The sequence below is a fragment of the Streptomyces sp. NPDC001933 genome (assembly GCF_042890955.1).
Classification (GTDB): domain Bacteria; phylum Actinomycetota; class Actinomycetes; order Streptomycetales; family Streptomycetaceae; genus Streptomyces.
Genome location: NZ_JBIASS010000015.1, coordinates 153,065 through 210,735 on the forward strand (window position 1 = coordinate 153,065; position 57,671 = coordinate 210,735).

Sequence of the window (57,671 nt, forward strand, 5' to 3'; positions counted from 1 at the left end):
CTCGCCAAGACCATGGCGGCGGACCCGATGACTCCGGTGAACGCGCTGGTCACTCGGGGCGGGCAGCCCGTGCCCATCTCGCCCGCGCAGTGGCGCGGGTGCGGCAGGCAGGCGCTGCGCAACTGGAAGGCCCCGCTCAAGGCCGGCCGGCGTCCCGTCTTCCTCGTGCGGCGGTGCGCCGGGGTCCGACGCACGCGCCGCCCGGTGAAGCTGCCGGTCGAGCACTGAGGGGCGGCAGGCCCGGCACCCGAAGGCGGACCGGGTGTCAGGCCCGTCGGCAGTGCAGGAACAACTGGGGCTCGGCCACCGCCCCTTCGTACTCCGGGGTGAACAGGGTGCTCTGCTCCCACAGCACCGAGAGCCCGGCCGCGGTGACCAGCTCGGTGAACTCCTCCGGGCCGAAGCTCGTCGCCCGCACGTTGTGGCCCATGAAGACGACGTCGAAGTCCTCCACGTCCAGCGGCACCGTGGCCACGACCAGATGACCGCCGGGAACCAGCAGCCGTCCGAGCTTCCGCAGGAGCCGGAACTGGTCGTCACGGGACATCTGGAGCAGTGAGAAATAGGCGCAGGCCGCTTCGAAACTGCCTTCTCCCAGAGGGAGTTCGCGAATATCGGCGCATTCGAACGCCGCGTCGGGAACCTGCCGGGCGGCCAGTTCGACCATGCCGGGCGAGACGTCCACCCCCAGCACCTCATGGCCGGCCTCGGTGAGGGTCCGGGCGGTCGGCCGCCCTGTTCCGCTGCCGACGTCCAGGATCCGGCTGTGCGGTGCGAGATCGCCCAGCAGCCGGTGCAACGAGGCGTGGTGGGCGGCGGATCCGGCGAACGCCCGCTCGTAGTCGGCGCCCAGCGCGTCGAACACCGTGGCGGCAGCCTGGCCGTGGTCTCCGTCCATCGTTGTGTTTCCTTCCCGAGCGCCGCCCAGTGCGGTTCCCGAGGATCGTTTCATCATTCGCCATCGCCTTCAACGCCCTTCCCTGGCAAGGAACATGGGGCCGATCGAGGAACTGGTGCACGCATGCGGAGCGGAGCGGGCCGTCCATGACCGGCCGCCGGGCGCGGGGCCACGAAATCCGGTTTCCCGACCGCACCCGGGTTCCCTACACTCACCACGAAACGCGCGCCACAACAACACTGCGGCGCGCACCGTGACCAGTGAGGGGAGACCGGCCGTGCGCTACCGCACCGCTGTTGTCGTTCCCTCGTCGCGGTACGAGGTGATCCTGGTGTCTTCGTGCGCCCGGTGCAGGCTGCGCGGCCCGCACCGGTCCCCCGCGACGGACAAGTGACCTCGCAGCGCCCGGCGTCTACACGGCCGGGCGGCGGCTCACCGGTGTGACACACCGTGCCGGAGGTCTTCGCCCGGCCTGATCACAGGCCGGTTCGTCCGGGAATCGCGCCCTCCCGTTCCGGATCATTCCGAAAGGCCATGGGCCGTGCGTACCGAACTGCACCGTCAAACCACCAGTCCGCTGAACGACGTTCGCAATCTGGGCATCCTCGCCCACGTCGACGCCGGCAAGACCACCGTCACCGAGCGGATCCTCTACCTCACCGGCGCCGTCCACAAGCAGGGCGAGGTCCACGACGGGACGACCGTCACCGACTTCGACTCCCAGGAACGCGACCGCGGGATCACCATCTTCGCCGCCGCGGTGAGCTGTTCGTGGGACGGCCACCGGATCAATCTGATCGACACCCCGGGCCATGTCGACTTCTCCGACGAGGTGGAGCGCTCGCTGCGGGTGCTCGACGGAGCGATCGCGGTGTTCGACGCCGTCGCGGGCGTCGAGCCGCAGAGCGAGTCGGTGTGGCGGCAGGCCGACCGGCACGGGGTGCCGCGGATCGCCTTCGTCAACAAGCTGGACCGTACCGGGGCCGACCTGGACACGGCGGTCGCGTCGATCAGGGACCGGCTGCACACCGTCCCGCTGGTGGTACAGCTGCCGATCGGGAGCGAGAACGGGTTCAGTGGAGTGGTGGATCTGCTGCGCATGCGGGCGCTGGTCTGGGCCGACGGCGGTGGCACGTTCGAGGAGGGGCAGGTGCCCGAGGCGCTGCGCGACGAGGCGCAGCGGCGCAAGCTGCTGCTGGAGGAGACGGTGGCGGAGCTCCATCCGGCCGCGCTGGAGGAGTTCTGCGCGCAGTCGTCGGTGTCCGAGCGGACGCTGCGGTCCGCGCTTCGCGACCTGACCCGTACCGGCGAGGGTGTTGTGGTGCTCTGCGGTTCGGCCTACCGCAACCGCGGGATCGAGCCGCTCCTGGAGGCCGTGGTGTCCTACCTGCCGTCACCGCTGGACGTGCCGCCGGTACGCGGCACCCTGGACGGCGCGGTGCAGGAGCGGGCCGCCGATCCGGCGGCGCCGTTCGCCGCTCTGGTGTTCAAGGTGAGTTCGACCGAGACGGGACGGCTGACCTTCCTGCGTGTGTATTCGGGAACGATCCGGAAGGGGGACACGGTGCTGGACCCGGGCGCGCGGCGCCACGAGCGCGTCGGACGGATCCTGCGTGTGCAGGCGGGCCGGCACGGGGACGTCGATACGGCGGTGGCCGGGGACATCGTCGCGGTGATCGGGCTGAAGGCGGCCCGTGCCGGGGCGACCCTGTGCGCACCCTCGGCGCCCTTGGTCCTGGAACCGCCCACCGCGGCCGACCCGGTCGTCTCGGTGGCGGTCGAGGCCCGCAGGCAGACCGATACCGAGCGGCTGGTGACGGCGCTGGCGCGGCTGGTCGAGGAGGATCCCTCGCTGGCGGTCCGTACCGATCCCGAGACGGGGCAGACGGTGCTGTCGGGGATGGGGGAACTGCATCTGGAGGTCGCGGTGGAGAAGATCCGGCGTGCGCACGGGCTGGAGATCGGTGTCGGCAGGCCTCAGGTGGCCTACCGGGAGACGGTCGCCCGCGGGGTGTCCGGGCTGGTGTACCGCCATGTGAAGCAGGACGGCGGCGCCGGGCAGTTCGCCCATGTGGTCATCGACACGGAGCCGTTGGAGGCCACCGGTGACGACGGCGGGGACAGCGGGCCCGACTTCGTGTTCCGGTCGACCGTCGTCGGTGGACGGGTTCCGCAGGAGTACGTCCGTGCGGTGGAGGCCGGCTGCCGGGATGCGCTTGCCGAGGGCCCGCTCGGCGGGCACCCGGTGACCGGGCTGCGGGTCACGCTGACCGACGGGGCGACCCACTCCAAGGACTCCTCGGAGATGGCGTTCCGCACGGCCGGCCGGTTCGCGCTCCGTGAGGCGTTGCGGGCGAGCGCGATGGTGCTGCTGGAGCCGGTGGCGGAGGTCACCGTCACCGTGCCCGACGATGCCGTGGGCGGTGTCCTCGGCGATCTGGCGGCACGGCGCGGCCGGGTCTCCGGCTCGGCCGCGCGGGCGGGCACGGCGGTGATCACGGCGACCGTGCCGCTGGCGGAGCTGTTCGGCTACGCGACCCGGCTGCGCAGCCGGACCCAGGGCCGGGGGACGTTCACCACCCGGCCCACCGGCTACGCCCCGGCGCCGAACCCGGCGGCCGGGTAGCGACCGGTCCGGCCCCACCCGTTCGCGGGTGGGGCCGGTCAGGCCGGGCCGTCGCCGGGATCTGCGCCCGAAGCGCACCCGTTGCCGGGTGAAACGCTCCCTGAAGTCGGAGATCAGGCGGCGGGACCCGGTCCCATCGTGCTCACTGCTTCGCCTTCGGCACCTTCAGCCGGTCCCAGCTGACCTTCCCTGGGGTGCCGTCGGCGTCCTTCCCCTTGAAGCCCAGTTTGCGCTGCCACGCCGCGTACGACTTGCGGTCCGCCTCGGTCCACTCGGGGCTCGGGCCCGTCTCGTAGTGGCTGCAGCCCTCCGCCGTCAGGCGACGCCCCATCATGGTGATCACGGGGTGACTCCGTCCCACATGGAAGAATCCGCTGCCGGGGAACCTCTCGTACTCGGTCTTCGGCTTCGGCTTCGGTTCGTGGCTCCCGCTGTCCCCGCCGTGGCCGTCCAGCCGGTCCGCTATGCGCTTTCGCATGCCGTCCATCGTGAAGCCTCGCGGGTCGACCTTGCCGGGCTGCCACTCCTTGTGGCCGATCACCGAGCGCTCGCTCCAGCCGTGGGCGCGGCAGATGGCGGCGGCGACCTTCTCGATGGCCTCCTTCTGGGCCTCGGGCCATGGGTCCTTGCCGTCGCCGCGGTTGATGCACTCGAAGCCGTAGAAGTGGCGGTTGCCATCGGTGTCGGCGGCGTTGTCGTGCGGCAGCTTCGTCTCGTTGACGACGGCGCGCAGCACGTCGCTGTCGCCGAGGCCCGCGTGATTGGCCCGGCCGTTGCCGACGAGGTGGATCTCTCCTTTCTTGTCGATGACGCCGTGGCACAGCGGGCCCGGCAGGCTGGAGTGGCCGTCGTAGCAGAGCGCGACCGAGGAGTCCGTCCCGGAGGTGACGGTGTGGTGGATCATCACGCCGTGCATCGGGCCGTACAGGCCCTTCGCGTTGCGGTTGTGGCGGCGCCAGTTGCGTACCTCGTGGACGGTCAGGCCCTCGGCGCGCAGGACCTCCACCAGCCTGGACGCGGTCAGGGGCGTGGCCATCAGGCGTTCTCCTCCCCGGCCGCGGCCTCGTCCACCGCTGCCTCGGCGGCGGCGGTCGTCTGCGACCTCTCGGCGGCCGGGGCGGCGCCCTCGGCGGCCAGCTCCTCTTCCCGTGCCTGCTGTTCGGCGGCGAGAGCGGCCGCGCCCGCCGGCGGGACGGCCCGGGTGGCGAGGGGGGTGAAGCCGAGACGCAGGTCGACTGGGCTGCCCTCACCCTTGACGAGGGCGAGCGGCGCGTAGTGGCGGACGATGCCGGCGGGGTGGATCAGGAGCGGTTTGCGGGCGGCGTTCACGGGCCATTCGATGCTGCCGGTCGCGGTGCGGGCGGTGACGGTCCAGTAGTCGCCGGTGCGGTACGTCCGGCCCTTCTCGAAGTAGATCTCGACGCCGTCCTCCAGTGGCAGCCAGGCGCCCTCCTCGATGCGGATGGCGCCGCCGCGCAGCGCGGTGGTGCGGCCTCCGCGGTGGCTCGTCCCCGCCCGGTGGTCCCAGCGGCGCAGGTACGGGTGGAGTTCGGGGCGCCGCCCGACGTGCTGGTCCGGCTCGGCTGAAAGACGTACCCGGCGGCCCGGCAGGTCCAGTTCCTCGACCTTGAGCAGCGGCAGGGGCTCAAGACGGGAGGCGTACGCGGTGTCGACGAGCTCGACGTGGTCGCCGACGTCCAGGTCCAGTTTGTCGTCCTGCCCGAGGTTCGCCAACTGCACCCAGGTGCCGTCGACCTCGTCGACGGGGAAGACCACGGAGCCGTTCTCGCGGGACCACTTGAAGGTGGCGTTGCCGGGCTTGCCCGCCTTGCCGGCCTCGCCCCCCTCATGGATCTCGACGCGGTAGAGCTGGTTCTCCGGGCCCCGGTAGCGGGCGTCCGGCCTGACCAGGCAAGGGTCCTCGTCGGCGTGGTCGGGGCGCTCGCTGCGGGCGGCGAGGCGGGACTTGGGGGCGGCTTCGTCCGCCGCCCAGCGCTCGAAGGCCCGGCGCACCTCGTCGGGCGACGGCGCATCGCCCTCGATGCCCAGCTTCGAGTAGGCGAGCGGCAGTACCTGCCAGACGACCTTGCGGCGGGCGGCGGTGTCGGGCATCGCCGGGCCGAGGGCGACCTCGCGCAGCGCCGGGTCCTCGGCGGCGGTCACCGCCCGCTCCCACACGTCGAGGTACACGACGAAGGGGTAGTCGGTGGGCAGCCGGTCACCCGGCTTCTCCTTGTCGCGGTAGCCGTCGGGCTGGTCCCAGTAGTCCCAGAACGCGGGCGGTTCGGCGGTGGGCGTCCCGTCGTCTGGGTCGGAGGCGGCGGCGTCCTCGTCGGGCACCGCGTCGCCGGGGGCCGGGCGGGTCGCGTCGCACAGTATGCCGTCGACGTAGTAGTGGCCGCCGTGGATGTCCAGGGTGTCGAGGTCGGGGGTGGCTCCGTGGTACTCGATGCGGAAGCCCGTGTCGCCGTCGGCGCCGAGCGGGCCGCCGTGCCGACCGATCAGGTCGACGGCGGTCGTGCGCGCCTGGTGGAGCTGGATCGCGGCCTGCTCGTTGGCGTCCGCGTCGAGCTGGACCCGGCCCTGCTGGGCGATGACCGCCGAGTAGTGCCGTGCGGGCCGGAAGGTGGAGCGGGAGATGTCTGCGTGCATGAAGGGTGTCCCCCTGGTTCGGAAGTGTGCGGGTCGCACGTCGTCGGTGGGAAGGGCGCGGCAGACGCCCTCGGGTGCGGCTCGGCTCAGGTCACGAAGAAGATCCCGGCGTCGGTCCCGGCGGGCACGTACTCCGCGAGACGGGCCCGCAGGCTGTCCTCGCGCTGCGGCCGGTACAGGTCGTGGAAGGCGCCCATCTCGGCCCCGTCCTCGGCGCCGCGCCGGATCTCCTCGGCGCATCGTTCCGCCAGCTCTCCGTACCAGGGGGTCCCGTAGCGCTCGGAGGTGAACAGCGGCCGCACCTTCGCGGCGCCGCCGGGGCCCGTGAGGTCGGGCAGGCAACGGTAGCGGCGCGGGGTGCGTGACCCGGCGGGAACGCAGGAGAAGCGCATGCAGCCGATACCGCGCCGCGCGACGTGCAGCCGCCCCGTGAAGACCGAGTTCTCGGCGATGCGCACCGCGTGCGTGTGCACTTCGCCGATCACGGTGGAGCGGTGGATGTGCAGTACGGCATGTGCGTGCCGGCAGTCCGGTGCGGACAGCGCCTCCCGGTCGGGCCCCGTGGCGTCGAGTATCGAGTCGCGCAGGTGGATGTCGAGGGGTTCCTCGGACACCTCGTCGCCGATGACCTCGATGGTGCCGAGGACGCTGTCCTCGATCTGGAGGCAGGCGGTGGTGCGTTCCAGGACGATGCTGGGCTCGTCGGGTGAGTGCGGAGCGCACTCCGGCTCCAGGGACCAGCCGGGAACGAGCGTCGAGTGCCGTACGACGACCGCGCCCATCGGGCCCGTGACGTTGATGCCGCGCCCGGCCACGAGCAGCCCGTCGAGCACGATGCGCGGTCGCTCCCCGGGCGCGCAGTCCTCCCGCACGGCACGGACGTTGAGGGCGTCTGGCCGGTTGCTGTACCAGTCCAGGAGCCGGATGACGGGACGTGCGCCCTCCGCGGCACGGAGCTCGAAGCGGTCGCCCGGGTCGAGGTCGAAGTCCAGCTGTTCCTGGTAGGCGCCGCTGTGGGTGATCTCGACGATGCCGTCGGGCCCGCAGGTGCCCGCCCGGCGGTCGTGCTGCCAGGCCCGGTAGGCGTCCATGATCTGCCGGTACGTCTGGCCGGGGCCCACCCGGTACACGGTGGCGTCGGGCCGCTCGACGCGGTCGCGCGGGTACTGGCCGCCGCCCATGTCGGCGCCGAACGCGTAGTGGTAGTCGACCCACACGCCCTGCCGGGGCGCGGACCGCGCGCCGAACGCGATCCGGCCCAGCTCGGGGTCGACGGCGACCTGTCCGCCCCGCGGCCGGTAGCGCCACTGCGAAAGGTCGGCGACCACGATGTCGGACAGCGGCACGGGCTCGTCCTCGCCGTCGCGGCGGATGACGAAGCTCTTGCCGGGCCCGTAGTAGTCGGCGAGCCGGTCGTGCAGTTGGCGGCGCCGGATGAACGCCGGAACGTTGTCGACCGTCGCGATGTGGGTGGCGGACGGCTCCGGCTCCGGCTTGGTGACCAGCGGGCTGTCGTTGCCGAGGATGGAGAAGGTGTACAGGTTGCGGGCCCGGTCGACGCAGTACGCGGGTGACGTGGTCAGCGGATACGCCTTGAGCCGCCATACGAACAGCGCCACCCCGGCCGGGCTCAAGCCCCCTTGCCGGTAGCGGGAATCGGCGCGCCGCACATCCACCGCGCGGGAGACCGCCCCGAAGGGCCCGCCGGCCAGATCGAGCGCCGCGCCGTCGCGCAGGTCGGCGGTCCGCCCGCGCTCGATGCGGTGCCCGGCCCCGTCCGCGTACAGCTTGACCGGCTGTTGATGGGAGACGAGCCGCGACAGCTCGACCGCGCGGGCGGGCCAGTTCGCGACCTGCTCGGAGATCTCCTCCAGGAGGTGCAGGGTGCCCTTGCGGCGCCGGTTGGCGACGGTCGCGGCGACATCGCGGCGTGGCGCGATGGCCTGCTCCAGTCCGGCCGTAGTGGCCCCGCGCAGGCCGGGGGCGAGGACCCGCTCGTAGCCGGGCAGGGTCCGGTAGCCCACGAGGTCGCCGAGGTACGGCAGTACCCAGGGCGCGGCCGTCTCCACGAACAGGTCCTCGTAGCCCTGCTCGACACCGTCGCGCACCCGGTCCAGCTGTTCGGCCATGACGGCGAGCAGCGCCCGCAGCGGCTCGCCCTCCTCGGCGTCGCGCAGTCGGTGCCACTGGGGCAGCAGATCGGCGAGGCCGTCCGGCTCTCGGGACATCACTTGACCTCCGTGAGAACGATCGTGTCCGCGGCCTTCGGCGACAGCATGACGAGCTGCGCCGGGCGGATGCCGCGGAAGACGTACACCGAACGGCCCCTGGCCAGACGCCGGGTGTCGGTGATGTCGGGGTTGAGGCGCAGCAGTTCGGCGAGCGGCAGCCCGTAGCGGGCGCTGACGGCCGACAGCGTCTCGCCGTCCTTGTCGCGCACGGTGTGGACGCGTTCGTCGTACGTCGCCGAGCGCGCCAGGACGACGGGGCGCGGCGGACCGGGGTCGGTGACCAGGTCGGCCAGCTCGCCGGGGGTCGCCGAGGCGGGGACGCCGGTGAACACGTCGACGTCCAGGTAGTCGACGCCCGGCACCGAGTGCGCCGTGGCGAGGACCTCGGACAGGGCGGCGGGCCGGTCCAGCTCCCGTCCCTCGAAACCGAGTCGGCGAAGCAGCGTCTGGCGCAGCCGCGGCTCGACGGTCTCCCAGGAGTGGTCGGGGGCCACCTTGACCCTGGCCGCGAGGAGCAGCACCACGAGTTCGCGTACGTCGACCCGCACGGTCAGGCGCGGGTCGCCGTACTCGGCGAGGGAGGCGCGCAGGGAGCGCAGCAGGTCCGATTCGCCGGTGTGATCGGCGATCGGGACGTCGTCCGTGCCGGCGACCGTGACATGCAGCAACCGCCTTCTGCCGTCGAAGAGTTCACGGGCCGAGGCCCGGCCGATCCCGGCGCGGGAGCGGGCGAAGTCCTCGTAGTCGGGGGCCGAGACGAGGCGGTCCAGGGCCGCGACCGACAGCGGAATGGTGCGGCGGGTGAGCGCGGGCGCGTCCGCGTCGGCGCCTCCGGTGGCGGGCCGCGGATTGGTGACCGCGGTGACACCGAGGGGGCGGGTGACGGCCTGGGTGATGCGGTCCGCGTCGACATTGGCTGCCTTGCCGGTGCCGAAGCGGTAGCGGGCGCGGACGTTCTCGTGGCCGCTGGGCAGCCGGGCGCCGTGCACTCCGTCGCCGAAGGTCACGGTGGTGCGGCCGTCTGCGGTGGTGCCGGTGATGTAGACGCGGTCGCGGGGGCCGCGTCCGGCGAGGCTGTCGACGGCGTGCCAGAGCAGACCGTCGACGCGTACCTCGAGGGCGGGTGTGGCGCCCAGAGGGGTGTCGGCGGCCATCCAGGTGAGCGGGGACTGCCAGAGCGCGAAGGTCTGGTCGGTGCGCTCGGAGTCGCCGCTGCCGATGGGTTCGTCGCGGCTCTCGCCGTGGGTCGCCTCCACCACGTTGCCGAGGATCCGAACCGTCTCGCGGCGGTAGCGGTGGGCGAGGTCGGCGGTGAGCGTGAGCCTGGTGTGGGAGGGCCCGTCCGGGGCGGTCGGGTCGGTGGCGCGCTCGGCCTCGGCGATCACCACGACCTCGGTGGCCTCGACGCCGGCCGTGCCGGGGATGTCGCTGCGCTCCCCGCTGACGATGAGCGTCCGGCCGCGACGGAGGCCCTCGTGCAGGTCGGCCAGCTCGATCTCGTTGCCGTGGACGTCCTCGCCGAGCGGCTCGTCCGCCATCCGCAGCGGCTCCCCGGCCGCGTACACCGTGGTGTCCCTGATGTGCGAGAGCAGCACGTCCTTCTCGTCCAACCACGGGTCGGCGAGGACGAGTTCGGTGCCGCGCCCGGTGATCCCGTAGTTGGCGTACGCGGCGGTGCGCACCGCCGTGACCTTGGTGGTGACGAATCCCAGGTCCGGGTCGCCGGGCGGGCGGGTCTGCCGGCTCTTCCCGGGGCGCAGGACCGCGACCCAGCTGCCGACGGTGATGGCGTCCTGCACGCTGTCCAGTTGCAGGATCGTGCGGTCGACCGGCTCGGGCCTGCCGGCGATGACGATCTCCACGTCCGGCTGGGTGCCGGCCGCCGTGTACTTGAGCGTCACCTCGTACCCGTCGCGGGTGACCTGCTGGGGCACGCCGGGCAGCAGGATCACCGGCTCGGACGAGCCGTTGCTGACGACGACCTGGATGCGGTTCGCGTCGTCGGGCCGGGACACGAACAGCCCGATTTCGGGCAGCCCCGCGTGCAGCCGGGCGGTGACGCCGGGCTCCTGGGAGTCGGTGGGGCGCCGGGCCAGCCAGCTCAGTTCGCGATCCGGGGCGGTGCGGGTCGACAGGTCGACGGTGCCGGGGCCGAGCGGGAACGTCGGGATGTTCGACTGGCCGAGCAGGTTCTCCGACCGCTGGTCGGAGGCGCTGCCCTCGATGTACTGGAACTCCGCCTTCTCCGGGACCTTGCCCGAGGTGTCGAAGACGACGCGCATGCTGGTCAGTACGGCGCCGGTGAGCGGCCAGTCGGCGGTGCGGACGACCCGGCCGCGGTCGTCCTGGACCGGTTTGAGCGGGGCCGTCGCTCCGAACGGGGCGGTCCGTACCCGCATGGCGAGGAGCTCGCGCAGCAGCTTGGGCGCGCTCGGCGCCTTGGCCTCGCGCAGGGCCGACGGGAGGGTGCGGGCCAGGCCGGGGTGCAGGGCCGCGAGGAGACGGGCCGTGTCGGCACCCGGGGCCTGGCCGGCGGGGGTGAGGCCGGCGCGGGCGGCCCGGCCACTGGTGAGGGCGGGCACGAGGGCGGCCAGGGCGTCGAAGGCGGCGGCCCTGGGTTGTTGCCGCTGCGCGGTGTACTTCCGCACCGCGGCCCGCTCGTCCTCGTCCACCGGTCGGCCGGGCGCCAAATCCATTGCCCGGTCGGCGAGTTCGGCGAGGACTGCCTCCAGCTGCTCGAACCAGGCCGCGACGTCCTCGTACGCCTCGGCGAGGACCTGCGCCTCACCGAGGCGCTCCACCGGCTCGGCGAGCCGGTCGGCGAGCTTCCCCGGCGTCCTGATGCCCGGCAGGTCGGCCCTCAGGGGTGCGAGCACCTGCTGGTCGAACTCCTCGATGAACAGGCTGACCGGCCGCGGGTTGGGCACCTGAGGCGTGGGCGGCTCCTCGCCCGGCTCGCCCGGTCCCTCCGGTTCGGCGACCCAGCGCCGCACCTCGTCGACGAGTTCCGTCAGGGTCGGCGGCGCCGATATGGGCAGGCCGATACCGGTGATGTCTTCGTCCCGGTCGACGCGGACCCGCGCTATGGGCGCGAGGCGCCGGTCGCCGCCCGCCTTCTCCTCGAAGACGAACAGCAGCTGGTCCCCCGTGTGCAGGGAGTGGTCGGTGCCCTCGACGAACAGCTCGGAGCGGCGCTCCACGTCGTCCGGGGTGATGAGCGTGGCCCGGCGGCGGCGCACCTTGAGCTCGTTCCAGTCCCAGCGGGCCATCAGGTCCCGGCCCGTCTCGAAGGTCAGGGACTCCTCGTCGGCGGAGGCGGGCACGGAGTGGCTGCGTGCGCCGCGCGGGATGAGCACGGGCAGCGCCTCGGCCCGCGGGTCCCGGTCGAGGCGGTACGCGAGGTGGGTGGAGGCGGCGACGCCGGGGCGCGGCCGGTGTCCGACCAGCCGGCCCAGCAGCACCAGCGAGCGGTGCTCGTTGGCGGTGCGCACATAGGCCTCGTCGGCGATCCGCTCGGAGTGGAAGGTGAGCAGGTCGCCGAGGACGGCGGTGGCGTCGAGCAGGCCGAGCGCCGGGTCGTCGGGGGTACGGACGGTGAGCCGGTCCAGTGCCGGGTAGGCGGGTGAGGCGAGCCGGTCGTGGAGGGCTGCCAGGAAGGAGCCGTAGTCGCCGACCCGGTAGTCGAGTGCGGTACGGCCCGGCGGGTTGTGCGGGGCGGACGGCGCCCGGCGCTCGTCATGACCGCCGCCGCACACGCCGCCGCGGGTGCACTCGTCGAAGTCACTCATCGGGCACCTCCCAGGGTGATCTCCAGGCGGCCGTTCTCGGGCCGGTCCGGATCGTTGTCGCAGGTGGCGATCGTCAGCGGGCCGAGCCGCAGCACGCCTTCCTCCCTCTCTCCGCGGTCCTCATCGAACAGGCGCCGCAACCGGGTGACCTGGACGCTCTCCACTCCCTGGACGGCGGCCGCAACCGCGACGAGACGGCTGAGCCGCACCGGCTCGCCGAAGGTCAGCGCGTCCGGGTGGAAGAAGCCGAGCCGCCCGCCGGGCAGCCGTCCGCGGCCGAGGACGCGGTACAGCTCGGCAAGGATCTGCCCGTGCTGGTGCCCCGGCTTCGCGGTCACGCACAGCCCGATGTCCACCGGGGTCGGCCGGGCGGGGCTGACCACCAGGTCGTGGCCGATGCGCCGGTACGTCTCCAGGGCGTGCGCGACCGAGTCGAGCAGGGCGGGCCCGGGAGTGCCGGTGCCGTACGCGTCGATCACGACGTGGACCTCCTGGACGCTGCCGGTCCACCGGATCTCGGCGGCGGCTCGCTGCACCCCGGGCAGAGCCGAGGCGAGCGCCGCGTAGTCCTCGGCGGTGACGGCGCGCAGCCGGGTGCGGCGCAGGTCGAGCGGGGCCAGCTGCCTTACCTGTTCAAGGGGTTCGGGTTCCATTCCGCCGAGCGCGGGCAGCGGGTTGCGTACGCCCGCGACGGGGACCGGTGCGTCGTCCTCCCGGCAGACCACCAGGTGGTTGATGGCCTCGGCGCCGACGTTGCCGGCGGTGCCGCCACCGAGCCGGTAGCGCAGCTCCAGGCGGGCGCCCGGGGTGGGCCGGGCGCCGTTCAGGCCGTCGCCGAAGCGCAGGGCGAGGCGGCCGTCGTCGTCGAGCTCGCCGACGAAGTGCCGGTCGCGGGGACCGCTTTCGAGCAGGTCGCGGCGTGGCTCCCAGATGTGTTCGCCGTCGTGGACGCTCACGGCGGGCAGGGCATGGCACGGGTCGTGGGCGAGGGCGGCGGAGGCCGGGCCGCGCAGGACGGGCTCGTCGGGGTGGAGTCCGGCCGCGTACGCCGGGCCCCAGCTGTGGGCGATCTCCCAGGCGATGTGTCCGTCGAGGACCGTGCCGGCGCGGGCGCGGGCGGTGAGGACCTCGATGCGGCGCAGTTTGCCCGCGATCAACCGGTCGCTCCGGTGGAGGAGTTCGCGCAGGGCGCGGACCGGATGGCGGTGGAGTTCGAGGTGTTCCAGGGTCTTCAGTCCGTAGAGGACGGTGAGTTCGGCGATCTCCGCCTCGTCGAGCCCGTCGCGGGAACGGGCGCTGCGCCACAGCTCGACCAGGCGCTGCCTGATCCGCTCGGGGATCGCCGCGAGCCGGTCGGCCTGGCCCTTGCTGACCTGGGCCGGGTCCGGGAAGGCGACGGCCTGGATGATGGGTGAGCGGCCTGGCCTGGGGTGGAAGCGGGGTGCGAGGCCCGGGTAGACGGACTGGGCGAGGAGGGTTCTGAGTGCGGCGGCCTGGGCGTAGGAGGTGCCGGGGACCACGCGCTCGCGGCCGTGCTGCCCGGCGAGTTCGAGGCCGAGCCCGGCGCGGTCGGTCTCCGCCTCGCCGACGACGTCGAACAGCTCACGGATGTCGTCCGCGCTCAGCGACGTACCGCATTCCGCCTTGTCGGCAAGGAAGTTGATGAGCCGGGCCGGTGCGTTGCCCTCGTCGCGGTCGGCGCAGCCGAAGGACGGGGTGCCGCAGGCGCCGGCCACGGCCGGGGCGTGCGGCACGGTCACCGTCTCGGGCAGGCCGTCGCCGCACCGGGTCAGAGAGCGGCCGTGGTCGACGAGCACGACGTTGCCGCGCGCCAGGCTGACGTCCTCGACGGGTGCACAGTCGCGGCCCTGGAGTGTGGCCAGGCACAGCGGGAAGCGCAGGGCGTCCTCGGCGGCCCAGGTGACGTCGAGGACGGGCTGGTCCTCGATGCGGTCGACGCCGGGGGTGACGGAGGTGACGCGGACGGCCTGGCGGTGGGCGGGGTCGGCGTCGCCCGGGGTGCCGGTGCGCGGACCCTTCACCTCTTCGAGGATCAGTACGTCGCCGGGGCGGAGGTCGAGCCGTCGCTCCTGGCAGAGCTCCGGATCGCGCCACTCGTCGCGCAGGGTGGCGGCGGTCGCGCCCTTGGGCAGGCCGGTCGCCTCGCCGCCCCAGGTCCACAGGCGGATCGCGTTGTGGGCGTCGAGCAGTCGCAGCGGCTCGTCGGCGGCGACCGGTTCGAAGACCTCGACCGCGCCGCGTTCGTCCAGGTCGGCGAGGTCCGCGTCGTCGATGACGGTGCCGGGTCCGGGGGTGTCGTGCGGGTCGAGGGCGCGGATGTCCACGGAGGCGAAGCGGAAGGTTCCCGGCAGCAGGGTGTGTTCGCCGGCCGTCTCGACGGCGACGTAGGCCCGTGCGCCCACGCCGTCGTGCATCGCGTAGTCGATGAGCCGTACGTGGCGGCGTACGGAGATCCGGCGGCGGGCGGTGTCCAGATATGCCTCGGTGGCGACCGCGTCCTGCTGGTAGCTGATCCGGTCGCCGGTGTGTGCGAGCAGCTCGACCAGGGTCGTACCGAGGTCGGCGGGGCTCCGCTCGGCCCAGTCGGGAGTGGTGAGCGCGAGCCGGTCCAGGAGCAGCTTGCGGATCGTCCCGTAGTCGCGGGCCGTGTAGTCGATGACCGGCGCCGTTGGGAAGCTCTCCCCCCGGTGGGGCGCCTCCTTGCAGTCGAACGGTGCCGGGCAGTCGGGGCGGAAGACGAACCCGGCGCCGTGGTAGCGCTGGTCGAAGCCGCGGAAGGGCACCTCGCCGGGCCGCCCGTACGGATCGGCCTCCACGAGCGAGAGCCGGTAGCGGGAGGAGTCGCCCGCCCTGTCGAGGGTGACGTACAGGCGGTCGTCGAGCTCCGGGTCCTCCTCGCGCTCGACGCTCACGTCCTCGGCGCGGATGCCGGTGATGCGGCGGCCGCCGTCGATGCGTACGTTCTCCGGGCACAGGCCGTGCGGGGCCTTGCCGAGGAAGGTGACGGTCAGGGTGAGTCCGTCGTCGCTCACCTCGACGAAGTCGACTCCGTTGAGCTGTGCGGCTCTCACCTTGGCCCGCCTGGTGCCGGTCGTCGTTCCTGTCGTGGTGCTGTTCACGCCTGGGCCCTCCCTTCGAAGACGTCGTCACGGCGGGTCCCGGTGACGCGCACGGCGTATGCGAGGTGGACGCGTACGACGTTCTCGTCGCTCTCCATGTCCAGGGCCTCGACCTCGATCAGGTCGCCGAGCCAGCGCTGCAGAGCGGCCTGTACGGACAGCTCAAGGGTGCTGGTCAGCTCGGGGCTGCTGGGCGAGAACACCAGGTCGCGGAGTCCGCAGCCGAAGTCGGGGCGCATGACGCGCTCGCCGGGGCTGGTGAACAGCAACTGCTCGATCAGGTCCCGTACGTGCTCGTCGTGATCCGCGTGCGCGGTGCGCCCCCGCCCGTCGGCCCGGAACGGGAAGGCGATGTCGCTGCGGACCCTGGTCCGTCGGCTCATGGGACGGTCACCTCTCGCTGCGTGGCCTGGACGAAGGGCGGCCCCTGGGCGACGGACGCCGCCGAGAAGCACTGGGCCGCGGAGGTGTCGAGCAGCACGGGCGCGCCGTCGACGGTGATGCCGGTGTCCTGCGCGGTGAAGCGGACGGCCACACAGGGTGAGGGCACACCGTCGACGGTGTGCGGGCAGCCGGCGACCACATGGGTGTGCGCGCCGGTGAGGACCGGCACTCCGTTGAGGAGCACCGGCCCGTTCGATGGCGTGGCGGTCGTGGCACGGCCGCCGTGCGGGCAGCTGATCACGGCGTCCTCGCCGAGCAGATTCCCGGATGCTCCGGTTGTCCCGGACACTTCGATTCTTCCCCCGTCCTGTCTACTGCTTGGCGTCCACGGTCAGGCCCTTGCTGATGGTCACTCGCCTGCCCTCAAGGACGATCTCCGCGCCCTCACCGGTCGCGATGGTGATTTTTTCCTTGGTGATGTGGATGTACGAGCCGCCGTCGGCCTGCAGTCTGATCCCCCGCTCGGCGCCCGGCGCGTCCGACATCACGATCTTGTGCGCCCCGGGTGTCTGCACCACGACCGGCTTGAACTCGGACGGCCTCTCCACCAACTTCTTGGCGTCGGGCGGCAGTTCCTTCTCGTCGCCGTACCAGCAGCCGGTCCAGATCGGGAAGCTCGGGTCGCCCTGCTCGAACTCCACCCACACGCCCGTGCCCCTCGACGGCACCACGAACTGGCCGGCCTCGGGCCCGGTGAACGGCAGGCAGGGCAGCGCCCAGGTCGACGGCTCGTCACCGAGGACGTCGGGGACCTCGACGGTGACCCTGCCCAGGTGCAGCGGGTCGTTGTTGTCCATGACCCGGCCACGGAACTTGCCGAGGAAGCGATTGCTGGGTGCCGCCATGCTGAACTGCTCCTGGTGTGTGTGGTGTTGCTCGCTCGGGCGGTCAGGGTCGGACGATGTCGCTCTGCGCCTCCAGGCCCTCCCTGGAGAGCGTGAAGTTCTGCTGGAAGGAACCCGGCCGCAGATTGTGCGTGACGGACTTGACGTAGTAGTCGCCGTCGTATGCCCGCCCCGCGCCGCGCACACCCACCAGCTGGCGGGGCTGCAGCAGATACCCGTGCCGGTTCACGTCGAGCGACCCGGATCCGCTGATGACGTCGGCCGATACGGCGGCCTGCGCGAGGAGTTGGGCCTCGGCCTGCGCGCGCAGCTGCTTGGCGGTGCCGGACAGCGTCTTGCGCCTGAGCGCAGGCGTGGGCCGCCTGCCGAGCGGGGGCCGCAGCGGACTGATCGCCGGCTGCGGCAGCAGGGCGGAGAACCTGGTCGCCGGATCCTGCACCCGGGCCTGCGGTTCCTGGCGTGCGGTGCCGTCGTACGCGAACGTCAGCTGGTCGACGGTCGAGTTGGCGTCCATGTTGACGTTGAGGGCGTGCTGGCGGATGCCGAGGCGGACCTCCGGGCCCCAACGGGCGGACGACTGGCCGATGGCAGGGCCCGGCTCCAGGTAGAAGGTGTATCCGTTGGCACGGGCCAGCTCGTTGACGTAACTCAGATCGGTGCCGGTCTGGTAGTGCACCCGCAGGTTCTGCTGGGGCGGCTGGGGGATCTGCTCGCGGTAGACGTCCGGGCGGATCCCGTACTCGGAGTACCGGCGCAGGATGGCGAGGACGCGCTCGGAGGGCGGGAGGTTGGGATAGCGGTCGGTCCGTTCCTCCAGGTCCATGAGGAGGGTGAGGTCTTCCCCGGTGATGGTGAGCGTGGAATGGCCCGGTTGGTTGCTGGCCCCCACCTCCTGGCGCACGATCAGCCCGTCGAGCAGCACCTCGGGTGTGCCTTTGACGCTGACGGTGACGATGAGGCGCGTCTTCGGATCGAAGGCCCCCTCGGGAAGGAGGTGCCGGCTGATCAGCCCGTTCTTCGTGAGGTCGAAGGCAAGCTGGAATCCGCTCCGCTCCCCCGCCGTCGCGGTGATCTGCGCGGACAGCAACGCCTCGGCGACCTCCTGCGGCACGGGTCTGGTGAGCTGAGTCCCCATGTGCAGGGTGATGTGGACGGGGCCCTTCCCCACGGGCTGCTCAGACACGGCGGCTCCCCTGCGGGAAGCCGCCGGCGAGCGGGATGTCGATGGTGCTGCCGGCCTCGTCGGTCAGCTCCCCGGGATCCAGTACGGGGTTGGCATCGGCGATCTGCCACCACTGGCCCGGATCCCCGAAGTAGCGCTGCCCGAGCAGATCGGGGCGTTCGCCGGCGCCGACGGTGTGCTGCTGCGTGTCGCCCTCGTCCGGAAGCGGGGGCAGTAACCGCCGCTTGGTGTACCGGACTTCGGTGCCGTCAGCCTGCCGGTGGATACCGATCTCGGCGTCGTGGTAGCGACTCGATCTCGGGTACGGGTGCGCGCCCGGTATCGCGTCCATGGCGTTCTCGTACGGCTCTATGTCAGCCATGGGGATGGCTCAGCCCTTCCTGATCGGTGTTTCCGCGCTTCCATCCGTTGGGCATCTCCTTCATCCGCCCAGCACCCCGTTGAGCCCGAGCGCGCCCAGGCTTCCGCGGCGTGCGGCGCTCGCGAGCCGCTCCTTCTGTGCGAGGTGCGCCATGTACAGATCGGCGCCCAGATGCCCGGCCGGCAGATCGCTGACGCTGAGCACCTTGAGGCCGATGCTGAGCGAGGCCCGGATGGGGTTCAGGTTCACGTCGAAGGCCGACTCGTTGATGGACAGCTCGGTGAGCCGCACGGGCATGACCCGCTTGCTCCCCCAGGTGAACAGGGTCAGCGGCATCTCGATGGGGCTGATCTCGATGGTGCCGTTCTTGGCCAGCCGGCTCGCCTCGCGGAGCTGCGCGGTGGTGGGCTGCACGAGCATTTCGAGGGTGGCGAGTTGGGGGTGGATCCCGTCGGGCGCGGCGACCTCCAGCTGATCGGTCGCGTCGATCTCGGCGGTGAACTTCCACGTCTCCTGGGCGGGACCTTTGAGCCGCAGCGCCTCGTTCCGGTCCCCGTTTCCGCTGCCTCCACCGCCGGAATCGCCGCCGGCGCCTGCGGTCTGGGGCGAGAGGCTGCGCTCCAGGGTGTCGGGGTTGAACTGGAGGACGATGATGCGCTGGGGGGTGCCGCGGTCGGGGTCGATGAGGACTATGCCGGAGCGGATGGGCTTGGGGATGTCGGTGTAGCGGGTCACAGGTCCACCCCTCCGTCTCGGCCACACCATTTCAGGTGGATTTTGGATGACACGAATTCCCCTCCCAGTCGGCCTTAGCGCCGCGGCTGAATGATCTCAAGAACCCGACGGATTTCCCATGATGAGAGTATTCAAGGCCCTGCCTGCCAATTCCCTGATCTCCCTGTCAGGGTGCTGCGCGTAGTAATCCGCGAGAACGCCTGCAAAAGATGGCCAGCCAGCCAGACTGGCCGCCTCGACCGCAGCACTGAGCACGGCCAGGTCATCGCTCTTCAATGCATCCCGAATGATGCCCTCGGTCGTCTCGTCAGGTTCACCGGATGCAATCGCAAGCTTTACCAGTGCACCTGGATTCTCGAAAATATCGCGACGAGCCGAGGACTGGAGGGTCTCCAGATCCTGCACTGGGAGCCGTTCACGAAGGAATGCCGAAACACTGTCCAGGAGTTCCTGGGTCGGAGCTTCGACGGCCAGATAGTCGACCGGCGTCCTGTCGTCCTTCACCACAGAGACCCGAACCTCGCTGTCCGGCGCCTCGTAGACGTGAACCAGGAGATGCTCGCCGCGATCCTGGAGGTCGACATACGTGAGGTCGACTCCAAGGTCGTCGTCAAGGTCGCCCAACGAGTCATCAATGAGGTCGACGAACTCCTCCTGCGCCGGAGCAGTTCCAAGAACCAGGTATGTGATTGCCATTTATGAAGCGCCCTATCTGCTAGTCGGCTCAGCCATCATAGCTCTTGAGGAGTACCGCAAATTGCGCTTTGAGTGCGGATCTGGCACGGATCAGGTCCTCTGCTGGTTTGCCGTTGAAGTGCGCGGCCAACCAGTCGCGTATGGCGTCTGCCAGAGGGCGTAGGTCATAGTTTGCCGACGTGACCAGGGATAGATTCGGTGCTTGTTCGAGCAAATCGATAATGATGCTGCCGACCCGTTCCGCCCGGAGGTCCTGGATCTGTTGACTCCTCGCCGGCGGGAGATTGCGCCTGTGCGCATCCTCCATGGCCATGGGTGCATGATCCCCGCCGATCACACGATGCGATTCAGACTCCGACTGCTCTCTCGTCAAACCCCTCTGATTCTTCACGTCGAGCATCGACGACGAAATAGCCTGCGGTACGGCCACGTCATTGTTTCGCGCGGGCTCGCCCGAGTGGAACAGGGTGACAACGGAGCGGACCCTGTTCTGGAAGCCGTATACAGCCTTGCCCTTGTTCTTCGTCAACGGCCCGTAGGGAACGTTCGTCGGTCGCAGTCCTTGAATGTCCCGCTCGGAACCCGTGGCAAGCGCTTTGGTTAGCTGTTCTGCAGGAATGCGAAGCTTCTCGGCACGATTGAACAGAGACTCGACCATCACCTTGTACTTGGACGGCCGCATTTGTATGTGGCCGATGTCCCCTGGCTGCCAATGCGGGGGCATCTGGCCCTGTGGGTAGTAATTGCGCACGCCCGGCAGGACAGTGATCCTCTCCGTCGGTGGCGGCTGCTGGCCGAAGACTTGCTGCTTTTCTATCTTGGTAAGTCCTTCAAGAGCGTTCTCATTGCCCGCAGTGAAGTCTGAGCGTCCTTGTGAGATGGCGACCTGGCGAGAGGCGACGTAGTCGTCGTATGCCTCGCGACCGATCGGCGTCAGCAGCCGACTCAACTCTTTGGCATCGACAGTCTTCCCTTGCGGATCATTCAGTGTGATCGACGGATTGATCCGGGCGGTGAAATGTCCACCCTGCTCAAGCAACAAGGCCGAAAGCCTGTACCACAGCCGCCATGAGGCGAGACGGGATCGGAGGACAAGAGGGTTGACCCCATGGCGGAGCAGTCGCGTCAGCCGTGGGCGTAGGCGGGCGACGATCCTGCGCAAACGCTCGTCCTTCGACTCCTTGGAGTCCTCCTCCTTCTTGCGCTTGTCCTTGTCCTCCCTGGACTTCGGCCGCCCAGGCCCACTCTTCCCAGGCTTCGGCCCCGTCCTCCCCGGCCCCTTGCGCCCGCCCGGCTTCGCGCCAGGCTTGTCCTTCGGTTTGCCGGGACCGTCCTTGTCCTTCGGCTTGCCCGGCTTTCCGTCGCCCTTGTCCTGCTTCGGCTTCGAGCCGTCGCCGTCCTTGTCCCTGTCCTTGTCCTTGTCCTTCGTCTTGTCCGGCGTCTTGCCGTCCTGATCCTTCGGCTTGTCCGGGGTCTTGCCGTCCCCGCCCTTCGGCTTCGGCTTCGCGTCCAGGTCCGGCTTGGGCTTCGGTTGGGGATCCGGTTTCGGGGCCGGTGTCGGGCGGGTGTCCGGCTTGCCGTCGTTCTTCCCGTCCTTGCCCTGCTTGTCGCTGCCTGGCTTGCCCTTGCCCGGCTTCACAGCCTCGCCGCCCTTGGTCTCCTCTTCCTTCGTGGGCGTGGGCTTCTTGCCGGGCGGCGTGCCGGTCGGACCGGTCTTGGCGGGAGTGCCCTCCTTGGGCTTGTCACCGGCCTTCCCCTCTTGGCCGGGCTTCTTGCCCTTGTCGTCGCCCCCGCCCTGGCCGTCCTTCCCCTTGCCAGGCCCCTTGCCGCCCTTGCCGAGCTTCGCCGCCACCCCCTTCAGCCGCTTGCCCACTTTGGCGACGTACTTGCCGATGCCGCTCATCAGCGCCTCGTAAGCCAGCTCCAGGAGCGCGACGACCCCCGCCGCCACCGCCTTCGCGAAGAGGATTCCCGCGCCGCCCATGCGGACGACCTTGAGCCAGGAGATGACCGCGCCGATCGCCCGCAGGATCTCGCTCAGCGCGCCGATCGCCGTGCGGATCGCGTCTATGACAGCCATCGCCCAGCCCGCGCCGGGGATCAGCTTCGCGATGACCTTCGTGATGATGATCTCGCCGATGATCACCGGGAGCATGGGGACGACCGCGTCCCACGTCTCCTTGACGATCTTCTCCAGGGTGAAGCCACCCTTGATGAGCCGCTCGATGATCGCCTTCGGGACGCCGATGATCTCCTCGATCTTCGACTGGAACCATGTCTTCACTGCCGAGACGACCTCGCGGAAGAGGTGGTTCTTCGCGCCGTCCACCGCGGAGTTCTTCGCCCCGCTCAGCCAGCCGCCCGGGTCGGACAGGAAGTCGACCGCTATGAGCATGAAGTCGCCCAGGGCGCCGAGGAGTTTGGAGGCATAGTCGAGGACGGTCTTGACCGCGTCGACGACCGCCTTGATGACGTCCATGAGCATCTTCTTCAGGATGTTCAGGATGTCGCTGAGCAGTTTGGCGATCGCGTCGAGGAGGTCACTGACAATCTTCTTGAGCGTCGCCGCGAGGCGGTTCACGAATGCGATCGCCGCCGCGATGAGCGAGGTGATGAGCTTCCGGATGCGGTTGGCCAGTTCGATGACGGCCCGCACCATCGCCTTGGCGAACTCGATCAGGTCGTTGATCAGCGTCTTGATCGTGTCGACGATGAACTTGCGCGCCTCGTTGATCCAGCGCTCCACCGTCTCCTTGAAGTGCTTGATGAAGCCGACGACCGCGTCCCGTGCCTCCTTGATGACACGGACGATCGCCTTCTTGATCTCGATGACCTTGTCTTTGATCCAGTTGAAGGCCTTGCTTACCCAGTTGCCCGATTCCTTGACGCTGTCGTCGCGCTGCTTCTCGGCGTCCTTCTCCGCCTTGGTGTTCTCGTCCTTGATCTTCTTGTCGCCGTCGTCCTTTTCCTTGGTGACGTCCTTGTCTGTCTTCTCTTCCTTGTCCTTGACGTCCTTGCGGACCTTCTCGTGCCGGTCCGTCTTCTTCGTACCGAGCTTCTTGAGTTCGCCGTCCTGCTCGGTACGCCAGTCGGTGCGCTGTGCGGTGACCTCGGTCATCGCCTTCCCGCGCTGGTCCGCCTGGCTCCTGGTGTTGGTCGCGATCTCGGCGTCGACCTTCGCCTTGTGCTTGGCCTGCGACTCGCGGAAGTCCTTGTCCTTGGTCTGCCGACTTTCGGACATGCCCTTCTGGCCCTGGCTGAACGCCTGTTGGAACTGCGGGCCGCGGTCGTGCTCCGCGACTTCTGAAGCGGCCTCGGGAGGTACGGCCCCGGTGGACGCGCCGGCCTCGGGGACTCCGCCCTTGCCGCCGTCGGCGCCAGGCACCTTCCCCTTCATCTGCTCCTTGGGAGCGTTGGGGTAGACCTGGTTCTCGCCCATCGGGCGGCTCGCGTCGTCGCTGCCCGTCGCGACGGTCTCCTGGCCCTTGGTGTCGACGCTGGAGCTCTGCTCGCCGGCCGTCTGTTCGGCGGCGCCCTGCATCTGCACGCCCGGCGCGTTGCCCGCCTGGGCCTTCTTCAGCGCCTCGTCCTTGGTGGGCAGCCCGGCGAACTTGGCGGCCAGTTCCTGCGGGTCCACAACGGGTTTGTCGGCGCCGAAGAAGCTCGCGACCCCGTTCACGATCTTGCCGCCGATGAAGCCCAGGGCCATCTTGAAGGTGTCCCAGCCGCCGGGCTCCTCCGCCTTCTCCGCCTCGATCTGCCCCTCGGGCTCCTTGGCGCCCTTGACCTCTGCCTTCTCGTCCTTGGGGGCCTCGGACTTCTGTGCCGGGTCCTGCGAGTACGTGGCCGGGGCGTCGCTCTTCGGCTTGCCCTCCAGGGTCTGTGGCGCACCCGCCGGGCGCTGCATCTGGGGCGGGGCGGCCGCGAGTGCCTTGTGCTCGTCGCCGACTGTGCGGTCCGCCGCGCCGCCGACTCCCGACATTGCCTGAAGTGCCTTGTGGGGTTTGAGCTTTGAGGCGGTGGACAGGCCCGCTTCGGGGGACACGGTGGTGAGGTTCGGGGCCGGAGCCGAGTCCTTCTTGCCCTTGCCGGGGGCCGCCTTGGCGGCGCTGCCGCCACCTCCTCCCCCGCTCGGCCCCTTCGTGGCCGAGCCCTGATTCCGGCCCGTCGACTTGGGTGCCGGAGCGGTCTCGGGGGCGGGTGCGGCCTCCGGGGCCGGGGCCTCGGGAGCCTTCGCGGTTTCCGGAGCAGCGGGCGCGGGTGCCTTCGGCGCAGGCGCCTCCGGCGCGGGACCGCTCCCGGCACCGGGTCCGTCGGTGGAGGGTGCCTTCGACTCGGGCGCCGGCTCGCTCTTGCCCGAAGCCCCAGACCCGGACCCGGTCGCCGTCCCGCTTCCGGATCCGGATGCCGACGTCGCCCCCGAAGGTGAACCCGACGGCTTGGCCCCGGGCTCCGAAGCCGCCGACTTGCTGCCACCCGCCTGCTGGGAAGCCTTCTCCGGCGCACTGCCCGCCTTGTCCCCGGCGGTCGGCGTTCCCTTCTCCTCCTTGGCCGCGCCTTCCTTGGCCGCACCCCCCGGCTCGGCCTTGCCCGGCGCCTCCTGCACAGTGGTCTGCGCGGCAACCGGACCGGCCTTCGGGTCGTCGCCGCTCTTCGGGTCCTTCGACGCCGCGCCCACGCCCACCGGAGCGGCCTCGGCCCGCTCCACATCGATGCCGCTCAACTGCCCGTCGACGGCCGCCGATTCGTCCGCCTCCGCGGAAGGCTCCGGCTCTCCCGCGACCACGTCCTCGTCTGGCTCCGCCAGATCCGCGTCCGCTGCGTCCTCGGCGTCTTCGGCGTCCCGCTCGGCCTGCACCTTGTCGGCCTTGGTCGGCGGCGGCGCCGGGAACGACGGCAGCGCGCCATCGGCTGCCCCGGGTTCCGACTTTTCCGCGGTCGGCACACCGGACACATCCAGGTCGGCGGCCGGGAGAAAGTCCTCCGGCTGGAGCTTGGTGTCCCAGGCGCTCGGCTCGGCGCCCCCGACCTCGACCTCCGACTCGCTGCCCGCCCCGAACGGATCGTCCTCGGCCTTCTCCTCAGGGCCGTCGACGTCCTGATTGCGTACGCCGTCCAGCCTGCTGACCGCGCCGGACAGCTGGGTGTCCTTGCCGGACGCCGTGGACGAGCCGCCGGGCTTCTCCTGCCCGGCCTTGTCCTGCGGCTTGAGCTGCTTCCCCGCCGCCAGCGCGTCGCCGGCGCCGGGACGGTTCCTCGCCGCGGACTCCTCCTTGCTCGCGGCCGGGGCGCCCTGCTGGTCCTGCCCTTCCTTGCCGTCCGCGCCGCCCGTTTCCTTCTTGTCGCTCCCCTGCCGGCCGCCCTCGGACTTCCCGCCGCCCGAAGCGGCACCGTCTCCCGAGGACGACTCCTGCCGAGGCGCGGCAGCCGGAGCCGTCTGCTGCTCCCCGGCCCCGGCCCCCGCGCCCGAACCTCCCCTGTCCTGCTGCGAGTCGGTGCCCGGCTTCGGCCGGGGCTTCGGACTCCTGCCGGGCGGGGCCACGGCGACCCCGGTCGCCGGCTGCCCGTCCTCCGTGCGCTCCCAGCCGTTCTCCGGTGTGCTCCCGGGCGCGCCCTCCGCCTGGGCCTGCTCCTTCTCCGGCCCCCGCGCCGCCTCGGGCAACGACTCCCGCTCCTGCTCCTCCTCGGCCGTCCGCCACGCCGTCTCCCGCTCCAGGAAGAGGTCCGCCGCCGCGTCGCTCTCCACGCCCGGCGCATCGAGGGAGTTCTGCTCCAGCTCGTCGACGTACTCGATGTCGTCGACCAGATCGAGCACCCGCTCGTGCTCCGAGCTGAGCAGGCGGTTCTCCAGACTGACGAGCACCCCGTCCAGTAACTCTTCGGGCAGCCGGGCGAGTTGCATGCGGGTACGCTTCGACAGGTCTTCCGGGTCGCCGCGCAGCGAGCGCACCACCGAGTTGGTCAGGCGGTCCACCAGGGTCGCCGGGTCGATCTGCTCGATGCGGTTCCGGTCGGCGTCGACGGTGGCGTACCGCATCCAGCCGGGGGTGGCCTGCCCCGCCTCGATCTCCGGGGTCCCTGCCGGGGCCTGTTCCTCGGAGCGTACGAGCTGCTGCGCCCCCGCCTCCGCCTCCCGCTCCGCGGCCTGCTGCGGCAGGCTCACCGCGCCGAGATCGCGCCCGGCCCGCAGCGCGCCGAGCCCCTCCGGGTTCTGCACCGTGTGCAACAGCTCGTGGGCGAGCAGGCGTTGGCCGTCGATGGTGCCCGGTCGGTAGGCGCCCTCGCGGAAGAAGATGTCCTGGCCGACCGCGACCGCGTCCGCGCCGAGCAGGTCGGTGAGGACGCCCGCATCCCGGTCGGTGTGCAGGCGTACACGGCTGAAGTCGTGTCCGAGCTGTTCCTCCAGTTCCCGGCGTACGCCGACGTCGAGGGGTTGTCCGGCGCCGCTGACGATGTCCTTCGGCTCGGGCGCGCGGTGCTTGGCTGCGCGTTCCTTCCGCTTCCTGCGGCGCTGTTCGGCGGACTGCTCCGCGCGCGAGTCCTGGGTCGGCGCAGCGCTCATCGGGTCACCTCCCCGCGTCCGGAGAGGCCGGCGTGCACCGCGCGGGCGAGCTCCTGGCCGAGGCGGCGGGCGGACAGGCCTGCCGGGAGTGGCGGCAGGCCGGACAGGGCCTCCAACACGAGAGCGCCGTCCGCGGCCAGGGGCACGCCGTGTTCACGTACGAGACGGGACAGTTCACGCTCGAAGGACGCCGAGACCCGGTCGGGGTCAACGCGGAAGCCGTCGAGGACGAGTTCGCCGACATCGATGCGAATCTCGCGAGGGTCACGAGGCACCCGGAGGTCGTCGCGCTTCACACCCATCCGCGGACCTCCGTCGGTGTCAAGGAGCGTTCCAGCTTGAGGTATTCGGTACGGGCCGCCGCGAGCATGTGCCGCATCTGGAGGCGGTCGCCCTCCTCGGCGGCGAGGAAGGCCCCGGAGAGCGCGATGTTGCGGATCGAGCCGCCGGCGACGGTGAGCTGGGCGAGCAGGTCCGGCTCGATGCCCTTGACCGGGGTCCGGGGCGGCAGGACGCGGCGCCAGATCTCGGCACGTTCCTGCTCTGCGGGGAAGGGGAAGTCGACGACGAAGCGGATGCGGCGCATGAAGGCCGTGTCAAGGGCCTTCTTCATGTTGGTGGTGAGGATGGCGAGGCCCCGGTAGGCCTCCATGCGCATGAGGAGATAGCTGACTTCGAGGTTGGCGTACCGGTCATGGCTGTCCTTGACCTCGCTGCGCTTGCCGAACAGGGCGTCGGCCTCGTCGAACAGGAGCAGCGCGCCGCCGCGTTCGGCGGCGTCGAAGACCTTGCGGAGGTTCTTCTCGGTCTCACCGATGTACTTGCTGACCACCTGGGAGAGATCGATGACGAAGAGGTCGAGGCCGAGCTCCTTGGCCATCACCTCGGCGGCCAGGGTCTTGCCGGTACCGGAGCCGCCCGCGAATAGGGCGGTGACACCGAGGCCCCGGCGCAGTGTTCCCGCGAATCCCCATTCCTGGTGGACCTTCGCCCGCTGCCGCACATGCGCGACGATCTCGCGCAGTACACTGGTCTGCCGCTCGTGCAGCACCAGGTCGTCCCAGCCCGCCTCGGGCTCGATGCGCCGCCCCAGCTCGTCCATGCCGACGCGGGCCTCGCCCAGGCCGGCCCGCCAGGCGAGCTGTGCCCCGTCGAGTCCGTCCTCGCCGGGCAGATCGCGTCGGACGGCCGCAGCCGCGGAGCGTACGACATGCGGGGGCAGCTGGAACTGCGCCACCAGGGACCGCAGCTGCCTCTCCTCGATGTCGACGACGCCATCGAACTCCCGGGCCCACAAGCCAAGTTGTTCCTCGCCGTCCAGGTGCGGGACGCTCACCCGCTCGCCGCGCGCCCGTTCCGACGCCCGCGGGTCCTCGCTGGAGACGACGACGGGCACGGCGGCCCCGGCCAGGAACGCCTCGGTCGCCGCCCGCTGGTCCCGGTCCAGTTCGCCCACCTCGACGAGCAGCGCGGCCGGCAGCAGGATCGCCTCGCGCTGCCAGAGCCGGGCGAGGGCGTCGCGGGCGGCGGGGTCGGTCGGGATGTCCTCGGCGTTCATCGCGTAGATCCCGAGCCCGGCGCGGGCGGCCGCGGCGGCGGCGATGTCGGCGCGGCTGCGCAGATCGCCGCCGACCAGCTCGACGAGGAGCGGGGCGTCCGGGCGCCTGCCCGTCGTCCAGCCCGCGGTGACGCGGTTCGCGGCCAGGTCGTACGAGGGCGGCAGGCCGTCGGCGACCGGGGTTCGGCGTAACTGGCCGTGCAATCGGGCGTCCAGGTAGGGCGAGCCGAGCAGGAAATGCAGGATGCGCTCGTCGAGCCGCAACCGGGACATGGTCAGCCGCGACTCGTCGTCGAGCTCCACCAGGCGCCAGCGACGCAGCGGGGCGACCGGGGTGAGCGCGCTCCAGTGCGGCTCGGACAGCGCGGCCAGGGCGAGGGAGAAGGTGGGGTGGGCCCGCTCCGGGTCACCGCTGGCGGCGGCGCACCGGGCGGCCGTGGTGGGGTCCAATTCGTAGGCGGCGGTGAGCAGGACGAGGTCGCGCTCGAAGGGCGTGAGGCCGAAGCAGGAGGTCAGGGCCGTGAGCGGGGCGGCGGTCGCGGGGGCTGTCTCCGGTACGTGGGCGGGTTGGGCGTCCGCCGCAGGTGCGGTGTGGTCGGACGACGGGGGCGCCGGGGGTGCGGTGGGCTTCCCTCGCGGGGAAGCCGAAGGTGTGGGAGAGGCGGAAGTGGCGTCTGCTGCGACACTGGCGCCGCCCGCCCGCGCCGCATGCGCGTCCACGAGGGCGAGGACCCGCCGGATCTCCGCCGTCAACGACAGGGCGCCACCCCGCCCGCCGGCTGTGCCCGCCCCATTCGCCGCCATGTCGTCACCTGCCCCCGTCGTCCGCACGCCGCCTCAGCTCTCCGCGCCCTCGGCGCCCGCGCCCTTGGGCTGTGGGGCGGCGGCGCCTGTCCCCCTGGCGGCGCCCCGTGACGTGGCCTTGCGCGTCCGGGCCGGGGTCCTGGCGGCGGCTGCCTTGACCGGCGCTTTCGCGGAGGACTTGGCCACCGCCCTGGCCGGAGCCTTCGCGGGCGCACCGCTCTGCGTGGGCGCAGCAGCCTCGGCCGAGGCGGGGCCCGCCCCGACAGCGCGGCCCGAACCCGTAGCGGAACCGGAGCCCGAACCCGTAACGGAACCCGAGCCCGCGCCGGACCCCGTGGCCGGTTCGGTACCGCCCCCGTCCCCGCCCACCGGTACCGGCCGCTGCGGCGCCCCCGGCGCCCCGAACGGCAGCACCCGCACCGTGTGCCGGTCCACCGGCTCGGCCGGAACAGGCTGTTCGCGGCCCTCGATGAAGACGAGCGCCGCCTGGTACACCACGGAGAGCGAGTACGGGGTCTGGTGCAGCATCCCCCACAGCTTCGACGTCTCGTCGATGTCCATCACGGTCGGTGTGAACCGCACCCTCTGGACGGCATCGGCCAGGTCACTGCCCGCCAAGTAGGGCTTCTCAGCGGCCAGTTCGATCATGTCCTTGGGCAGGACGGGTATCTCGTGCAGCGTACGCACCACGGAGCCGATGAGCCGCTGTCCGACGAGCGTGGTCTCGTCGCCGTACGCGCTGATCACGAAGTGGAGGTCGAGGGCCGCGGCCGGGCGTTTGACGAGTCTGCCGTCGGACGCCCTGCTCGGCAGGTCGTTGTTGCGCTGCGAGGTGTCGGGCGTGACCTGGTAGAGGAACACGGTGATGGTGGGGTCCGTCGGCGGATCGGCCGGCGGCTTGCGCGGTTCGACGTTGACGGCGATGTCGATCTCGGGCTGCAGGTTGTCCTCGATCAGCAGGGCGAGGGCCTGGGTGACGTGGGCGAGTGCGAGTGCGTTGCTCATGGCGTCAGTTCCTCAGTCCCTCGGTGCCCCGATGGCTCGGTGTCTCGTCGATGCGTCCGCTGTCGAAACGTCCCCTGCGTGCGTCTCTCACTCGCGCCCCCGTGCCAGGTAGTCCTGGAGGCTCACCGTCGCGCCCTGTCTGACGGGGGCGGACGTCCCCGCACGCCGCGTGTCGGGCGACGGCGCACCGGCCGCGGTGACCTCCAGCCGCCCGATCTGCACATGCACCACCTGCTCGCCGCCGCGCGCCCCGCGCCGGCCCGGCGACTGCCGCACCGCGTCCCGTGCCGCCGCCGTGTCCATGGCGCTGGGCCGGAGGGGGGCGGGTACGGCGGCGGCCGCGATGTCCGCACCTGGGGGGACGGGCGCCGAGACCGCACTCCGGGGCGGCGTCCCCGGGGTGCGCTCGCGTGCCGCGGCGCGGCGCGAGGTCTCGGGGAGAGCGCGTGGCACCGGTGCGGCAGCGGGCCGCAGCAGTGGAACCTCCGGCGGGGCCGGGGTCGGTGTGCGCGGGGTGAGCCGTGCCGGTGCGGGTGGTGTCTCGCTGCGTACGACGGTGCGGTCGCGCTCCGAGTGGTAGCGGACCTCACGCGTCTCCCGGCTCGACTCCCCTTGCTGGACGATCTGTTGAGAATGCGTGGGCCACAGGGGATCGGTGCCGTCCGGCTCCGGGAGCCCGGTCGCGCGCACGGCCTCGACCCGCTCGAAGGGTCCGGCGAGCCTCGGCCGCACCCGTGTCACACCGGCACGCGGCACTGCTCCCCCGGAGTGCCGGGCGAGCAGCCGGTCGAAGTGGTCCGGGGCGCCCGAGTCCGGGGACTCGGCGCCCGGTGCGCCCTTGGGCTCAGACATCCGCACACAGCTCCAGGTAGTAGCGGCGGCGCATCGGGCTGAGCGCCAGGATCTCCGGCTCGCTCCAGCCGTAGGCGGTCGCGAGCAGATGGACGTCGAGCAGGACGTCGCGCGCCCAGGCGTCCAGCTCAGTCCACAGGTAGGAGGCGATGTCCAGTTCGGCTCGGGTGGCCGCGGAGCACTCGGGACAGTTGATGTTGAGCGTCACATCGGCGGCCGGGTCGACGGCCTCGGCGGCCTCGGCGATCTTGCGCTGTACGGATACGGGCAGGGCATCGACGGAGACGGTCTCCCCGTCGTGGACCGCCGAGACGACACAGCGGGCGAGCAGCGCCCGTCGCGCCCCGTCGGCCGAGAGTGCCGCGTCCGGGTGCCGGGCCGCCGCCGTCAGATCGGCGACGGTCGGCACCCGGAACGCGACGTCCCAGCCATCCTCGTCGAGGTGCGCCACACGCTGGTCCGGCGGTCGCAGGGAGCGTGCGAATTCCCCCGCGTCCAGATCGAATTCCATGTCGGCACCGCAGGCCGAGCAGTCGACTCTGACCTGCATGCGCTCGCCGAACAGCGCCCGGCGCAGAGCGAAGAGATCAGCCTCGCGGGCACCGACGGGAAGCGACAGCAGGGCCTCGCTGTCACCGCCGAGCTCGGGACGGGCGGCGCGGTGCAGGAGCAACGCACGGCCGTGACCGTCGCGCCCGATTCCCGCCTCCCAGGTCGCCAGGAGGTCGTCGGCCTGAATGACCGTCACACCCGCCCCCGTTCCGTGCCCTCGCCGCCGCCCATGCGGTGGCGTCCGTTCGTCCAGTGCCGTGTGCCGCAGCCGGTGCCGCGGCCGTTGATGCAGATCTCCCGACTCGGCCCTTGTCAGGCCGGGTTGAGGAAGGAGGGCTCCTCCGGCTCGGGCACCTCGTAGTCGCGCTCCCAGCCCTCGCATTCGAGCTTGAGACTCTGAATCGCCACCGCGTTGGCGTTGGCGTCCAGCTCGCCGAGGACCTGGTACTCGCTGGGCCAGGCCCGGTAGAGCTTGTGCGAGACGGCGACCTGCCCGGCCTCGTTGAGGACCTGGATCACGATGTCCTTGCGGAAGTCGGCCAGGGACACCTCGGAGCCGAGACCGGCGCCGACCTGCCACACCTTGTTGGCCCAGCGGTCGAACTCGGGGTCGTGGGTGACCCCTCGCTCCAGCGTGATGCCCTCGAACTCGGAGCGGCCCGGCGACTTGCGCGGGGAGCTCGGGTCGCCGCCGTTCCGGTGCTTGACGACCTCGGTGGTCCGCTTCAACGGACTGATCTTGCTGATGCCCGCGACCGTACGACCGTCCCACAGGACAAGGAACTTGAAGTTCTTGTAGGGGTCGAAGCGATGGGCGTTGACGTTGAACTCAGCCATCGGATTCCTTCACGCTCTCCTTCTCGCTCTCTGGTCCGTCTCGGGTTCGGGGACCTCAGAGCTCGAACTGGCCGGACGTCTGCTGGATCTTGACGATCACGAACTCGGCGGGCTTGACCGGCGCGATGCCGACCAGGACGTTGACGACGCCGTTCGCGATGTCCTCGTCCGTCGTCGTGTCGTGGTCGCACTTGACGAAGTACGCCTCGCGCGGAGTGCCGCCCTTGAAGGCACCCTGGCGGAAGAGGTTGTGCAGGTACGAGGAGGCGCTGAGGCGGATCTGCTGCCACAGGTTCTCGTCGTTGGGCTCGAAGACGACCCACTGCAGACCTCGTTGCAGGCTCTCCTCGACATGCAGGGCGAGCCGGCGGACGGGCACGTACTTCCACTCGCTGTCCAGGGCGTCGGAACCCTCCAGCGTGCGCGCGCCCCAGACGGTCGGGCCGACCAGCGGGAAGGTCCGCAGGCAGTTCACGCCCAGCGGGTTGAGCAGGCCGCTCTCCCGGTCGGTGAGCTTGACCGCGAGGGAGTGCACGCCGGCGAGCCGCGCCTCGGTGCCCGCGGGCGCCTTCCACACACCGCGCTCGGCGTCCGTACGCGCGAAGACGCCCGCGACCGCTCCGGACGGCGGGAAGGAACGCAGCCGTCCGGTGAGCGGGTCGGTGAGCTGGAGCTGCGGGAAGTACAGGCCCGCGTGGCTGCCGCGCACCTGGTCGAAGGCGGCGAGCCCGGCGCGAGCCGCGTCCACGCTGCCCCAGGAGTTCGGGGCGTCGACCAGGAGGAAGACGCGCCGCTCCTCGCACAGCCGCTGTGCCGCCGAGACCACCGTGATCGCGTCGTCGGTGTTCTCGTACGCCGCCAGCTCGGGAAGCACCAGCAGATTGACGTCGTCCTCGTCGCGCAGCGCCTGGATGCCGCTCTTGTCGGCCTCGGAGCCGATGAGGTCGCGCGCTCCGGGCGGGTCGCCGTCCTCGCCGCCCTTGAGCGGGAACACCGGCGGGTTGACCGAGCCTTCCAGGCCCAGGTCGTTTGCGCATTCGCCGACGAAGCGGACGACGTCCTCGGGGTCGGTGGAGCCCGCCACGACCTGGATGCGCCGGCCGAACGCGGTGACCTGGACGCCCGCGAAGGCGTGCTTGCCGGGGGCGTCGGGCAGGGCCCGCAGTTTGCGTTCGAGGAGCAGCGCCAACTCGGCGACATTGCACGGGGCTTCGCCGTCGGTCCCGGGGGCGTAGAGGGTGAACTCGCGCTCGACCTCTCCGATCTTGACCGTCAGGTCGACGGCCAGGTCGGGCAGTTCCTGCCCGAACCTCTTGGAGACGGTGCCCGAGGGGTCGGGGCGGCCCTCACCGACGACGTCGACGCGGATGAGCCGGGAGCCCGAGTTGATGACGGCTGGCGCGTAGCGTCCGTGCGAGGCGTCCATGGACAGGCCGGTGAAGGCCTCGCGGGCGCCACCTCGGGCGTCGTACACGCGCAGGTTGAACTCGTCGTCCGGGCGCGTGGTGTCGTAGTCGACGGCGACCCGGAGTCCGTTGCCCCAGTGCCCGGGCTCCTTGGCGTGCACCTCCAGGACCGGGCACTCACTGTGACCCTCGGTGGACTCAAGGGTGGCGCAGGCGGCCTTTCCGCTGCCCGCCTTGGTGACGCGGACGATCACGGCGACCGTGCCGCCGTTGCCGAAGAACTGGTGCACCGCGTAGCCGACGGCGCTCTGCGAGCTGAGACCTCCGAAGCGGCGCTCGAACTCGGCGAAGCTGGTGACCCGCACCGGCTGGTTCAGCGGCCCGCGCCGGGTGTGACCCACGAACGCGGTCACCGAGGTCGTGACGGTCGAGATGGTGCGGACACTGCTGGGAAGCTCTTCGACGTATACGCCGGGATATGTCGGCTTTGCTGCGCTCACTGCATTCGTCGGCATTCCCCCTCCTATCCCTGCTCAGGCACCAGATGAAGGCACCAAGAGATGGCAGGGGGAATGCTCCGTCGAGGCACGCGAGCAAGGACCGCACGCTGGTCACGGCGAGTCACGTGCACCTCATCAAGTTCCCCCGTCAACGCCCGGGCGGTTGGCCGGCCGGACCAAGCTGTGCGCTCGTGACTCCTGATGCGTTTGTGTGCTCAACGAAGTATTGAATGCGGGCGAGTTGAGGAGCAAGGCGTGTTCCGGTCACGCCACGAGGAGGTTCTGTGAAGAGCGAAGGGGCACCTGGCGGCAGGGCGCAGGCCCGACGCGTCTCACCAAATGGACACCGCTCAGCCACACAGGGTCACGCCGTCGACTCGCCCCAGCCACACAGCCTGACCAAATACGTGGGGCCCCAGGACCGCCGGCATCCGCTTGTCGCCGTCGACGGCGCCGGCGCGCGGCCGGACCCCGCGGCGGTGACGGCCGCCGCGGGAATGACGACGGCGGCCACCACCGCCAAGCGGCGCGAGGAGCTGCGGGTACGGCACGACGGGTGCGAATACCCCCTCCCGGAATGGGCGACGGCTCCGCAGGGACTCAGCGCGCGGGGGTCTCCCGCACCGGGTGCTTGCTGAGGATCGAGACCCGGTTGAAGGCATTGATCGTGATCGCCACCCACATCACGGCGGAGATCTCGTCGTCACCCAGGACCTCGCGCGCCTCCGCGTACGCCCGCTCCTGGGCGAGGGCATCGGCGGGGTGAGTGGTGGCCTCCGCGAGGGCGAGGGCGGCGCGTTCGCGGGCGGTGAAGAGTTCGGTGTCACGCCAGGCCGCGAGCACGCCGAGGCGCCGGGTGGTCTCCCCGGCGCGCAGCGCGGCCCGGGTGTGGACGTCGAGGCAGAAGGCGCAGCCGTTGAGCTGGGACACGCGAAGGTTGATCAGCTCGACCACGATCCGGTCGAGGCCGGCCTCGGCAGCCGTCGCGCGGGCGGCGTCCGCGGTCTTCACCAGCGCCTGGTACGCGGCGGGGCTCTGCTTGTCCAGGTAGATCCGGCCTGCGGTCCGGGGAACCGCCGCGGCCTGTGCCGTCTCCGTCACCCTGTGCTCCTTCGCCTGTTGTCGCGGGTTGTCATCGCGACTATGATCACCCATAATTGTTGAAAGCGAAACTACTTTGGAGCGAGAGAGGCCGCGAGATGGATCACACGGAGGTCGAGATCCTCACCGCCCGGGACGTCCCGCTGGGCGGACCGCGAGCGATGACCGTACGGCGCACCCTGCCCCAGCGGGCCCGTACGCTCATCGGCGCCTGGTGCTTCGCCGACCACTACGGCCCCGACCGGGTCGCCGACTCCGGCGGCATGGACGTCGCACCCCATCCGCACACCGGACTGCAGACAGTCAGCTGGCTCTTCAGCGGGGAGATCGAGCACCGCGACAGCCTGGGCACCCACGCCTTCGTACGGCCCGGCGAGATCAACCTCATGACCGGCGGACACGGCATCAGCCACACGGAGGTCTCCACCCCCGGCACCACCGTGCTCCACGGCGTCCAGCTCTGGGTCGCCCTCCCCGACGAACACCGGCACGCCCCCCGCGCCTTCCAGCACCACGCACCGGAGCCGCACCACGTCGACGGGGCGGAACTGCGGGTCTTCCTGGGCACCCTCGCCGGCGAGACCTCCCCCGTCCGCACCTACAGCCCGCTCCTCGGCGCCGAGATCCTGATCGACGCCGGTGCCACCGTCACCCTCGACGTCGACCCGGGCTTCGAACACGGCCTGCTCGTCGACGAGGGCGACGTCCACTTCGACGGCGCCCTCCTGCGCCCCGCCGAACTCGGCTACGCCGCCCCCGGCCGCACCACCCTCACCCTCGCCAACGCGTCCGGTCACCCGGCCCGGACGGTGCTCCTGGGCGGCCCGCCCTTCGAGGAGGAGATCGTGATGTGGTGGAACTTCATCGGCCGCAGCCACCAGGACATCGTCGAAGCGCGGGAGGAGTGGGAACGGGCCTCCGACCGCTTCGGCACCGTCGACGGCTACCCGGGCCACCGGCTGCCCGCCCCCGCCCTGCCGAACGCCGTCATCACACCCCGCAAGAACCCCTCCCACCGCTGACCCCCGAACCGAAGGGCCCATCATGAGCGACCGGACCACCACCGACCCCGTCGTCCGCCAAGTCGACGCCCGCCACCGCTACGAGATCCTCGTCGACGACAACCGCGCCGGCCTGACCGCCTACCGCGACCGCGACGACCGCCGGGTCTTCTTCCACACCGAGATCGACGACGCGTACGCCGGCCAGGGGCTCGCCGCGATCCTCGTGGAGCAGGCCCTGACCGACGTCCGCGCCTCCGGGATGCGGATCGTGCCCGTGTGCCCCTACGTGGCCAAGTTCCTCAAGAAGCACCAGGAGTTCGCGGACATCACCGACCCCGTGACCCCCGAGACCCTCACCTGGCTCGACGGTCAGCTGGGACGCTGACACCGGGGGACCGAGCTCCTCGCGGACCACGCACCAATCAAGATCTGTTGTGAGCTTGTCCCCCAGCCTTCGCCCGGCTACGGCGGTGACGGTTGGTTCCAGACGATGTCTCCAGTATCAACTTGCCGCAGGAACGCCAGGTGTACGAGGCCGCCGCAGGTGACGGGGCCGACGAGGGTTGGAGCAGATCGCAGGCTTACAGTCACGGCATGAACAAAACAATTGTGTGGCTTCTGGCCTGCGCCGGAGCCGGCGTGATCCTGTGGTTGCTGACCAGCGCGCCGGACATCAGCTCGGCCTACCCCCGCTCCGAGTGCCACTCCGTCCTCGGCAACGACTCAAGCCCCGCGCATGGGTCGATGGAGGACGGAGTGGAGGCGAGCTGCGCCACGTACCAGTCGCGCCGCCTGGGCTGGGCGGTCCTGGTGTCGGTGCCGACGGTGGTGCTCGCGTCAGCGGGCATGCGCAGCCGAAGCGCCTGACGGAACTTCTCCCGTATCTGTTCCTCGGCTCCGTCCCCCACCACGGGCTGCGTGACTGCGACCGCCGCGCTCCCAAACACGTGAAAGGCCGCCCTCCCACGAATGAGAGAACGGCCTCCGACCTGCGTTTCCGCGTGGTCGGGACGACAGGATTTGAACCTGCGACCCCTTGACCCCCAGTCAAGTGCGCTACCAAGCTGCGCCACGTCCCGATGCCCGTCTGACCTGGGGTTTCCTCCTGGCCGAACGCGCATGAGAACAATACCGCACTCGGGAGGGTGGTCACGAACGCCTTTACCGCTTGACCTCAACCAAGCTTGATGTTCAACGCTGGTCCCATGACGAACACCACTGCCGCACCGGCGCGCGACCACCGCTCCATGAACCGCCTGATGCACCTGATCAGCCTGATGACCGGGGACGAGAAGCACGGCCCTGCGGCAACCTCCACCCTGGACGCCATCTGGGTGCTGTACGACCGGGTACTGCGCGTGACGCCCGGCACCGTCGACTCGCCCGGCCGCGACCGGTTCCTGCTGTCGAAGGGGCACGGGCCGATGGCGTACTACGCGGTCCTGGCCGCGCGTGGATTCTTCGGGGAGGAGCTGCTGGCGGGGTTCGGGTCGTACGACTCACCGCTGGGGCACCACCCGGACCGGATGCTGGTGCCGGGGGCCGAGATCGGAAGCGGGTCGCTGGGGCACGGGCTGCCGCTTGCCGTGGGCAGTGTGCTCGGGCTGCGGGCGCAGGGGCTCACCGATCCGCGGGTGTGGGTGCTGGTCGGCGACGCCGAGCTGGACGAGGGCAGCAACCATGAGGCGCTCGCCTACGCGGGCCCGGCCGGGCTGGAGCAGCTGCACACCGTGGTGATCGACAACGCTTCGGCTTCGTACGCCCGGCCCGGCGGGATCGCGGCCCGGTTCGAGGCGGCGGGCTGGTCGGTCGACTCCGTCGACGGGCGGGACCACGAGGCGCTGTACGCGGCGTTCACCGCGCCGCACCCCGGACGGCCGAGGGCCGTGGTCGTGCACGTCGACCCGAAGAACTGAACGCACCGTTCGAAGACCGAAGAGAGGGACATTCCAGATGGACACGATGCGTGACCGCTTCATCACCGCCACGACACAGCTGCTGGACGAGGACCCGCGCCTCGCCCTGGTCCTGGCCGAGATCAGCCGGGACGGCTTCGGCCCGGCCGCGCGGGCCCATCCGGACCGGGTGGTCAATGTGGGAATCAGGGAGCAGTTGCTGGTCGGAGCGGGTGCCGGAATGGCGCTCACCGGAATGCGGCCGATCGTGCACACCTTCGCCAGCTTTCTGGTGGAGCGGCCGTTCGAGCAGGTGAAACTCGACTTCGGCCATCAGGGGGTGGGCGGGGTGCTGGTGAGCGCCGGAGCCTCGTACGACTGGCCGGCCGGCGGCTTCACCCACATGTCGCCGGGCGATGTCGCGCTCCTGGACACCCTCGACGGCTGGACGGTCCATGTGCCGGGCCACCCGGACGAGGCCGAGGAGCTGCTACGGCGGGCCGCGGCCGGGGACGACCGGGTGTACGTGCGACTGTCCCTGCAGTCCAACGAGCGGGCGCGGCCGGTCGGCCCGGGGGACGGGTTCACCGTGGTGCGGGAGGGGGCGGGCGGGGTGGTGATCGCGGTCGGGCCGATGCTCGACAACGTGCTCGCCGCGACCGACGGGCTCGATGTGACCGTGCTGTACGCGACGACGGTGCGCCCGTTCGACGGAGCCGGACTGCGGCGGGCGGTCGGTGGTCACGGGGCCGCGGACGTGGTGATCGTCGAGCCGTATCTGGCGGGCACCTCGACGGCCGCCACCAATGACGCGCTCGCGGATCTCCCGCACCGGGTGCTCGGGCTCGGCGTCGGGCGGGCCGAGCTGCGCAAGTACGGGGAGATGGAAGAGCATCTCGCCGCGCACGGGCTGGACGCGCGGGGGCTGCGGGAACGAATCGGCAGCTTCCTCGGTCGCTGAGGGGGCGGAGAAGGCGGAGGGGCTGAGAACACGGAGGGGTGAAGCGGAGGGGCGGAGGGACGGGGCCCGCCCTCCCCCGGCCCGTACCGCAGGCACCGTGCGGCCATCACATGCCGTCCCGGCCCATTGACCCCATGGTGACCTCAACCTAATCTGAACGATGCACTTCAGAAAGCGCTTTCTAAATCCCGCAGTCGGCATCTACCGCACAGGGAGCGCCCATGAGTCATCGTCCGTCGTACAGCCGCCCCTTACGGGGTCACCGGTTCCCGTCGCCGCTCGTCGCCCTCACCGCTCTCCTGGCGTTGGTCGTCGGCCTGCTCGTGGCCACGCCGCCCCGGGCCCATGCGGCGCCCTTCCGGGTCCTGATCTACTCCGAGGTCACCAACTTCCGGCACGACTCGATTCCGGCCGGAATCGATGCGATCAAGAAACTCGGCGCCGAGAACGGTTTCGAAGTCGAGGCGACCGACGACTCCGCCGTCTTCAATGACACCGATCTGTCCCGCTTCCAGGCCGTCGTGTTCAACAACACCAACTCCACGCCGGAGAAAGGTGATTTGCTGAACGCCGCCGAGCGGACGGCCCTGCAGAAGTACATCCGTGCGGGAGGCGGCTGGGTCGGGCTGCACGCCGCGTCCGCCAGCGAGCGCGACTGGGGCTGGTACGAGGGTCTTGTCGGTGCCATCTTCGACCAGCACCCCGCCGTACAGACCGGCCGGGTCAAGGTTCTCGACCACGCCCACCCGTCCACCAAGGGCCTTCCGGACCTCTGGGAGCGTACGGAGGAGTGGTACAACTGGCGCACCAATCCGACCTCCAAGGTCCACACCCTCGCGCAGATCAAGGTCCGCGACGGCGTCACGGGACTCGACGAGGGGGTGGACCATCCGTGGTCCTGGTGCCAGAACTACGACGGCGGCCGCTCCTGGTTCACCGCCGGCGGACACGCGTCCTCGGCGTTCCAGGAGGAGGGCTTCGTCCAGCACCTGCTCGGCGGCATCGAGTGGGCCGCGGGCGCGAAACCAGGTGACTGCACGGCGACGCGGACCGGTTCGTTCCAGCGGACCGCGCTGGCGACCAGCGACCTCGCCGATCCGTTCGAGCTCGCCGTCGCCCCCGACCGGCGGGTCTTCTTCGCCCAGCGCACCGGAAAGCTGAAGGTCATCGACCAGACGACGATGAAGGTGTCGACCGCGCTGGACCTGGCCTACACACCGGAGATGACCAGTCAGTCCGACGGACTGCTCGGTCTCGCCCTCGACCCGGGCTTCGCCACCAACAACTGGCTCTATCTGCTGCATTCCGACAAGACCGAGAAACGGCTGAACCTCTCCCGGTTCACCGTCACCGGCAGTTCGGTCGATCCCGCTTCGGAGAAGCGGCTGTTGACCATTCCGACCTGGCGGGGCGAGGGACGGGCCAATTCCCACATGGCCGGCTCACTCGCCTTCGACAAGGCCGGCAACCTGTATGCGGCGACCGGTGACAACACCGATCCGTTCGCCTCGGACGGCTTCAGCCCGATCGACGAGAGCCCCGGCCGCCGCGCCTGGGACGCGCAGGGCACCGCCGGCAACACGAACGATCTGCGCGGAAAGATTCTGCGCATCACGCCGAAGGACGACGGCACGTACACCGTTCCCGAGGGGAATCTCTTCGCACCCGGGACGGAGAAGACACGCTCGGAGGTGTACGCGATGGGGATGCGCAATCCCTTCCGGATCACCACCGATCCGCTGAGCGGTGCGCTGCTGGTCGCCGACTACGGTCCGGACGCCAAAGCGGCGGTCGCCGACCGCGGTCCCGAGGGCACGGTCGAGTACACCCGCATCACGAAGGCGGGAAACTTCGGCTGGCCGTACTGCGTCGGCGACAACACCCCCTTCAACGACTACGACTTCGCGGCGAAGAAGTCCGGCCCGAAGTTCGACTGCGCGGCGCTCGTCAATGACTCGCCCAACAACACCGGGCTGCGGGAGCTGCCGCAGGCCCGGCCCGCCACCGTCTGGTACGCGTACTCGGCCTCTGCCGAGTTCCCGGAACTCGGCACCGGAGGCGGCGGTCCGATGAGCGGTCCCGTCTACGACTACGACCCGGACAACACCTATCGCACCAAGTTCCCCGAGTACTTCGAAGGGAAGTGGATCAATTACGAGCTGACCCGGAAGTGGTTCAAGACGTTCTCCTTCCAGCAGAAGGACCAGACCTTCGACGATCCGCGGTTCGCTCCCGTCAAGGCCGGTGATCTGCAGTCCGTCAACGGCATCTTCCAGGACATGCAGTGGAACCAGCCCTTCGACGCGGACTTCGGCCCCGACGGTGCGCTGTACGTCATCGACTTCGGGCTCGGCAGCGGTACGGGGCGCGGTGGCAGCAACGAAGGCGCGGGCATCTACCGGATCGACTACGTCGGTGACGGACGGCTGCCCGACGCGAAGATCACCGCGGACCGGGACAACGGAGCCGCACCGCTGAGCGTCGGCTTCTCCAGCGCCGGATCCGGACTGCCGGGCGGCCAACCGGTCTCGTACGCCTGGGACTTCGACGGCAACGGCACCACCGACTCGACCGAAGCGAACCCTTCGTACACCTATCGCACGAAGGGGCTGTTCACCGCGCGGCTCACGGTCACCGGGCCCGGTGGGCTGACCGGGCAAGCAGTGCAGGACATCACCGTCGGCAACACCCGTCCTGAGGTGACCATCAAACAGCCGCCGAACGGCGGGATGTTCAGCTTCGGTGACACCATCCCGTTCACCATCAAGGTCAAGGACAAGGAGGACGGGAGCGGCGCGCCGGTGGACTGCTCGCGGGTGGTGGTGCAGTCGCAGCTCGGGCACGACACGCATCTGCATCCGCTCGACAACTACACCGGCTGCGCCGGGGAGATCGTCACCGACGCCGGGGACAGCCACGGCCCCGGGCAGAACCTGTACTACGGGATCTCCGCCCAGTACGAGGACAAGGGCGCACCGGGTGCGCCCGCGCTCACCGGTTCCGCCTCGCTCACCCTGCGAACCTCCTTCCGTGAGGCCGAGCACTTCACGGCGACCGGCGGAGCGCACGGCGGTGTGGTGACCGCGAGCAGGGCCGACGCCTCCGGCGGGAAGCGGCTGACCGAGATCGAGGACGGGGACTGGATCGCCTTCGATCCGGTGAACCTGAAGCATGTCGGGTCGGTGACCGTCGGCGCGGCGTCCGGCGGGATCGGCGGCAGTGTCGAGTTCCGGGCCGGATCGCCCACCGGCCCGCTGCTGGGCGAGGTGTCCGTCCCGAACACCGGCGGCTGGGGCAATCCCGTCTCGCCGACGACGGCGCTGACGGATCCCGGCGGCACCGTGAAGCTGTACGCGGTGTTCAGCAACCCTGAGTGGAGCGGCGAGAAGGCCGATCTGTTCGCCGTCGACTGGCTGCGCTTCAACGGCCGTGGGGTCGAGAAGCCCTCGGGTACGAAGGTGGCGGTGACCGCGAGCGCGACGGCCGGCGCCGCACCGCTCTCCGTGACGCTGAGCAGTGCCGTCCAGCCGGGCGCCGGGCGCACGATCTCCTCGTACCACTGGGACTTCGGCGACGGGGTCACGGCGGACGGGGCGACGGCCACGCACACCTTCGGACGCAAGGGCGCGTACACCGCGCATCTGACGGTCACCGACGACAAGGGCGACACGACCACCGGTTCCGTACGCATCGACGTGAGTTGAGAGGGGAGACCCCGCATGTACCGCACGCGACGCTCCTTCCTGGGCACGGCGGTGGGTGCCGCCGCAGCCGCCGGGCTCGGCACCACCCCCGCCTCCGCCGGGTCCCGTCGTCGGCGCATCCCGCCGTCCGGGATCGGCATGCATCTCTACACCATGCGCACAACACTGGCCACGGATTTCGGGGGCACCCTGGAGCGGCTGGCCTCGATCGGCTACGCCACGGTCGGGGTGAGCGGCCGGCACGGGCACAGCGCGGCAGACATCCGGCGGATGCTCGACGGCACCGGGCTGCGGGCCGTCCTCGAACACGTCGGTTACGACATCGTGAAGGGGGCCGGTCTTCCGCAGGCGCTGGAGGACATCCACACGCTGGGCGGCAAGTGGATCGTCGTGCCCAGCCTGCCCGGTTCGCTGCACAGCCCGGCCGGATACCGGGAAGTGGCCAGGGAGTTCAACCGGGCAGGACTCGCCGCGCGCGAGTCCGGGCTGAAGCTGCTCTACCACAATCACGGCACGGACCATCAGGTGGTCGACGGCGTCGGTCTGTACGACATCCTGCTCGCCGAGACCGACCCGGAGCTGGTGGGATTCGAGCTGGATCTGTACTGGGCGGCCAAGGGTGGCGCCTCGGCGCCGGGTGAGCTCTTCGTGCGGAATCCGCACCGCTTCCCCGCCCTGCATGTGAAGGACATGGCGCCGAACGGGGACTTCGCGGATGTCGGTTCGGGGGTGCTGGACTTCCCGGCGATGTTCGACACGGCCCGGCGGGGCGGGGTGAAGCAGTGGCTGGTGGAGCACGACGCACCGGCTGATCCGTTCGCTTCGGCGCTCGCGAGCTACACGTATCTGTCCCGGCTGCGGTACTGAGCGGTCGGGAACACGTGACGCCCCCGGCCCCGCGCACCGTACGGGACCGTGGGCGTCACGCGGTGCGTCAGTCGTGTGCGGAGGCCGCCCCCAGCAGGTCGCGGACGTGGGCCGCCGCGTCGCGGAACTCCGGGCGGCCCAGCGTTTCGCCGTACTCCCGTTCCGCGCCCAGCCCCACCTCGACGATCTCCGAGACCGTGCCGGGGCGCGGGCTCATCACGACCACCCGGTCGGCCAGGTAGACGGCCTCCGAGATGGAGTGCGTGACCAGCAGGACCGTGGTGCGGGTCTCCCGCCAGATGCGGTTCAGCTCCATGTTCAGCTGCTCTCGGGTGAGCGCGTCGAGGGCGCCGAACGGCTCGTCCATCAGGAGCACCGGGGGTTCGTGCAGCAGCGCCCGGCACAGTGCCACCCGCTGCTGCATTCCGCCGGACAGCTCGTGCGGATACGCGTCCTCGAACCCGCCCAGGCCCGTCATCCGGATCAGCTCGTCAACCCGGTCGCGCGCCTGCGCCGGGGGCATCTTCCGGATCTCGGCCTGGAGCAGGATGTTCCGGCGCGCCGAGCGCCACTCCAGGAGGGCGGCGCGCTGGAACACGTAACCGATGTCGTGCCGCACGCCGTGGACCTGTTCGCCACCGAGCCGGACCTCGCCCGAGGACGGCTTCAGCAGTCCGGCGACCAGCTTGAGCAGGGTCGACTTGCCGCACCCGGACGGCCCGACGATGGCCACGAACTCGCCGGGCGCCACGTCCAGCGACACTCCGCGCAATGCGGTGACGTCACGCTTCCTGCTGCGGAACCGGACCGCCACGTCGGACAGGGCGACCGCCGCGGCGGCGTGGGCCGGTGCTCCGACTTTCGTCGCGGCGTCGGGGGCCGGTGGTGCTCCGGCTTTCGTCGCGTACTGCTCGGGCATCGTCATCCCTTCAGCGCCGTCTTCTCGTCCCAGTACTCCGCGACGGCCTTCGGCTTGCTCACCATGCCCGCCTCGGCGAAGACATCGATGGTCTGCTGCCAGTCCGCCTCGTTGTTCACCCCGGGTGCCTTCCCCTCGGTCGACGGGGTGTGCAGCAGGGTGAGCGTCGTTGCGAACTGTTCGGCCAGGACCGTCTTCGGCGGCAGTTGCTCCGAGGCCCCGTCCATCGCCGCGACCGCGGGCCCGGGGGCCTTCGCGGCGGCAGCCCAGGACTCGCTGACGGCCTTTGCCATGCGCCCGGCGAGTTCGGACCTGGACGCGAGGATCTTCTGGCCGGCGAGCAGCCCGTTGGAGTAGAAGTTCAGCCCGTTCTCGGAGAACCGCAGATAGGAGACCTGTTTCCCGGCCTTGTCCTGCATGGTGGGGCCCTGGTCGCTGGCATAGCCGAGCAGTCCGTCGGTCTTTCCGGAGATGACCGCGGCGATCTTGCCCGCCGGGTCGGTGTTCTGGACCCGGACGTCGGACTCGCCGAGCCCGTTCTTCTTCAGGAAGATCGGGAAGGTCTTGGAGAGCGCGTCACCGGCGGTCCCTGCGATGGTCTTCCCCTTGAGGCCGGCCGGGGAGCTGATCCCTTCGGCGTCGAAGGACTGCACCGATGCCGGGGTGGTCTGGAGGAAGACCCCGAGGCTCTTCACCTGGACGCCCTGGTCCACACCGGCGAGCAGCGCGGGTGTGTCGGCCCAGCCGAAGTCGGTCTGCCCCGCGGCGGTGGCCTGCACCGTCTTCTGCGAGCCCTGGCCCGCCCGGATGTTCAGATCGATGCCGTGCTTCTCGAAGATCTTCTGCTGCTTGCCGTAGTAGAACGGCGCGTGTTCGCCGTACGGGTACCAGTTGAGGGTCAGCGTGACCTTGTCCAGCTTCTTGCCCGATTCGCTGGTTGTGGTGGACGCGTCGTTGCCACCGCAGGCCGTGGCCGCCAGGACGAGGGGGACGACACCGATCAGGAGTCTGCGCGCATGCATGGGCTGGCCCTTCTCGCGACGAAGTCGGTACGGCGGAGTCAGTACGTGGTGGTGGCGGAGGTGTCCCGGCGGCTGGCGTGCCACGGGAGCAGCAGCGTTTCGGCGATCTCCACGGCTACGAAGAGGACGACCCCGATGAGGGACATCACGAGCAGTCCCGCGAAGAGCATCGGGGTGTCGAGGTTGCCGTTGGCCTGGAGGATCACGTAGCCCAGGCCCTCGTTGGCGCCGACGAACTCACCGACGACCGCGCCGGTGACAGCCAGGGTGACCGCGACCTTGAGGCCGGAGAACAGGTGCGGGAGCGAGGCCGGGAAGCGGATCTTGAGGAAGGTCTGCCAGGGCCTGGCACCCATCGTCGCCGACAGCTGGAGCATCTCCGGGTCGACCGCCTTGAGACCGGTGACCATGGAGATCACCACGGGGAAAAAGGCGATGAGCACGGCGATGAGGATCTTCGGTCCGATCCCGAAGCCGAGCCAGACGACGAACAGCGGGGCGATCGCGATCTTCGGCACGACCTGGGCGAACAGCAGAACGGGGTAGAGGGTGCGCTCGACGGTCGAGGAGTACACCATGACCACCGCGGCCAGGACGCCGACTGCCACGGCAATCAGGAATCCGAGGAGTGTCTCGTACGTGGTCACCCAGGTGTGCTGCCAGAGGTAGTCGGCCTTGCCGGTCAGGACGTCGAGGGTCGCGCCGGGAGAAGGCACGAGATAGGGCTTCACCAGCTCAGCCGCCGAGATCACCCACCACACGGCGAAACAGGCGAGCAGCAGGGCTACGGGGCGCCAGCTCTGCTCGGCCGCCCGCGCGAACCGCTCCCCCACCGAGGGTCCGGCCCGCCGGACAACTCCCGTCGTCTCGGGTGGACTTTTGGTCAACGCGCTCTGGCTCACTGTGAACTCCCTGCACTTCGGGGGCAGTTGTGGAGAGCTGTGCGATCCTGCGGTGACGAGAAGGCGCTTTCAGAAAGCGCTTTCTGATAGGGTTTTCGCCACGCTAATGACTGCCTGCACGCACGGTCAATAGGTCGTCGGCAAGTTTCGGGGGCCTCCCACCACCGCGCCCTTGGGGGTCGAGTTGAACGAACACGGAGCATCGCGCCGCCCGGGGCCGCACGACGGCCGCCCCCCGACCGGGCATGTGACGCTCGACGCCGTGGCCCGGGAGGCCGGCGTCTCCCCCGCCACCGCCTCGCGTGCGCTCAACGGCACGGCACGGGTGCGGGAGGATCTGCGCGATCGGGTACAAGTGGCGGCCGGAAGGCTCGGGTACATCCCCAACGCCCATGCCCAGGCGCTCGCCGGTTCCGCCAACAACCGTACGGTGGGCGTGATCTGCCATGATGTCAGCGATCCCTACTTCGCCGCCGTGTCGAGCGGTGTGATGCGGGCCGCGGCCGAGCGGGACCTGTTGGTGATGCTGGCCTCCACCTTCCGGGAACCGGCCCGGGAGATCGCCTATGTGTCGATGCTCCGGGCCCAGCGCGCACGGGCGATCCTGCTCATCGGCTCCGGCATCCAGGACCGGGCGTGGGAGCGGGCCCTGGACGCCGAGCTGGCGCCGTACGTCCGCCTCGGCGGGCGGGTGGCCGTGGTGAGCCGGCACCGCGGTCTGCGGGTGGACACCGTGCGGCCGGAGAACCGGGCGGGGGCGGCGGCGCTGGCCCGCACGCTGGCGGGGCTCGGGCATCGCTCGTTCGCGGTGCTCACCGGTCCGCCCGCGCTGACCACCGTCTCCGACCGGCTCGCGGGATTCCGGGAGGGGCTCGCGGAGGCGGGCATCGGTCTCGGCCGGATCGTGGAGGACGCGTTCACCCGCGACGGCGGGTATGCGGCGGCCCGTCGGCTGCTGGCCTGCGACGGGCCGCGGCCGACCTGTGTGTTCGCGGTCACCGATGTGATGGCGGTGGGTGCGCTCGCCGCGCTGAAGGAGGCGGGACTCCGGGTGCCGCAGGACGTCTCGCTGGCGGGGTTCGACGACATTCCGCTGGTGCGGGAGCTTTCACCGGCGCTCACCACGGTGGCGCTGCCGCTGACCGCGATGGGCGAGGACGTGATCGCGCTGGCCCTGCGGGAGCGGACGGCCGGGCAGCGGGCCCGGGTGGTGCGGGTGGCGGGCGAGGTGGTGGTGCGGGCGAGCACGGCGACGCCGCCGGTCGGGGTGTGACCGGCGGCGTCCCCGGGGACCGCCCGGTGGATCGGGGGCGTACGGGCCCTACGGGTGGACGAGCACCTGGGACAGTGCCACACGTCCGGTGCCGGACGTCACGATCTTCACCGTGCGGGTGCGGCTGTCCAGGTCCAGGACGGTCGGGCGCAGTGCCTTCCCGCTGACGTGGATCGTTCCGTCGTCCGTGACCACGTCGAAGTCGGCGGTCGTGGACGAGGAGTTGTTCCAGATCTCGATCTGGCGGATGTGCCGCTCGCCGCCCAGGTCGACCTGCCACCAGGCGCCCGCCTCGGACAGTGTGCGGGTGTCCGTGTTGGTGTCGCCGTCCAGGGCGAGTGCCGCGCCCGCCGTGCCCTCGGTGGAGGACTGGGTGGCGGTGCCGGTGCGGGCCAGGTCGGTGCGCAGCTGCTCGACCGGACCGCCGTGGGCGCCCGCCCGGCCCGCGACGGCCAGCGCCTCGGCCGGCAGCCGGTCCAGGCCGGTGAGGTTGTCCGTCATGACCGAGCCGGTGCCGCCGAGGGTGGGTGCGGCGGTGTCGGTCCAGTTGCCGCGGGCGGTGTTCTGGATTCCGTAGTCCGCCCAGTTCGACACCCACTTGTAGCCGATGCGGGTGATGACGTTCTTCTCGACGAGGATGTGCGAGGACTGTTCGTCGAGGTAGATGCCGTTGCCGTCGCGCTCGGTGTTCCCGAAGGCGGAGCGGTTGATGTAGTTGCCGGAGACGACCGTGCCCGGCTGCGAGCCCTGGGTGTAGATCGCCCCGCCGTCGTGCTGCGCCTGAGCGACCTCCATGACGTGGGTGATCCGGTTGTCCGTCACCTTGTTGTCACGCAGGACGGACTTCTGCGACTCGGGCTGGTTCCAGCCCCAGCCGACCGAGATCCCGGAGTACGGGAGGTGGTCCAGGCTGTTGTGGTCGACGGTCAGCCCGGCCTCGTACCCGGCCCAGATGCCCACCGAGTCGGTGTACTCGACGCCGGAGCGGGTGATGGTGTTGTACGCGACGGTGTTCCGCTCCCCCGCGAGCGCCGCCGACGGCATGGGCTCGGTGTCGCCCACGTAGACGGCGCCGGAGGACAGATCGGTGAAGGACGAGCGGGTCACGGAGCTTTCCTTGGTGCCCGCTTCGAGGATCGCGCCCGCCCCGCCGAGCCGGCTGAACCGGGCGTTGTCGATGCTGACGCGCTGTCCGCCGCGGACGGTCACCGCGGCGGACGGCTTGGTGTAGAAGCGGCCGGCGTGGTCGACGGGGCCGGTGGCTCCGGTCAGGGTGAGACCGGCCTGCATGCCCGCGTAGCCCTCGTCGGTCCCGGGCTGCCGGTAGGCCGCGTACGCGAAGCCGATCCCGCTGACGGTGATGTCATGGGCGCCGTCGACGACGAGCAGCTGTTCGGTGTGCGGGGTGACGGCCCGCACGTGGCGCATGTTCTCGCCCTTGCGCGGCAGGTAGGTGACGGTGCGGTCCTTCGAGTTCCAGACGAACTCGCCCGGCTGGTCTAGGAGTTCGGGGGCGTTCTCGAAGAAGGCGACGCCGCTGTAGCGGGTGGAGTCGACCGTGGTGGAGTCCCAGGCGGGGCCGGTGCGGTTCGTGCCGCTCGCCGAGTTGGTCCAGCAGGGCTGGGCGAAGGTCATGACATCGCCGTTCACGGCCGTGATCCGGCAGTGGTAGTTGCGCCAGCGGACCCGGATGACGGCTTCGGCGTCGGTGGGGCGCTGCCAGTCGGCGATGCCCGTGGCGACCGCGCCGGTCATGCCGGTCTTCGTGGCGTCGCAGGTGCTCGCCGCGCAGGCCTCGCCGCGGGCGCGGGTGGCGCGCCTGCCGTCGACGAAGAGCTGGCGCGGGGTGACGCCGGACGGGACCTCGGCGGTCCAGGTGCCGTCGGTGTTCTGCTGCCAGCCGGTGATGTCCTGTCCGCCGGAGAGGACGGGGCGGGCGCCGGGCGCCGCGCTCCAGGTGACGGTGTGGCCGTCCTTCCCGGAGTCGGCGGCGCCGAGCCTCAGAGGCTGGTCGAGCTGGTACGTGCCGTTCTTCAGGAGTACGCGGACGTCGTGGCCGGTCTCGGTTCGGGCCAGGTCGCGGGCGCCCTCGGGGGTGCAGGGGCGGGCGACCGTGCAGGATGTGCCGTGTCCGTCCGGGGCCGCGTACAGGGTGCGGGCACCGGGCGCCGCCTGGGCGGTGGGGGCGACGAGCAGTGCGGCCAGGAAGGCGGCGGAGGCGGCAGCGGCGGTTCCTCGTACGACGTTCAGGGAGTGGCGGTTCACGCGGTGGCCTTCCAGTCGGGGTGGCCGGGCATGGGCGGGTTCACGGCTCCGAAGAGCCAGTCGCGCAGGAACGGGTCGAGGGACTTGTCGCCGGTGACGTCGACGGTGTGCCGGATGAAGGCCTCGCTGGTGTACGTGGAGTCCTTGAAGCGCTTCACCCACTCGCGCATGACCCGGTCGAACTTCCGCTGACCGATCCGGAGGCTGAGGGCGTACAGGACGAGGGCTCCGCCGTCGTAGATGTTGGTGCCGCCGAGCGCCTTGGGCAGTCCGGGCGGGCCGTCGGCGGCGCGGACCGCGTCGAGCTTCTCGTACGTCGCCTTCATCTTGTCCTCGAAGACCGACCAGCCGCGCTCCTCGCCGTACAGACCGGCGTAGTACACGGCGGGGCCCTCGTTGAGCCAGGCCTGCTGCCAGTCGTTGGGGGTGACGGAGTCACCGAACCACTGGTGGACCAGTTCGTGGACCATGGTGGTCTCGTAGCCGGGCCGGCCGTTGGCGTTGAGCTTGAACCAGTTGGTGGAGAACAGGGAGAGGGTCTGGTTCTCCAGGGCGTCGGTGTAGCCGTCGTAGATGTGCACGCCGTAGACGGAGAACGGGTAGCGGCCGAACTTGGCCTCCAGCCAGGCCAGATGGTCCGCGGTACGGGCGACGATCGGCCCGTACTTGTCCTCCTGGCCCTGGGGGACGATGTGGCGCAGCGGGAGTCCGCGGTGGCTGGTGCCGTAGAGGTAGGTGCCCTTGACGACGGCGATGCCGATGAGTTCGGTCGCCATGCGCTCGCGCAGGGCGAAGTGCCAGACGGTGGAGCCGTCGCTGCGCGGGGTCTTGTGGAGGAGCTCGCCGTTGGCGGCGGCGACGTAGCCCTGCGGGGCGCTGATGTGGAAGGTCCACGTCGCCTTGTCGGACGGGGTGTCGTTGCAGGGCAGGAAGGTGTCGGCACGGGAGGACTGGGCGGCGGAGGCGAAGCCGCCGTCCGTGCCGAACTTCCAGCCGGTCAGGCCGAGTCGGGGCGCCTTGCCGTTGCCCCGGTAGCGGATCTCGGCGGTGAACGCCTGGCCGTTGTGGAGCGGTCGGTCGGGCGTGACGGTGAGTTCCTGTCCGCTCTTGCCGGGCGCGAGCGCCCAGGTCGCGGGGCGGCCGGCGACGGTGACGGAGTCGATGGTGTGGCCGTCGGTGTCCAGGTTGAACGCGGAGAGGTCCTGGGTGGCCTTGGCGTTGATCCGCACCACGGCGGTGAAGTCGTAGGTGACCGGGGTGAAGTCGAAGGTCAGGTCGTAGTGGACGACCTGGTACCCCCCGTTGCCGAGGGTCGGGAAGAGCGGGTCGCCGACGCCGTCGGAGCCGGGCTTCGGGTCGAAGCCGTGCGGCTGTGCGAGGGCGGTCGAACCGAGTGCGGGTACGGCGACGGCTGCGGCGACCGCCGCACCGCCGAGCTTCAGGGCCGAGCGTCGCGTCGTCACTTCTTCCCCTTCTGGAAGGCTTCCTCGAACTCGCCGCGGGCCTGCTCGCCGCCCTTGGCCAGGTAGTCCTTGACGAGCTGGTCGTAGGCGGACATGGGCTTGCGGCCGGAGATGATGTCCTTCAGCCCGTCGCCCTTCAGCGTGTTGAGGCTGCCGGTGCCCTTGGAGTCCCAGGTGGGCGAGGAGTACTGGAGCACCGGGTCCGGCACCATCATCGGGATCATCTTGGTGAAGGCGTCATGGACGTGCCGGACGCCCTGCTCCGAGTCGGCGCTGAAGATGGCCGGGACGGCGGAGGCCATGAACTTCCAGGGCACGGTGACGTCCTGGGTGCCCTGCTTGGTGAGCGCCGGGTTGCCCTTGGCGTCGCGGGTGAAGTCCTTGCCCTCCACGCCGTAGTTGATGAGCGTGTACTCCTGGCTGCCGAACGGGGACGCGGCGAAGTCGGCGAGGGCCAGGATCTCCTTGACGCGGTCCCCGGACGCCTTCTTGACGTGGGTGTTCTCCAGCTTGACGTTGTCCATCCAGGCGACGGCGTCCTTGCCCACCGGCACGAACGGGCGCGGGTCGTACTTCTTGTCGATCGCCTTCATGGCGGCGACGTAACCGACTCCGGGCGCCAGGTAGCTGGGCATACCGTCGAGGACGTAGGCGCCCTTGCCGTTCTTGAACATGTCCGTGTACTGGGCCTTCTGCGCCCCGGACATCTGGAGGGTGCCCGGGTAGTAGCAGCCGGCCTTGTACAGCAGCCGGGCGGTCTCCACCGCCTTGCGGTACTCCGGGGTCTCCAGGTCCAGGGTGAACTTGCCGGTCTTCTCGTCCAGCCGCCAGCCACCGGGCGCACCCGCCGACATGGCGAGCATGCTGGTCGCGCCCGCGATGATGGCGTACTGGTCCTTCTTGGGCCGGGTCAGTTCCTTGCAGACCTCGACGAGCCGGTCCAGGTCGGTGATCTGGTCGAGGCTGGTGACACCGACCTCCTCGAACAGATCGTGGCGGTAGAAGCCCGCACCACCGGTGCCGGTCCTGGCGATCGGGATGCCGTAGAGCTTCCCGCCGAAGATCGCGGCCTGCCAGGCGGCCTTCGGGATCGCCGCCAGGTTCGGGTAGTCCTTGACCTTGTCCCCGGCCAGGTACGGGGTCAGGTCGGCGCACTTGGCCTGGAGGAAGGCAGCCTTGTTGTCGACGCCACCGGTCTCGGGGTACATGAAGATGTCGGGCAGGCTGTCGCTGGCGACCATGGTGGAGAACTTGGTGCCGTAGTCGTCGGCGGGGACGGCAGTGATGTTCACCTGGCCGCCGAGGAGCTTCTCGATCTCCTGCCAGGCGGCGTTGCTGCCGCGCGAGGGCGGCGGCGGGGAGAAGGTCTCCATCGTCGCGCTGATCGGCTTCGCCCCCTTGAGCGGGGTGCCCTTCGTGGCGCGCAGCGGCTTGGCCGGGTAGCTGAAGTAGCCCTGTGGAACGCCGGCCGCGGTGCCCGCCAGGTCGGGGTTGAGACCGATGTTGCGGACCGCGGTGTTGGGCAGCAGCGAGGCGCTCTTGGCCTCGGCCTTCGCGGTCGTGCCGCCGTCGCCGCAGGCGGCGAGCAGCGGGGCGGCGGCCAGTCCCAGACCGACGCCCGCACCCATGCGGAACAGCGCTCTGCGGTTGATGGGGGTGGAGCTCGACACCTGAATCTCCTTGAGAGAGGGGAAGGAAGGAGTGGGGGGCGGCGGTTGCGCTCAGAACCGTCGGGTGGCCTCTCAGCCCTTGACGGCGCCGGTGAGCACGCCCTTGGTGAAGTAGCGCTGGAGGAACGGGTAGACGCAGAGGATCGGTACGACGGCGATCACCAGGACCGCCATCTGCACGGCCTGCTGCGGGGCGAGCACCTCGCCGGCGGAGGCGGCGTTCAGGCTCTGGCCCTGGAGCACATAGGTGCGCAGCACCATCGGCAGCGGCCATTTGTCGGAGTCGTTGAGGTACAGGAGCGCGTTGAAGAAGGCGTTCCAGTACGTCACCGCGTAGAAGAGGCTGATCACGGCGAGGACGGCCTTGGACAGCGGCAGGACGATCCGCACCAGCACTCGGAAGTCGCCCGCGCCGTCGACCTTCGCCGCGTCGTACAGCTCCTCGGGCAGGTTCATGAAGAAGGAGCGCAGGACGACCAGGTTGAACGCACTGACCAGGGTGGGCATGACGAGCGCCGCATAGGTGTCGTACAGGCCGAGCCCCTTGACCAGCAGGAAGTTCGGGATGATGCCCGCGTTGAAGAGCATCGTGAACAGGGCCGTCATCAGGATGAAGCGGGAGCCGGTGACGTCGCGGCGGGAGAGCCCGTACGCCATGCCGACGGTGACCAGGAGGCTGGCGAGGGTGCCGAGGACCGTGATGCCGACGGAGACGATCAGCGCGCGGGTGACGACTCCGCCGGTGAAGATGGTGCGGTAGGCGTCCAGGGTGGGGTGGTCCGGCCACAGGACGAGGCCGGAGCTCTTGATGATGTCGGTCTGCGAGGCGAAGCTCGTGCCGATGACGCCGACCAGCGGGTAGGCGACGGCGAGGACGACCACGACGATGGCTATCGCCTTGGCTGTCTGGCCGATGCGGGTCGGCCGTTCCATCCACGGGGGCCGGCCGTCGGACTTCCCGGCGGGTGCGGGGCGGGGCGCCGGTGCGGTGGATTCCGTTGTGGCGCGCGTCTTCTCAGCGGTCAGCACCGCGGTACACCCCTTCGTGGCCGAGTCGGTGGGCGAACTTGTTCGCGCCCAGGACGAGTGCGGTGCCGATGACCGCCTTGACGAGTCCGACGGCGGCGGCTACGCCCCAGTCGTTGTCCTTGATGCCGTGGTAGTAGACGTAGGTGTCGAGGACCTCACCGGCGTCCGGGCCGACCGCGTCGCGCTGGAGCAGGATCTGCTCGAAGCCGACGGAGAGGATCTGCCCGAGGTTGAGGATCAGCAGCAGGATGAGTACGGGGGCGATGCCCGGCAGGGTCACGTGCCACAGGCGGCGGCGCGGTCCGGCGCCGTCGATGGCGGCGGCCTCGTACTGCTGCTTGTCGATGTTCAGCAGCGCGGCGAGGATGATGATCGTGCCCCAGCCGGCGTCCTTCCAGGCCACCTGGAGGGTCAGCAGCCAGGGGAAGGCGTCGGGGTCGCTCATCATGTCGTAGCGCGGCAGCCCCATTCCGCCCAGGACGTCGGGCAGGAGCCCGGCACCGCCCAGGATCTGCTGGAAGATCGAGACGATGATGACCCAGCCGATGAAGTGCGGCAGGTAGACGACGCTCTGCACGAAGCGCCTGATCCGGTCGCTGGCGATGCTGTTGAGCAGCAGCGCCAGGGCGATCGGGATCGGGAAGAAGAACACCAGCTGGACGAGGGCGATCTCCAGGGTGTTGAACGTCGCGGACCAGAAGGCCGGCTCGCTGAACGCCGCGGAGAAGTTGGCGAACCCCACCCAGACGCTGTGCATGTAGCCGAGGTACGGCTGGTAGTCCTGGAACGCCACGACATAGCCGAGCAGCGGTACGTAGTGGAAGACGATGAAGTACAGCAGGCCGGGCAGGGTGAGCAGCAGCATCACCCGGTCCCGCTTGATCCGCTGCCAGAGGCTCAGCCGGCGCTGTGCGACAACGGCCCCGGCAGCGGGCGGGGAGGGTGTTTCAGCCTTCTGCCGCCGCTTTTCCCGCGGCAACGGGGGTGCTGTTTCAGCCATGGTGCGTCCTGTTCGGCTGGGTGGCGCGTGGTGGGCCTTCTGGGGCCGCAAGTTAGTAAGCGGTTAACCCAAGCGTCAAGAGATCCAGGCAAATGTCGTTGAGCCGCGATGTCCCGGCGGCCGAATCCAGCACCACTAACCCACAAATATGCTCCCTATTTGGACAGTTGAAGCGAGCGGGAGCTTGACGGTCGGCCACCACGCTCCTTAGCGTGCCGGTCAATCCATAGAACGCGATTACTGTCCGGAGGCAGGGTGCGAACCACCGAAGAGGCACCGGCGCATTCCGGTAGCGATGCCGCGACACCGTCCCCGCGACGGCCGCGCACGCTCCTGGTCATGAGCCCCGGACTGCTGGACGACGTCTTTCCGCCACCGGTGCGGGCCTGTCTGGAGGAGACCGCCGAGCTGCTCAATCCGTCCGTGATCAGCGAGTTCGACTCCCCGGAGGCCTCGGCGGCACTTCGTGGCGCGGAGGTCCTGCTCACCGGCTGGGGCTGCCCGCCCGTCGATGCCGCGCTGCTGGACCGGGCGCCCGCGCTGCGAGCCGTGATCCATGCGGCCGGCACGGTGAAAACTTTTCTGTCCCCGGTTGCGTTCGATCGCGGGATCGTCGTCTCGTCGGCCGCCGCCGCCAACGCCGTACCCGTCGCCGAGTACACCCTGGCGGCGATCATCATGGGCGCCAAGCGCGTCTTCCCGCTGGCCGGGCTCTTCCGCACCCGGCGCACCCACCGCACCGGCGCCGATCTCGACCGCCAGCACTGGCTAGGCACGCACGGGCTGACCATCGGCGTCGTCGGGGCCTCCCGGATCGGCCGGCGGGTCATCGAACTCCTGCGGGTCCTCGACGTGGAGGTGCTGCTCCACGACCCCTATGTCAGTGCGGCCGAGGCGGAACTGCTCGGCGTCACCCCCACCGACCTCGACACCCTGGTGGCGACCAGCGACGTGGTGACCGTCCACGCCCCCGACACCCCGGAGACCCGCGGGATCATCGACGCCCGCAGGATCGGCCTGATGCGCCCCGGCACCCTGCTCGTCAACACCTCGCGCGGCCCGCTGGTGGACACCGAGGCACTGACCGGGCACCTGGTCAGCGGGCGGCTGGACGCGGTCCTCGACGTGACTTCGCCCGAGCCGCTGCCGGACGGCCACCCCCTGTGGGACCTGCCGAACGTCTTCCTCACCCCGCACCTGGCCGGCGCCCAGGGCAACGAGGTCGGCCGACTGGGAGCCCTCGCGGTCGACGAACTGGTCCGGTACGCGCACGGCACACCGTTCGACCACCCTGTGCAACGGGCCGATCTGGGGAGGATCGCGTGAGCCCCTCCCCCGCACAGGCTCTAGGCTCGTCGTCACACAACAGCCACCAGGGGGTGAGCCGGATGCGCCGGCAGAGCACGGCCGGGGACGGACAACGGCGGGCGACGGTCACCGACGTCGCACGGCGCGCAGGCGTCTCGACGGCCACCGTCTCCCGCGTACTGAACCGCAACTACCCGGTCGCCGAGGCGACCCGGGAGCGGGTCGAGTCCGCGATGCGCGAGCTGGGCTATGTCGTCAATGCCCATGCCCGAGCCCTGGCCGGCGTCTCCAACCGCACCGTCGGGATCATCGTCAACGAGGTCATCGACCCCTTCTACGCTTACATCGCGCGCGGTGTGGAGCGGGAGGCCGCGCTCGGCGGACGGCTCTGTCTGGTCTGCTGCACCCAGGGCGACCCGCAGCGGGAGCTGGCCTTCATCGATCTGATGCACGAGCGCCGGGCGGACGCGGTGGTCGTGGTCGGCGGCTCCATCGCGGACCGCGGCTACACCAGCGAACTGGCCCGCAGGGCACGCGAGCTGGACGCGGGCGGATCGAAGCTGGTGCTGTGCGGCAGGCCGCCGCTGGACGAGGAGGCCCCGACCGTCGCGGTCGAGTACGACAACGAGGGCGGCGCCTTCGCCATCACCGACCATCTGCTGATGCAGGGCCACGAACGGATCCTCTACCTCGCCGGCCCGCCCAAGCTCTCCACCACCCGCGACCGACTGACCGGATACCAGCGGGCGCTGCGACTGCGCGGCATCGAACCGGACCCCGACCTGGTCCGGCCCGGCGCCTTCAGCCGCAACTTCGGCTACCGGAAGATGGCCGAAGTGCTGCGGGACGGGCCGGACTTCACCGCCGTCTTCGCGGCCAACGACATGGTGGCGGCGGGCGCGGCCCAGGCCCTGGAGGAGGCCGGGATCCGGGTGCCGCAGGACGTGTCACTGGTGGGGTACGACGACATTCCGGTGGCCCAGGAGCTACGGCCGCGGCTGACCACCGTCCACATCCCCCTGGAGGAGATGGGACGCCAGGCCGTACGGCTGGCCGTGAGCGGCGGAGACGAGGACGACTGGCGCGAACCCACCACGGGCGCGCTGCGGCTCGGCACCCACATCGTGGTACGCGATTCCGTCGCGCCGAGGCCTGGCCGTTCCGCCGGGATGTGACCGGTTACTTCCCGCCTGTCCGCAGTTGGCCATAGAAAATAACAGTAACTTCTTGTCACCCCTTGCCTCCCCATAGCAACCGCTTACATGCTGGCGCCGAGCAGCACCGTTCCGCACGCTTCCGCCCTCACTCGTTTCCGCAGGGAGTTCCGCATGCGCATGCCCACAGACCCCGCCGGCTCCGCCACCACTTCTTCCGCCGCCTCCTCCCCCGTCGGCCGGCGTTCCGTTCTCGCCGCGGCCGCCGCGGCCGGGGCGGCCCTCGCACTCGGCGCCGCGACCGGAACGGCTCGGGCCGCCACGTCCGGCACCGCCACGGAGCGCGCGGCCGGCCGACCGGTCAAGCTGACCCTGACGGCCCGGCCCGCCGCCGAGGCCGAGCGGCTGCGGCTCGGACAGGCCCTGCGCGGCTCGGAGTTCCAGCCCACCGGCCTGCAC

General features: G+C 70.5%; 43 protein-coding genes and 1 tRNA gene (2 of these 44 running past the window's edge). 13 read left to right on the top strand and 31 right to left on the bottom strand.

The features are described from left to right. A protein-coding gene (locus tag ACFYY7_RS31220) for a hypothetical protein (protein WP_388666998.1) crosses the window boundary here: on the top strand, positions 1-228 show its 3' portion. 99 nt of this gene lie to the left of the window's left edge; 228 of the gene's 327 nt are visible here — the last part of the coding sequence; the start codon falls outside the window, past its left edge; its stop codon occupies positions 226-228. Positions 229-265: 37 nt separating this feature from the next. On the opposite strand, the gene ACFYY7_RS31225 is transcribed toward ACFYY7_RS31220, so the two are convergent. Further along, entirely contained in the window at positions 266-898 is a 633-nt protein-coding gene (locus ACFYY7_RS31225; protein WP_388667001.1) for a class I SAM-dependent methyltransferase, read from the bottom strand. A 541-nt stretch (positions 899-1,439) separates the two neighbouring features. Here ACFYY7_RS31225 and fusA point away from each other — a divergent pair. Then, complete coding sequence (gene fusA / locus ACFYY7_RS31230) at positions 1,440-3,524, top strand: elongation factor G (RefSeq protein WP_388667004.1); 2,085 nt, start codon at positions 1,440-1,442, stop codon at positions 3,522-3,524. Positions 3,525-3,666: 142 nt separating this feature from the next. On the opposite strand, the gene ACFYY7_RS31235 is transcribed toward fusA, so the two are convergent. The 21 genes from ACFYY7_RS31235 to ACFYY7_RS31335 form a co-directional block, all read right to left on the bottom strand. Next, positions 3,667-4,560, bottom strand: a complete 894-nt coding sequence (locus ACFYY7_RS31235; protein WP_388667007.1) for a peptidoglycan-binding protein — start codon at positions 4,558-4,560, stop codon at positions 3,667-3,669. Then, entirely contained in the window at positions 4,560-6,176 is a 1,617-nt protein-coding gene (locus ACFYY7_RS31240) for a DUF6519 domain-containing protein (RefSeq protein ID WP_388667010.1), read from the bottom strand. Before ACFYY7_RS31240 ends, ACFYY7_RS31235 begins: the two co-directional genes overlap by 1 nt. 86 nt (positions 6,177-6,262) lie before the next feature. Beyond that, complete coding sequence (locus ACFYY7_RS31245) at positions 6,263-8,404, bottom strand: hypothetical protein (RefSeq protein WP_388667013.1); 2,142 nt, start codon at positions 8,402-8,404, stop codon at positions 6,263-6,265. Continuing rightward, positions 8,404-12,195 (bottom strand): putative baseplate assembly protein, encoded by a 3,792-nt coding sequence (locus tag ACFYY7_RS31250; protein ID WP_388667015.1) that lies wholly within the window; start codon positions 12,193-12,195, stop codon positions 8,404-8,406. Before ACFYY7_RS31250 ends, ACFYY7_RS31245 begins: the two co-directional genes overlap by 1 nt. Further along, positions 12,192-15,335: a putative baseplate assembly protein gene (locus ACFYY7_RS31255; RefSeq protein WP_388667018.1), complete on the bottom strand. Its 3,144-nt coding sequence runs from the start codon at positions 15,333-15,335 to the stop codon at positions 12,192-12,194. The genes ACFYY7_RS31250 and ACFYY7_RS31255 overlap by 4 nt, the downstream gene beginning before the upstream one ends. Further along, positions 15,332-15,718: a GPW/gp25 family protein gene (locus ACFYY7_RS31260; protein ID WP_388667020.1), complete on the bottom strand. Its 387-nt coding sequence runs from the start codon at positions 15,716-15,718 to the stop codon at positions 15,332-15,334. The genes ACFYY7_RS31255 and ACFYY7_RS31260 overlap by 4 nt, the downstream gene beginning before the upstream one ends. Continuing rightward, a complete protein-coding gene (locus ACFYY7_RS31265; protein ID WP_376629888.1) occupies positions 15,715-16,068 on the bottom strand; it encodes a hypothetical protein in 354 nt (117 codons plus the stop codon). The genes ACFYY7_RS31260 and ACFYY7_RS31265 overlap by 4 nt, the downstream gene beginning before the upstream one ends. A gap of 22 nt (positions 16,069-16,090) precedes the next feature. Continuing rightward, positions 16,091-16,624: a phage baseplate assembly protein V gene (locus tag ACFYY7_RS31270; RefSeq protein WP_266727809.1), complete on the bottom strand. Its 534-nt coding sequence runs from the start codon at positions 16,622-16,624 to the stop codon at positions 16,091-16,093. Positions 16,625-16,667: 43 nt separating this feature from the next. Continuing rightward, complete coding sequence (locus ACFYY7_RS31275; protein ID WP_388667024.1) at positions 16,668-17,807, bottom strand: hypothetical protein; 1,140 nt, start codon at positions 17,805-17,807, stop codon at positions 16,668-16,670. Further along, entirely contained in the window at positions 17,800-18,168 is a 369-nt protein-coding gene (locus ACFYY7_RS31280) for a hypothetical protein (RefSeq protein ID WP_388667027.1), read from the bottom strand. The genes ACFYY7_RS31275 and ACFYY7_RS31280 overlap by 8 nt, the downstream gene beginning before the upstream one ends. Before the next feature lie 60 nt (positions 18,169-18,228). Further along, positions 18,229-18,903: a hypothetical protein gene (locus ACFYY7_RS31285; protein WP_388667030.1), complete on the bottom strand. Its 675-nt coding sequence runs from the start codon at positions 18,901-18,903 to the stop codon at positions 18,229-18,231. A 96-nt stretch (positions 18,904-18,999) separates the two neighbouring features. Then, a complete protein-coding gene (locus ACFYY7_RS31290) occupies positions 19,000-19,599 on the bottom strand; it encodes a hypothetical protein (protein ID WP_388667032.1) in 600 nt (199 codons plus the stop codon). A 28-nt stretch (positions 19,600-19,627) separates the two neighbouring features. After that, entirely contained in the window at positions 19,628-26,161 is a 6,534-nt protein-coding gene (locus tag ACFYY7_RS31295) for a DUF4157 domain-containing protein (protein WP_388667035.1), read from the bottom strand. After that, positions 26,158-26,463 (bottom strand): hypothetical protein, encoded by a 306-nt coding sequence (locus tag ACFYY7_RS31300; protein ID WP_388667037.1) that lies wholly within the window; start codon positions 26,461-26,463, stop codon positions 26,158-26,160. The genes ACFYY7_RS31295 and ACFYY7_RS31300 overlap by 4 nt, the downstream gene beginning before the upstream one ends. Then, positions 26,454-28,523 carry an ATP-binding protein gene (locus tag ACFYY7_RS31305; RefSeq protein ID WP_388667040.1) on the bottom strand — a complete coding sequence of 690 codons (2,070 nt, stop codon included), beginning with the start codon at positions 28,521-28,523 and terminating at the stop codon, positions 26,454-26,456. The genes ACFYY7_RS31300 and ACFYY7_RS31305 overlap by 10 nt, the downstream gene beginning before the upstream one ends. Before the next feature lie 33 nt (positions 28,524-28,556). Continuing rightward, positions 28,557-29,528: a DUF4255 domain-containing protein gene (locus ACFYY7_RS31310; RefSeq protein ID WP_388667043.1), complete on the bottom strand. Its 972-nt coding sequence runs from the start codon at positions 29,526-29,528 to the stop codon at positions 28,557-28,559. A gap of 87 nt (positions 29,529-29,615) precedes the next feature. After that, on the bottom strand, positions 29,616-30,380 hold the full coding sequence (locus ACFYY7_RS31315; protein WP_388667046.1) for a hypothetical protein: 765 nt from the start codon (positions 30,378-30,380) through the stop codon (positions 29,616-29,618). Beyond that, complete coding sequence (locus tag ACFYY7_RS31320) at positions 30,373-31,128, bottom strand: hypothetical protein (RefSeq protein ID WP_388667049.1); 756 nt, start codon at positions 31,126-31,128, stop codon at positions 30,373-30,375. The genes ACFYY7_RS31315 and ACFYY7_RS31320 overlap by 8 nt, the downstream gene beginning before the upstream one ends. Before the next feature lie 116 nt (positions 31,129-31,244). Then, on the bottom strand, positions 31,245-31,769 hold the full coding sequence (locus tag ACFYY7_RS31325) for a phage tail protein (RefSeq protein ID WP_388667052.1): 525 nt from the start codon (positions 31,767-31,769) through the stop codon (positions 31,245-31,247). Positions 31,770-31,824: 55 nt separating this feature from the next. Continuing rightward, positions 31,825-33,690 (bottom strand): phage tail sheath family protein, encoded by a 1,866-nt coding sequence (locus ACFYY7_RS31330; protein WP_388667055.1) that lies wholly within the window; start codon positions 33,688-33,690, stop codon positions 31,825-31,827. Positions 33,691-34,275: 585 nt separating this feature from the next. Further along, positions 34,276-34,776 carry a carboxymuconolactone decarboxylase family protein gene (locus ACFYY7_RS31335; RefSeq protein WP_388667057.1) on the bottom strand — a complete coding sequence of 167 codons (501 nt, stop codon included), beginning with the start codon at positions 34,774-34,776 and terminating at the stop codon, positions 34,276-34,278. Between the two features lie 98 nt (positions 34,777-34,874). Between ACFYY7_RS31335 and ACFYY7_RS31340 the strand changes: the two genes are divergently transcribed. The 3 genes from ACFYY7_RS31340 (at position 34,875) to ACFYY7_RS31350 (ending at position 36,647) form a co-directional block, all read left to right on the top strand. Further along, the gene (locus ACFYY7_RS31340; protein ID WP_388667059.1) at positions 34,875-35,798 is read left to right on the top strand and encodes a pirin family protein; all 924 of its coding nucleotides are present in this window, start codon (positions 34,875-34,877) and stop codon (positions 35,796-35,798) included. Between the two features lie 22 nt (positions 35,799-35,820). Further along, positions 35,821-36,165 carry a GNAT family N-acetyltransferase gene (locus tag ACFYY7_RS31345; protein ID WP_388667062.1) on the top strand — a complete coding sequence of 115 codons (345 nt, stop codon included), beginning with the start codon at positions 35,821-35,823 and terminating at the stop codon, positions 36,163-36,165. Positions 36,166-36,374: 209 nt separating this feature from the next. Then, complete coding sequence (locus ACFYY7_RS31350) at positions 36,375-36,647, top strand: hypothetical protein (protein ID WP_388667066.1); 273 nt, start codon at positions 36,375-36,377, stop codon at positions 36,645-36,647. Between the two features lie 135 nt (positions 36,648-36,782). Here ACFYY7_RS31350 and ACFYY7_RS31355 read toward each other — a convergent pair. Then, a tRNA-Pro gene (locus tag ACFYY7_RS31355) sits at positions 36,783-36,859 on the bottom strand. Positions 36,860-36,985: 126 nt separating this feature from the next. On the opposite strand from ACFYY7_RS31355, the gene ACFYY7_RS31360 reads away from it, so the two are divergent. The 4 genes from ACFYY7_RS31360 to ACFYY7_RS31375 all read left to right on the top strand — a co-directional run bounded on the left by ACFYY7_RS31360 (position 36,986) and on the right by ACFYY7_RS31375 (position 43,207). Beyond that, positions 36,986-37,696 (top strand): transketolase, encoded by a 711-nt coding sequence (locus tag ACFYY7_RS31360; protein ID WP_388667069.1) that lies wholly within the window; start codon positions 36,986-36,988, stop codon positions 37,694-37,696. A 37-nt stretch (positions 37,697-37,733) separates the two neighbouring features. Further along, positions 37,734-38,636: a transketolase family protein gene (locus ACFYY7_RS31365; RefSeq protein WP_388667072.1), complete on the top strand. Its 903-nt coding sequence runs from the start codon at positions 37,734-37,736 to the stop codon at positions 38,634-38,636. A gap of 221 nt (positions 38,637-38,857) precedes the next feature. Next, positions 38,858-42,340: a ThuA domain-containing protein gene (locus ACFYY7_RS31370; protein WP_388667075.1), complete on the top strand. Its 3,483-nt coding sequence runs from the start codon at positions 38,858-38,860 to the stop codon at positions 42,338-42,340. Between the two features lie 15 nt (positions 42,341-42,355). After that, the gene (locus tag ACFYY7_RS31375; protein WP_388667078.1) at positions 42,356-43,207 is read left to right on the top strand and encodes a sugar phosphate isomerase/epimerase family protein; all 852 of its coding nucleotides are present in this window, start codon (positions 42,356-42,358) and stop codon (positions 43,205-43,207) included. A 67-nt stretch (positions 43,208-43,274) separates the two neighbouring features. Here the strand turns inward: ACFYY7_RS31375 and ACFYY7_RS31380 are convergent, their stop codons facing one another. The 3 genes from ACFYY7_RS31380 to ACFYY7_RS31390 are packed head-to-tail and all read right to left on the bottom strand — an operon-like array spanning position 43,275 to position 46,050. Beyond that, the gene (locus ACFYY7_RS31380) at positions 43,275-44,132 is read right to left on the bottom strand and encodes an ABC transporter ATP-binding protein (RefSeq protein ID WP_388667082.1); all 858 of its coding nucleotides are present in this window, start codon (positions 44,130-44,132) and stop codon (positions 43,275-43,277) included. Further along, positions 44,129-45,148, bottom strand: a complete 1,020-nt coding sequence (locus ACFYY7_RS31385) for an ABC transporter substrate-binding protein (RefSeq protein ID WP_388667085.1) — start codon at positions 45,146-45,148, stop codon at positions 44,129-44,131. Before ACFYY7_RS31385 ends, ACFYY7_RS31380 begins: the two co-directional genes overlap by 4 nt. Positions 45,149-45,186: 38 nt before the next feature. Continuing rightward, entirely contained in the window at positions 45,187-46,050 is an 864-nt protein-coding gene (locus ACFYY7_RS31390) for an ABC transporter permease (RefSeq protein ID WP_388667088.1), read from the bottom strand. 247 nt (positions 46,051-46,297) lie between these two features. On the opposite strand from ACFYY7_RS31390, the gene ACFYY7_RS31395 reads away from it, so the two are divergent. Further along, positions 46,298-47,323 carry a LacI family DNA-binding transcriptional regulator gene (locus ACFYY7_RS31395; RefSeq protein WP_388667090.1) on the top strand — a complete coding sequence of 342 codons (1,026 nt, stop codon included), beginning with the start codon at positions 46,298-46,300 and terminating at the stop codon, positions 47,321-47,323. A gap of 48 nt (positions 47,324-47,371) precedes the next feature. On the opposite strand, the gene ACFYY7_RS31400 is transcribed toward ACFYY7_RS31395, so the two are convergent. The 5 genes from ACFYY7_RS31400 to ACFYY7_RS31420 all read right to left on the bottom strand — a co-directional run bounded on the left by ACFYY7_RS31400 (position 47,372) and on the right by ACFYY7_RS31420 (position 54,750). Next, positions 47,372-49,588: a right-handed parallel beta-helix repeat-containing protein gene (locus ACFYY7_RS31400; protein WP_388667092.1), complete on the bottom strand. Its 2,217-nt coding sequence runs from the start codon at positions 49,586-49,588 to the stop codon at positions 47,372-47,374. Continuing rightward, a complete protein-coding gene (locus tag ACFYY7_RS31405) occupies positions 49,585-51,051 on the bottom strand; it encodes a M1 family metallopeptidase (protein WP_388667094.1) in 1,467 nt (488 codons plus the stop codon). Before ACFYY7_RS31405 ends, ACFYY7_RS31400 begins: the two co-directional genes overlap by 4 nt. Continuing rightward, positions 51,048-52,721, bottom strand: coding sequence for an extracellular solute-binding protein (locus ACFYY7_RS31410; protein ID WP_388667097.1), 1,674 nt, complete (start codon positions 52,719-52,721; stop codon positions 51,048-51,050). Before ACFYY7_RS31410 ends, ACFYY7_RS31405 begins: the two co-directional genes overlap by 4 nt. A gap of 72 nt (positions 52,722-52,793) precedes the next feature. Beyond that, positions 52,794-53,654, bottom strand: a complete 861-nt coding sequence (locus ACFYY7_RS31415; protein WP_266733441.1) for a carbohydrate ABC transporter permease — start codon at positions 53,652-53,654, stop codon at positions 52,794-52,796. Positions 53,655-53,736: 82 nt separating this feature from the next. After that, a complete protein-coding gene (locus ACFYY7_RS31420; RefSeq protein ID WP_388667100.1) occupies positions 53,737-54,750 on the bottom strand; it encodes an ABC transporter permease in 1,014 nt (337 codons plus the stop codon). Between the two features lie 339 nt (positions 54,751-55,089). Here ACFYY7_RS31420 and ACFYY7_RS31425 point away from each other — a divergent pair, with 339 nt between their 5' ends. The 3 genes from ACFYY7_RS31425 to ACFYY7_RS31435 form a co-directional block, all read left to right on the top strand. Then, a complete protein-coding gene (locus ACFYY7_RS31425) occupies positions 55,090-56,076 on the top strand; it encodes a hydroxyacid dehydrogenase (RefSeq protein WP_388667103.1) in 987 nt (328 codons plus the stop codon). A 62-nt stretch (positions 56,077-56,138) separates the two neighbouring features. After that, positions 56,139-57,233: a LacI family DNA-binding transcriptional regulator gene (locus tag ACFYY7_RS31430; protein ID WP_388667187.1), complete on the top strand. Its 1,095-nt coding sequence runs from the start codon at positions 56,139-56,141 to the stop codon at positions 57,231-57,233. 153 nt (positions 57,234-57,386) lie between these two features. Beyond that, on the top strand, positions 57,387-57,671 hold the start of the coding sequence (locus ACFYY7_RS31435) for a M60 family metallopeptidase (RefSeq protein ID WP_388667106.1). It continues 1,116 nt past the right edge of the window; the window shows 285 of its 1,401 coding nt (coding positions 1-285); it begins with the start codon at positions 57,387-57,389; the stop codon falls past the right edge of the window.

Bases quoted from the DNA above. Each gene is read 5' to 3' on its own strand.
- ACFYY7_RS31225 (WP_388667001.1), bottom strand. From the start codon at position 898: ATGGACGGAGACCACGGCCAGGCTGCCGCCACGGTGTTCGACGCGCTG.
- ACFYY7_RS31235 (WP_388667007.1), bottom strand. From the start codon at position 4,560: ATGGCCACGCCCCTGACCGCGTCCAGGCTGGTGGAGGTCCTGCGCGCC.
- ACFYY7_RS31240 (WP_388667010.1), bottom strand. From the start codon at position 6,176: ATGCACGCAGACATCTCCCGCTCCACCTTCCGGCCCGCACGGCACTAC.
- ACFYY7_RS31245 (WP_388667013.1), bottom strand. From the start codon at position 8,404: ATGTCCCGAGAGCCGGACGGCCTCGCCGATCTGCTGCCCCAGTGGCAC.
- ACFYY7_RS31250 (WP_388667015.1), bottom strand. From the start codon at position 12,195: ATGAGTGACTTCGACGAGTGCACCCGCGGCGGCGTGTGCGGCGGCGGT.
- ACFYY7_RS31260 (WP_388667020.1), bottom strand. From the start codon at position 15,718: ATGAGCCGACGGACCAGGGTCCGCAGCGACATCGCCTTCCCGTTCCGG.
- ACFYY7_RS31270 (WP_266727809.1), bottom strand. From the start codon at position 16,624: ATGGCGGCACCCAGCAATCGCTTCCTCGGCAAGTTCCGTGGCCGGGTC.
- ACFYY7_RS31280 (WP_388667027.1), bottom strand. From the start codon at position 18,168: ATGGCTGACATAGAGCCGTACGAGAACGCCATGGACGCGATACCGGGC.
- ACFYY7_RS31290 (WP_388667032.1), bottom strand. From the start codon at position 19,599: ATGGCAATCACATACCTGGTTCTTGGAACTGCTCCGGCGCAGGAGGAG.
- ACFYY7_RS31295 (WP_388667035.1), bottom strand. From the start codon at position 26,161: ATGAGCGCTGCGCCGACCCAGGACTCGCGCGCGGAGCAGTCCGCCGAA.
- ACFYY7_RS31300 (WP_388667037.1), bottom strand. From the start codon at position 26,463: ATGGGTGTGAAGCGCGACGACCTCCGGGTGCCTCGTGACCCTCGCGAG.
- ACFYY7_RS31305 (WP_388667040.1), bottom strand. From the start codon at position 28,523: ATGGCGGCGAATGGGGCGGGCACAGCCGGCGGGCGGGGTGGCGCCCTG.
- ACFYY7_RS31310 (WP_388667043.1), bottom strand. From the start codon at position 29,528: ATGAGCAACGCACTCGCACTCGCCCACGTCACCCAGGCCCTCGCCCTG.
- ACFYY7_RS31315 (WP_388667046.1), bottom strand. From the start codon at position 30,380: ATGTCTGAGCCCAAGGGCGCACCGGGCGCCGAGTCCCCGGACTCGGGC.
- ACFYY7_RS31325 (WP_388667052.1), bottom strand. From the start codon at position 31,769: ATGGCTGAGTTCAACGTCAACGCCCATCGCTTCGACCCCTACAAGAAC.
- ACFYY7_RS31330 (WP_388667055.1), bottom strand. From the start codon at position 33,690: ATGCCGACGAATGCAGTGAGCGCAGCAAAGCCGACATATCCCGGCGTA.
- ACFYY7_RS31340 (WP_388667059.1), top strand. From the start codon at position 34,875: ATGGATCACACGGAGGTCGAGATCCTCACCGCCCGGGACGTCCCGCTG.
- ACFYY7_RS31345 (WP_388667062.1), top strand. From the start codon at position 35,821: ATGAGCGACCGGACCACCACCGACCCCGTCGTCCGCCAAGTCGACGCC.
- ACFYY7_RS31350 (WP_388667066.1), top strand. From the start codon at position 36,375: ATGAACAAAACAATTGTGTGGCTTCTGGCCTGCGCCGGAGCCGGCGTG.
- ACFYY7_RS31360 (WP_388667069.1), top strand. From the start codon at position 36,986: ATGACGAACACCACTGCCGCACCGGCGCGCGACCACCGCTCCATGAAC.
- ACFYY7_RS31365 (WP_388667072.1), top strand. From the start codon at position 37,734: ATGGACACGATGCGTGACCGCTTCATCACCGCCACGACACAGCTGCTG.
- ACFYY7_RS31370 (WP_388667075.1), top strand. From the start codon at position 38,858: ATGAGTCATCGTCCGTCGTACAGCCGCCCCTTACGGGGTCACCGGTTC.
- ACFYY7_RS31375 (WP_388667078.1), top strand. From the start codon at position 42,356: ATGTACCGCACGCGACGCTCCTTCCTGGGCACGGCGGTGGGTGCCGCC.
- ACFYY7_RS31380 (WP_388667082.1), bottom strand. From the start codon at position 44,132: ATGACGATGCCCGAGCAGTACGCGACGAAAGCCGGAGCACCACCGGCC.
- ACFYY7_RS31385 (WP_388667085.1), bottom strand. From the start codon at position 45,148: ATGCATGCGCGCAGACTCCTGATCGGTGTCGTCCCCCTCGTCCTGGCG.
- ACFYY7_RS31415 (WP_266733441.1), bottom strand. From the start codon at position 53,654: ATGGAACGGCCGACCCGCATCGGCCAGACAGCCAAGGCGATAGCCATC.
- ACFYY7_RS31420 (WP_388667100.1), bottom strand. From the start codon at position 54,750: ATGGCTGAAACAGCACCCCCGTTGCCGCGGGAAAAGCGGCGGCAGAAG.
- ACFYY7_RS31425 (WP_388667103.1), top strand. From the start codon at position 55,090: ATGAGCCCCGGACTGCTGGACGACGTCTTTCCGCCACCGGTGCGGGCC.
- ACFYY7_RS31430 (WP_388667187.1), top strand. From the start codon at position 56,139: ATGCGCCGGCAGAGCACGGCCGGGGACGGACAACGGCGGGCGACGGTC.